The organism is Stenotrophomonas sp. 85239_Sma, from assembly GCF_056481725.1.
Window position 1 is genome coordinate 1,534,181 of sequence record NZ_CM151163.1, and the last position, 55,535, is coordinate 1,589,715.

Sequence of the window (55,535 nt, forward strand, 5' to 3'; positions counted from 1 at the left end):
GCAGGTGCAGGGCGCCGCCCTGCCGCTTACTCCAACCCCTGCAGCGGCACCTTCGCCAGGATCCGCGCCCACGGGAACAGCGGCCCCGGATCGCGCTTGCGTGCCACCCTCAGTGCCGCGTCGTCGCTGGCTGGCACCTGCTCCAGGTCCAGCTGGTCGTGCCCGGCAATCCGCCGCAGCGACGGGTAGCGCGCTACCAGCGCCAGCAACAGCTGCTCCAGCGCCTGCAGCTGTGCTTCGGTGTAGGGCTCGTCCATCGCCTGCTGGCGGCTGTCGAACCAGTGCGGGTAGCGCCCGGTGTTGACCAGCTCGATTCCCAGCGTATGTGCGTTCATGCCGCGCACGTGGTGGGCCACGCGTTCCGGTGCCACGTACTGCACTACGCTGCCATCGCGGTCGATGTAGAAGTGGCCGCTGTTGCCGGCACCGCTGTCGTACAGCACGCGCTCGCCGTAATCGCGGGCCATCGCCAGATCGGGCAGCTCGGTGCAGTGGATCACCACCATCTCCAGCGTGGCCGGGTCGCGCAGCGGCAGGCGGTCTTCGTAAGGCAGGGGCTGCAGCTGCAGGCCGGGCAGGAGCGGGTTGGGCATCCGGCGATGCTAGCATTGCGGCATGAACCTGCCTCCCTTTTCCTCGTTGGCCCGCTCGCACGGAGCACGTGCATGAGCCGCGGCCACTGCATCCTGTCGCATGGCTTCGAGAGCGGCCCGGAAGCGACCAAGGTCACCGCACTGGCGGATGTGGCGCAACGGCTGGGCTGGACCCACGAGCGCCCGGACTACACCGACCTGGACGCGATGAGCGAGGTCAGCCGCGTAGGCGACGTACCGACCCGCCTGCGCCGCCTGGTCGAGCGCACCGCCATCGCGGCACAGCAGGGCCCGGTGGTGCTGGCGGGCTCCAGCCTGGGCGCCTACATCTCGGCCATCGCCTCGCTGCAGGTGCCGGTGGCCGGCCTGTTCCTGATGGTGCCGCCGACCACCATGGGACCGATGCCGGCGCTGGATGCCGCCGCGGTGCCGACCACGGTGGTGCAGGCCTGGCATGACGACGTAGTGCCGGCCGCCGGGGTGATCGCCTGGGCGCAGGCGCGTTCGGCACAGCTGCTGCTGGTCGACGATGGCCACCGCCTGGAGCACCACGTGGAGGCCTCCGCGCAGGCCTTCGAGCGCCTGCTGCGCCAGCTGTGAAGCCCGGGCGCACGGCGCGCCCGCCCGCATTGACTACAATGGCAGCCCCGCCGCCCCCGGCGCGGGCCTGCCGGCCGTGACTACGGCCCTCCTTTCCGACTGGCCCGGCTCCTGTGCCGCGCCCGACCACCTGCGAACCGATCCCGTGAAATTCTTCGTCTCCTGCGCCAAGGGCCTGGAATACCTGCTTGCCGATGAACTGTCGGCCCTGGGCCTTGGCAAGGCCACTGCCACCATTGCCGGCGTCAACGCCGAGGGCGAACTGGAGCAGGCGCTGCGGATCGTGATGTGGTCGCGCCTGGCCAGCCGCGTGCTGTGGCCGATCGACGAGTTCGAATGCCCGGACGAGCAGGCCCTGTATGACGGCGTGCGTGCGCTGCCGTGGCACGAGCACATCAAGCCGGAGATGACCCTGGCGGTGGACGCGCACGTGTCCGGCGACAAGATCACCCACGCCCGCTTCGCCGCGCAGCGGATCAAGGACGCCATCGTCGACCGCATGCGCGACGAGGGCCTGGAGCGGCCATCGGTCAACACCGACCTGCCGGATGTGCGCGTCAACCTGTCGCTGCGCAAGGGTCGTGCCTCGCTGTCGATCGACCTCGGCGGCGGCCCGCTGCATCGCCGTGGCTGGCGCGGGGCCGCCCACGAGGCACCGCTGAAGGAAAACCTGGCCGCCGCGTTGCTGCTGCGCGCTCAGTGGCCGCGCCTGCACGCCGCCGGTGGTGGCCTGCTGGACCCGATGTGCGGCAGCGGCACGCTGCTGATCGAAGGCGCGCTGATGGCCGCCGACGTTGCTCCCGGCCTGATGCGCCATGGCAGCCTGCCGCCGAGCCGCTGGCTGGGCTTCGACAGGGCCGCCTGGAAGACCATCCAGAGCGAAGCGCGTGACCGTGAGGCCGCGGGCCTGGCCGCGCTGAAGCCGGTCATCCACGGCAGCGACATCGACCCGACCGCGATCCAGGCGGCGCGCGAGAACGCTGAGGTCGCGGGCGTCGCCCATGCGATCCGCTTCACCCGCGCCGATGTGGCCGATCTGGCCGCGCCGGAGCAGGGGATCGGTGCGGTGGTCTGCAACCCACCGTACGACGAGCGCCTGGCCGCCGACCCGGCGCTGTACCGTGCGCTGGGCAACGCCCTGCAGAAGGCCGTGCCGCAGTGGCGTGCCAGCCTGCTGTGCGGCAACGACGAGCTGGCCTTCGCCACCGGCCTGCGCGCGGGCAAGAAGTACCAGATGTTCAACGGCGCGCTGGAATGCGCGCTGATCGTCTGCGATCCGATCGCCGTGCCGGGGCGTGATCCGGCACAGCCGCGGGAGCTGAGCGAAGGCGCGCAGATGGTGGCCAACCGCCTGCGCAAGAACCTGAAGAAGTTCAAGAGCTGGCGTGCCCGCGAGGACATCACCTGCTTCCGCGCCTACGACGCCGATCTGCCGGAGTACGCGGCGGCCATCGATGTCTACGAGGAAGACGGTGGCAAGCGCCGTACCTTCCTGCACGTGCAGGAATACGCCGCACCGGCGGCGATTCCCGAGAACGACGTGCGCCGCCGCCGCAACGAGCTGCTGGCGGCAGCGCGCGAAGTGTTCGGCGTGCCGCCGGAGCAGGTCTCGATGAAGTCGCGCGAGCGCGGCAAGGGTGGCAGCAAGTACGGCCGCTTTGAACAGCGTGACGAATTCATCGTGGTGCGTGAGAACAACGCGCTGCTGCAGGTGAATCTGTTCGACTACCTGGACACCGGCCTGTTCCTCGACCACCGCCCGCTGCGCCGGATGATGGCCGAGCAGGTGCGTGGCAAGCGCTTCCTCAACCTGTTCTGCTATACCGGCGTGGCCAGCGTGCAGGCCGCGGTGGCCGGAGCCGCCAGCACCACCAGCGTCGACCTGTCGGCGACCTACCTGCAGTGGTGCTACGACAACCTGGCGCTGAACGGGCAGGGCGGAAGCCAGCACCTGCTGGTACAGGCCGATGCGATGGCGTGGCTGGAAGGCGACCGTGGCCAGTACGACGTGATCTTCTGTGACCCGCCGACCTTCTCCAACTCCGCACGCGCCGATGACTTCGACGTGCAGCGCGAGCAGCTGAAGCTGCTGCGTGCGGCGGTGGCGCGCCTGGCGCCGGGCGGCGTGCTGTACTTCTCCAACAACTTCCGCCGCTTCAAGCTGGAAGAAAACGCCATTGCCGAGTTCGCCCAGTGCCGCGAGATCACCGCGCGCACGATTGGTCCGGACTTCGAGCGCAATGCGCGCATCCACCGCGCGTGGGAACTGAAGCGGTTGGGTTGAGCCGATGCCCGGGGTCGGATCCCTTGCGCGAAGCGCAGGGGCTCTGACCCCATCCGGATCTACGTACCAGGGGGCAGAGCCCTTGCGCTGTGCGCAAGGGATCCGACCCCGATGGCTCTGCTACACCAACGCCGCCAGCAGCCCGGCCACGGGCAGCGCGATCGCCAGCGATGCGATCCACTTTGGCCGGTACGGGTACAACCCGAACGACAGCACCACGCCACCCAGCGTCATCGTGCCCAGCCACAGCACCGGGCCCATCGCCCAGCCGTGGTCGACCACGCATAGTGCGAACGCCACCGTCAGCAAGGCCCAGCCCAGTACCCGCCACTGCATGCGTCGTGCCGACGAGGCTGCAGCCTTGCCGTGCAGGTCGTGCTGGTGCTTTTCCATCGCCAGCGACAACGCGGTGAACGCAGAGAACGAAAGGGTCAATGCCAGCAGCATCATGCGCTGGCCTCCGCTTCGGCGGTTTCCGCAGCGTCCACCGCGGCCTTGGGTGCCGCCGCAGCGGCACGCTTCTTCTTTTCGGCCGCAGACAGCGGTGGCGTCCAGCGCTGCATGCGCCAGCCGCACAGCGCCAGCATCGCACCGAACGCGATCATCGACAGATCGACGCCGGCCAGCACCCAGTCGCCGTTGCGCAGGGTGACGCCAAGGTGGGCCTGCGTGGTCAGCGCATTGACCGCCGGCACCAGCGCGAACGCGGCCGCGCCCAGGTACAGCTGCCAGGCCCACATCATCCGCTTCGGCCAGATGAAGGCGGCCAGCAGCGCACCGCCCCAAGCGTAGAAGAACACGTTGGCTTCCGCACTCGAGCGCTCGGCAATGTCCAGCGGCAGCAGACGGTTGCCCCAGAAGTAGGCGGCAAAGGCAATCGGCAGGCCAGCCACGGTGCCGATGTTCAGCGCGTCGACCAGCCGCAGGCCGAAGCCGATGCGGCCGCTCTTGGCATGCTTGGGCCGTTCCTTCACTGCCCACAGCACCACGCCGCTGGCCACCATCAGGCAGCCGACCAGGCCGGACAGGAAGAACAGTGCGCGCAGGCCCCAGTCGGCGAAGCGCGCCAGGTGCAGGCCGTACAGCACGCCACGGGTGGCGGTGGCGCCGCCGGAAGGGGGCGTTTCCCCCAGCAACGTGCCGTTGACCATGTCATAGCGCAGCGCCGGGGTGTCGGTGGACAGGCGCTTGCCGTCGCGCTGGCGGATGTCGATCACCGCATTGGCCGCGCCCGGGTTGGACACGGTGAAGCCGGCCACTTCCACGCCGTGCCAGTGGGCGCGGGCGCTGTCCAGCAATTGCGCGATCGGCAGCGGCGCGGCGCGGCCTTCGGCCGGCGCGGTCACTTCCGGCATGCCGCCGAAGGCTTCGCCGAAGAACTTGTCCTCGTCCTGCGGATAGGCGACCTTCACGCCCCACGGCAGGTACATGATCATCAGGGTGACGATGCCGGTATAGGTGATCATCGCGTGGTAGGGCAGGGCCATCACCGCGCTGACGTTGTGGAAATCGAGCCAGGAACGCAGGCCCTTGTCCTTGCGGAAGGTGAAGAAGTCCTTGAAGATTTTCTTGTGGGTGATGACGCCGGTGATGATCGCCACCAGCATGAACATTGCGCAGAACCCCACCAGGTAGCGTGCCCACAGCACCGGGATGTAGTGCAGGTCGAAGTGCAGACGGTAGAAGAAATCACCGCCACGCGTTTCGCGTGCCTTCAGTGCCTGGCCGGTGTTGGGGTCCAGCGTGGCATCACCAAAACCACCGCGGCGGCCACGGCTGGGGTCGGCCAGCTCCGGTGGCAGCCGCCAGAACATCTGCATGGCCGGGTTGCGCGGCTGCGGCAGGGTGACGAACCAGTTCTCGGCCTGCGCGGCGTTGGCCTGCAGGTAGTCCACCGCGCGCTGCGCGGCGACATCGATGCTGACGTTGCTGGAGGGCAGCTCCGGGCGCATCCAGCGGCTGATTTCCTCGCGGTAGTAGCTGGCCGTGCCAGCCATGAAGATCAGCAGCAGCAGCCAGCCGACCAGCAGGCCGGTCCAGGTGTGCAGCCAGGCCATCGACTGGCGGAATCCGTTCTTCATGCCCAGGCCCCCAGCATGCGCGCGACGACTGCCATCAGCAGGGTGGGCGCGAGGATGCCGACCCACGCACGCAGCGCACTGCGGGTGGCGAACGCCCACAGCGGCGCGCAGGCGGCCACCAGGATCGCCAGCAGCATCCCGGTCAGCACGGTCTGCCCGCGCGCACCGGGCAGGGCCACTGCGCAGAACACGCTGGTTACCGAGGCCAGCGCGTAGCCGCCGAAGATCGCCGCCAGCGAGCGTGACAGCACGCTCCAGCGCGGGTTGGAGAAGAAGGTGCGGGGGCTGGCGGTTGCGGGCGAGCGGTCCACGGCATTCCTGCAGGTTTCAGTGAAAAGGAACCGGCGCACCGCAGCGCGCCGGGGTTGGCCCTCCGTGGCCGGGCGCCGGTCGCAGAACCGGTGCCATCCATCGAGGATCAGAGCTTCCAGCGCAGTGTCATCGTCACATTGCGCGGTTCGCCCCAGAACACGCCGTCATAGAAACCGACGCGGTTGTAATACTTCTTGTCCAGCAGGTTGTTCACGTTCACCTGCGCGGTGAAGTTCTCGTTGAAGCGATAGCCCGCCGACAGGTTGAGCAGGTAGATGTCGCCTTGTTCGATTGCCACCCGGTCGCGCTTGCCGCTGGTCAGGAAATCCGCACGCGGCTTGTTGCTCAGGCTCCAGATACCGCTCTGCCAGGTGGCGCCACCGCCCAGCCAGAAGCGGCCTTCAGCGCCGCCCGGTCGCCAGCTGGCGTTGAGGCGGAACAGATCGACCGGGATGACGGTGTTCTGGCGCACGCCCTGCGCATTGCGGCTGACGGTGTGGGTAAAGCCGGCCGCCAGGTTCCAGTTCTCGCCAAGGCTGCCTTGTGCTTCGATCTCCCAGCCCTTGACCTTGTTGCCCTTGCCGGTGGAGCGGTAGGCACTGGCCCCTCCCGGCAGCGAGTTTTCCGGCACCGAGTCATCGAGCTCGGCAACGTTGTCCTTCTGGCCCTTGAACACGGCCGCGGAAGCATTCAGCAGACCGTCGAAGAACTCGGCCTTGACGCCGGCTTCCCACATGTCACCGACCACCGGTTCAAGATAGTTGTTGTCCCGGTCACGGTAGTTCTGCGGCTGGAAGATGTCGGTGTAGCTGACGTAGCCGCTGAAGTAGCGGTTGAAGTCGTAGATGAAGCCGGCATACGGAGTGAGCGAGTCGTCCGGCTTGTAGCCGCCGCGCCGCGTATCGGTCAGGCGACCGGCGGCGTCATGGGTGTAGTTCCAGGTGCGCGTTTCCCAGCTGCCGTAGCGCGCGCCGAGCACCGCGGTCAACGGATCGGCCAGCTGCAGGCGCGTCGCCAGATAGGCCGCGCGCTGGCGCAATTCGTCTTCAGAAGCCAGATAGCCCAGGCGGGTGACCTGCAGCGGCGCGACGTCGCCGTTCCAGCGGTGCCAATCCGGTACACGGGTGTAGCTGTCCGGGTAGGCAGCGGTGTCGGTGGCAGGCACTTCACCCTTGCGCACCGATTGGCCGAAACCGAGCACCAGCTCGTGTTCCCGGCCGAACAGCCGGAACGGACCACCGACGTTGAAGTCGAACACCTGCATGTCGCCGTTCTCGCCGAAGCTGCCGACGAAGGCGCTGATGCCGCTGCCATCGGCATTCGGGTAGCCGGAGGCCCCGTACCACACCGCACCGTCGGTTTCGCGCTTGGAGCGGGTATAGGCGGCCTTCGCGGTCCAGCCGTTGCCCAGCTGCTGTTCAAGGCGTGCGAATGCGCTCTTTTCGATGATCGGCCAACTGCTCCAGCGTGCGGACAGGTTGGTCGAGCGCGGCAGGTTGGCGGGCTGGCCATCGGACCCCCAGTACGGCACCACGCCCCAGGTCACGCCCGTGGTGCGCGGCGACTGGTACTCGTAGCCGGCCTCGAGCAGGGTCGTGTCGGTAATGTCGGCCTGGACGATGCCGTAGAACACGTCCTTGTCCAGTTTGTAGACATCGCGGAACGAGTCGCTCTGCTGTTTGGCCGCCACCACGCGCGCGCGGATGCGGCCGTCGAGCGCAACCGGGCCACCGAGGTCGGCCTCCAGGCGCTGGTTGCCCCAACGCCCGAGGGTCAGGTTGGCGCTCATCTGGAAGCTGTCGGTAGGACGCTTGCGCACGAAGTTGATGGTGCCGGAGGGATCGCCGGCACCGGTGGTCAGGCCGGTTGCGCCGCGCACCACTTCGATGCGGTCGTAGATCACGCTGTCGGTGTTGGTCTTGATGTAGCCACCGAAGGTATTGAGCATCCCATCGACCTGGAAATTGGTGATGTTGTAGCCGCGCGAGACGTAGTTGATGCGCTCGCTGTCGGTGACCGATACCGCCACGCCGGTGACCTGGCCCATCACATCGGACAGCGAGAACAGGCCCATGTCGTCCAGGCGCTGGCGGGTGACCACGGTCATCGACTGCGGCGTCTGGCGCAGCGACAGGCCAAGCTTGGTGGCCGTGCTGGCACGCTTGACCGTATAGCTGTCGACGATATCGCCGTCAGCGGTGACCTGGACCGTATCCAGCGTGCGCGCGGAAGGATCGGCAGTGCCGTCGGCGTGGGCCAGCGGGGCGATCATCAGTGCGGTCACGGCCAGGGCCAGCAGAGTGGGACGAGGGAGGTTCAGCGGCGTTGCCATCGGTGCGATTCCATGCAGGACGAAACAGGCGATGGAATGCGCAGACGCAGCCGCCGCGTGCTTCGCGCACGCCGCCCCGCGAGTCCCATCGACGGTGCGCCGCCCGCTTGGTGCGGGCGACCCGGTAGTCGGGGGATGTACACGGGCGAAGGGGCGGGTGGGTGCGTGCTTCCGTGCCCCGCTTGGCTAAGCGTACAACCGATCAGCAAATGATAGGCATTCGCATTTCGTTAATCAAGCGTGACGGATTCTCCCCACGCAGGGCGTGCATCGACAGCCGGATGGGTTCCTAGAACCTGAACACCACCGTCGCCGCATGCAGCAACAGGCCGATCAGCCCGCCTACCAGTGTGCCGTTGAAGCGGATGAACTGCAGGTCGCGGCCCACGCTCAGTTCCAGCTGCTCGACCAGGTGCCGCTCGTCCCAGCTCTTCACGGTCTGCGCGATATGCGTGGTCACGCCCTCGCGCAGGCGGCCGGTCAGGCGCTGCGCACCCTCCAGCAGGTGCTGGTTGAGGGCCTCGCGCAGGGCCGGGTCGGCCTGCAGGCTGCTGCCCAGCGAGGCCAGGCTGCGCTGCAGGTGGCCGACCAGCGCCGAGTCCTCGCGCTGCAGGTCCGCGCGCAGGCCGGCGTGGATGCGCGCCCACAGCCCCTGCACGTACTCCTGCAGGGCCGGGTGGTCGATCATTTCCTGCTTGAGCTGTTCGATGCGCTCGGCCAGGGCCGGGTCCTCGCGCAGGCGCTGCACGTAGTTCTGCAGCCAGCTTTCGTAATCCTGGCGCAGCGGGTGCTGCGGCTCGGCCAATACCTGCTGCAGTTCTTCCAGCACTGCCCGCGCCAGGCGCTCGGCCAGGCTGTCGCCAATCTCGTCGATCGGCTTGACCCAGTTCACCGTGCTCGACAGCGTCGGCCATTCGCGCTGGATGTAGCGCACGATCAGCTGCGATGCGCGTTCCTTCACCTCTGGCTGCTCCAGCCAGCGCCCCAGGCGCTGCAGGCCCTCGTCCAGCACGCGCTGGTGGCGCCCGTCGGCGGTCAGCAGGGCCAGCAGCTCACCGGCGGTGGCGGCGGCATTCCACTGCCGCAACTGCTGCACCACGAAGGCATGCAGCTGCCGGCGCACCGCGGTTTCGTCGAAGAAGTCCAGTGCCTGCAGGGCCCAACCACGGGCCATGTCGGCCAGCATCCGCGAGCGCGCCGGGTCGGCCAGCCAACTGCCGAGACGGCTGGCCGGATCGAACACCTGCAGCTTGGCCAGCAGCACCTGCGGTTCCAGGAACTGGTCGCGCACGAACAGGGCGAGGCTGTCGCCGATGCGTTCCTTGCTGCGCGGGATGATCGCGGTGTGCGGAATCGGCAGGCCCATCGGCCGCCGGAACAGGGCAACGACGGCGAACCAGTCGGCCAGTGCGCCCACGGCTGCGGCCTCGCAGAACGCCGAGACCCAGGCCCAGATGCCGCGTTCGCCTTGCCAGTGGCTGACCGCGAAACCGGCCAGCATCAACAGCAGCAGGCCCAGCGCGAGGGCTTTCAGGCGCCGCAGCTGTGCGCGGCGCGGATCGTGGGCAGGCGTCATGCCTGAAGTCTACCTGCCAGCGGATGAGCAACGGGTAGTGCCAGCCGCTGGCCGGCATCGGCAACGCACCCGGAACGTTCATGGGGTTGCCGGCCAGCGGCCGGCACTACCCGCTGGTTCAGAGTGCTTCGAGCTGCTTGCGCAGCGCGGCCAGCTGCGCGCGCAGGGTGTCGTTCTCGCGGGTCAGCGCGACCACGCGGCGGCGCAGTGCCGGTGCATCCTCGCCCAGCTGCTCCAGCGCCGACAGAACCTCCGCGTCGCGGCTGGCGATCTGCTCCTCGTCCACTTCCTCGAAGTCCATCTCGGCCGGTTCAGGCTTTGGCGCGCGCGGCTTGCGCTTGGACTCGCGCACGCGCTTGGCGGCCTGCTTCAGCTCGTCCTTGCCACCGGCGGCGGCGGCACGCTGCTCGTCTTCCGGCAGGTCGGCCACGGCGGCGGCAGCGCTGATCGAGATCACGCCGGCCTTCACCGCTTCCACCACCTCGGCCGCGGCCTGGGCATGGATGCGTTCGATCATGCCGACCTGGCTGGTGCTCAGCTTGGCCTCGCGGGCCAGTTCGGCGCGGCTGATCTTCGGTGCCGGTTCCCACGGCGGGCTGTCCTCGCCGGCATCCTCGGCGACGTCGGCGGTGCCATCGCTCTCGCGCTGCAGCTGCGCCTGCTCGACCTGCTTGCGGGCGGCCAGGATGTCGCGCTTGCGCAGCGCCAGCACGCCGCGCTGGAAGTCGGACACGCTGCGCCGGCCCAGGTGCTGTTCGATCATCCACAGGTGCACGTCTTCCATGCTCTGGAAGCGGGTGTTCTGCACGGTGTTGAAGGGCAGGCCGTGCTTCTGGCAGATGCCGAAGCGGTTGTGGCCGTCGACCAGCACATCGCCCCACAGCACCAGTGCATCGCGGCAGCCTTCGGCCAGGATGCTGCGCTCCAGCGCGTCATGTTCGTCCGCGGTCAGCGGGTCGATGTAGGCCTTCAGTTCTTCTTTGACGACGATATCCATGGGCACGGCAGCGAGCAGGAGCGGAACCGCCGATTGTACCCGCTCGCTACCCCCGGCCAGGGCTCAGGCGGTGGCCCGGATCATCTCGCCCAGGGTGCCGGTGATCTGGTCGATCTGCGCCTTGTCCACGATCAGGGGCGGCGACAGCGCGATGATGTCGCCGGTACAGCGCACCAGCAGCCGGCCATCGTGGAAGCAGCGCCGGAACACCTCGTAGCCACGGCTGCCGGGGGCATCGCGGCGCGGCGCCAGTTCGACCGCGCCGACCAGCCCGAAGTTGCGGATGTCGATCACGTTGGGCAGGCCCTGCAGGGCATGCAGGCGTTCCTGCCAGTATTCGCCCAGTTCGATGGCACGCTCGAACAGGCGTTCCTCGGCATAGACCTCCAGCGTGGCCAGCGCTGCGGCGCACGCCAGCGGATGGCCCGAATAGGTATAGCCATGGAACAGCTCGATGGCCTGTGGCGGTGCCTGCATCAGGGTTGCATGCACGGCGTCGCTGGCCAGCACGCCGCCCAGCGGTACTGCACCGTTGCTGACCGCCTTGGCGAAGGTCAGCAGGTCCGGGGTGACCCCGAAGCGCTGCGCAGCGAACGGCATGCCGACCCGGCCGAAGCCGGTGATGACTTCGTCGAACACCAGCAGGATGCCGTGGTGATCGCACAGTTCGCGCAGGCGCTGCAGGTAGCCCGGCGCGGGCAGGATCACCCCGGCCGACCCGGCGATGGGTTCGACGAATACGGCGGCAATCGTCGAGGCATCATGCAGCGCGATCAGTCGTTCCAGGTCGTCGGCCAGCTCCGCGCCCTGGCGTGGCAGGCCCCTGCTGAACGCATTGCGCTGCAGGTCCAGGGTATGCCGCAGGTAGTCGACGCCGCCCAATTGCAGGCCGAACGCTTTGCGGTTGTTGGGCAGTCCGCCCAGCGCCATGCCGCCGAAACCGACCCCGTGGTAGGCCTTCTCGCGGCTGATGAAGCGGGTGCGCTGGCCCTCGCCACGCTGGCGGTGATAGGCCAGCGCGATCTTCATCGCGGTATCCACCGCCTCGGACCCGGAGCTGGTGAAGAACACATGGTTGAGCGGGGCAGGTGCCAGCGCGGCCAGCCGCTGCGCCAGCGCGAAGGCCGGCGGCGAGCCCATCTGGAAGGCTGGCGAGTAGTCGAGGGTGCGTGCCTGCTCGACGATGGCCTCGACGATGCGCGGTCGTGCGTGGCCAGCATTGCAGCACCACAGGCCGGCGGTGCCGTCGAGGATCTGGCGGCCGTCGACATCTTCGTAATGCATGCCTTCGGCGCGTACCAGCATGCGCGGGGCGGCCTTGTACTGGCGGTTGGCGGTGAACGGCATCCAGTACGCGTCCAGTGACTCAGGGCGCTGGGTGGCCAGGTCGTGCAGGTCGCTTTCGGGACGCTTCATGCCAGCTCCATCGGGTCCGATGCGACGAATGTAGCGCAGCCGCGTCACGGTGGAGTCGCGGCGGTCCCGGTATAACCAAGGCTCGTTGAATGTTGGAGCTTCCCATGGCCGATTTCCCCGACCGCAGCCACTGGCAGGCGTTGGCGCTTCAGCTGTCGATACCCGGCCAGGCCTTCATCGACGGCCGTTATGTCGATGCGGCCAGCGGTGCCCGTTTCGACTGCATCAGCCCGATCGACGGACGTGTGCTGGGGGCGGTTGCCGACTGCGACGCGCAGGACGTGGAACGTGCGGTACTGGCCGCGCGGCGCAGCTTCGAGGCGGGGCACTGGGCACAGGCCAGTCCGGCCCACCGCAAGCGCGTACTGCAGGCCCTGGCCGCACTGGTTGAAACGCACGCCGATGAACTGGCGCTGCTGGAAACCCTGGACATGGGCAAGCCCGTGCGTGACGCCCGCCGTATCGACCTGCCCGGCGTGGTGCGCTGCCTGACCTGGACTGCCGAGGCCGTGGACAAGCTGTATGGCGAGGTCGCGCCCACCGGTCCGCACGAACTGGGACTGATCACCCGCGAGGCGGCGGGCGTGGTGGCGGCCATCGTGCCGTGGAATTTCCCGTTGCTGATGGCCTGCTGGAAGATCGCGCCGGCGCTGGCGATGGGCAACTCGGTGGTGCTCAAGCCTTCGGAGCGGTCGCCGCTGAGTGCGCTGCGGCTGGCGGCGCTGGCCATCGAGGCTGGGCTGCCGGAGGGCGTGCTGAACGTGCTGCCCGGCCACGGTGCGCGCGTCGGTGAACCGCTGGCCCTGCACATGGACGTGGATGTGCTGGCGTTCACCGGTTCCACCGCCACCGGCGCAAAGCTGCTGGAGTATTCCGGCCGGTCCAACCTCAAGCGGGTCTGGCTGGAGTGTGGCGGCAAGAGCCCGCACGTGGTGTTCGCCGACGCTCCCGATCTGGACGCGACGGCCAAGGCCGTGGCACAGGGTATCTTCTTCAACCAGGGCGAGGTCTGTACCGCCGGTTCGCGGTTGCTGGTACAGCGCTCGATCCGCGAGGATTTCGTGCACCAGGTGGTTGCCTACGGCCAGCACATGCAGCCGCGCCACCCGCTGGACGCCGACGCACCGATGGGCGCGCTGGTGGATGCCGCGCATCTGCACAAGGTGATGGGGGATATCGCGCGTGCCGAAAGCGAGGGCGCCCGCTTGCTGCTGGGCGGTCATCGCGCCGAGGTCGAGGCAGGTGGTTGCTATGTGCAGCCCACCGTGTTCGACCAGGTGAGCCCGGACCAGGCACTGGCGCGCGAGGAAGTGTTCGGGCCGGTGCTGGCTGTGCTGGGCTTCGATGACGAAGCCGAAGCGGTGCGCCTGGCCAACGACAGCCGCTACGGCCTCGCCGCCGGGCTGTGGACCCGCGATCTGGGCCGTGCCCATCGCGTGGCGCGCCAGCTGCGTGCCGGCAGCGTCTGGGTGAATGGCTGGGATGGCGGCGACATGACCGCACCGTTTGGAGGCTACAAGCAGTCCGGCAACGGGCGGGACAAATCGCTGCATGCGTTCGACAAGTACAGCGAGATCAAGGCCACCTGGATCCAGCTGTAACGACGCGGCTGCTCGACGCTGCAGAAGAATGGCGCCTGCCATCCTGGTTGGCATCGGTGTCGGCTGAAACCATCGCCCCGTGCGGCCACCGGCCCGTGGCAGAATCGGGCGATCCGCCGTTACCCGTGTTGCCGATGTCGACGATCACCGCTGCCGCGCCGCCCGTGAATTCTCCCCGCCGTGTCCTGCTGGCCAGCCTGATCGGCACCACCATCGAGTTTTTCGATTTCTACATCTACGCCACGGCCGCAGTGCTGGTGTTCCCGCACCTGTTCTTCCCGGACAGCAGCGAACAGGCTGCCCTGCTGCAGTCACTGGCAACCTTCGCGGTGGCGTTCATCGCACGCCCGGTGGGCTCGGCGGTGTTCGGCCATTTCGGCGACCGAATCGGCCGCAAGGCTACCCTGGTCGCTGCGCTGCTGACCATGGGCCTGTCGACGGTGCTGATCGGCCTGCTGCCCACCCATGCGCAGATCGGGCTGTGGGCACCGGCGCTGCTGGCGCTGTGCCGTTTCGGCCAGGGCCTGGGGCTGGGCGGCGAGTGGGGTGGGGCGGTGCTGCTGGCCACCGAGAACGCACCACCGGGCAAGCGCGCCTGGTACGGCATGTTCCCGCAGCTGGGCGCACCGCTCGGCTTCCTGTTGTCGGCCGGCATCTTCCTGGTGCTCGGCCGCTGCCTGAGCCAGGCCGATTTCCTGCAGTGGGGCTGGCGCATTCCGTTCGTGGCCAGCGCGTTGCTGGTCGGCCTTGGCCTGTGGGTGCGCCTGAACATCCACGAGACACCGGATTTCAAGAAGGCGCTCGAACGCAAGGCGCCGGTACGGCTGCCGATGTGGACGGTACTGCGTGACCATCCGGTGCCGATGCTGCTGGGCACGCTGGGCGCGTTCGCCACCTTCGTGCTGTTCTACCTGATGACCGTATTCAGTCTCGGCCATGGCACGGCGGTGCTGGGCTACAGCCGTGAGCAGTTCCTGCTGATGCAGATGGCCGGCATGCTGTTCTTCGCGCTGGGCATCCCGTTGTCGGCGCGCTATGGCGACCGCTGGGGCACGCGCCGCACGATGATCGTGGCCAGCGTGCTGATCATCGGTTTCGGCGTGCTGTTCGCACCGCTGTTCCAGCCGCACAGCCCCGGGCTGGTCACGGCGTTCCTGTGCCTGGGCCTGTTCCTGATGGGGTTGACCTACGGCCCCTGCGGTACCTTCCTGGCCGAGATCTACCCGGTGGAAGTGCGCTACACCGGCGCCTCGCTGTCATTCAACCTGGCCGGCATTCTGGGTGCGGCACCGGCGCCGTACCTGGCCACCTGGCTGGCCGAACGCTTCGGCCTGGTCGCGGTCGGCTACTACCTGTGCCTGACTGCGGCAGCGACCCTGTGCGCGCTGGTGGCACTGCACCGGCGCGCGCTGCGGCTCAGCCAAAGAAGCGCTTGAGCGTGCGCCCCAGCCAACCGCCGCCCTGGTGTTCGCGGGCGAACTGGTTCAGGTGCGCCTTGACCTGTTCGGCGTAGGCCTGGTCATCGCCGCGGATGTGGTTGAACAGCCAGCGCGAGAGCATGGTGCGCAGTTCGTCGCTGATGTCTTCGCCGGCCTGGAAACGCATGCGGTATTCCGACACCCGCTTGATGAAGACCTCATGCACACGCTTGTGCGCGGCACAGAACGGGTAGCCCGCTTCCTCCATCAGCTCTTCCTCGAACGCGAAGTGCGACATGGTGTAGTCGACCACCTCGTCGATCACTTCGCCCACCGCCGCGCGCTGCAGGCTGGCCTGGGCCACGTGCAGGTGGTTGAGCATCTCGATGATGCGGCGGTGTTGTTGGTCGATCACATCGATGCCGATGTTCAGATCGTCCTGCCAGACCAGTAGTGCCATCCCCGGCTCCCCTTCATGCCTATGTCGGGGCCGACTGTAGGGCTGCCGTGCGGGAACGGCGTTGATCTGGATCAAAGCGGGCCGGTCAGGGCAGGGCAGGCTCGCGCGGGCGCAGCGGGCTGGCCACCGTGGTGCAGCTGACCCGGTTGCGGCCACCGGCCTTGGCCAGGTACAGCTGGCGGTCGGCTTCGGAGATCAGCCGGTGCAGTGCATCACGCTGCGGGCGCAGGCAGCACAGGCCGATGCTGACGGTCATGCGCAGGGTGGCGGCGCCGATGTCCACTTCCAGCGCAGCAATACGCTGGCGTAGTTCTTCGAAGTACTGCAGTGCCTCATCCTGTTCCATGTCCGGCACCAGAAGGCAGAACTCCTCGCCACCGAAGCGTGCGATCAGGTCCTGGCTACGGGCGTGCGCGGCCACCGCACCGGCCACCGCGCGCAGCGCGTCGTCGCCGGCCTCGTGGCCGTGGGTATCGTTGATGTGCTTGAAGTGGTCGATGTCGATCATCGCCACCGCCACGCACTGGCCGTGCAGCTGCAGCTGCGGCAGCTGGCGTTGGCTCTGTTCCAGGAAACAGCGACGGTTGGGCAGGCCGGTGAGGAAATCGCGGGTGGCCAGGTCCTGCAGGGTGCCGATCAGTTCCAGCTGGTCGACGTTCTGCGAGACGCGGCAGAAGAATTCCTCGCGCGAGAACGGCTTGCGCAGGAAATCGTTGGCGCCGTTCTTCAGGAAGCGCGGGATCAGCGAGGCGTCGGTGTTGCCGGAAATGCCGATCACCGCCACCTTGTCGCGCGAGCGCAGGGTGCGCAGGCGGCGGGTGAACTCCACGCCCTGCATGCCGGGCATCTCCTGGTCGACCACCGCCAGGCGGATCGCAGGATGCGCCTCGATCGCGGCCAGGCCCTCGTTGCCGTCAGCGGCCTCGTGCACCTCATGGCCATACATGCGCAGCAGGGCGGCGGCATAGCCGCGCGCGGACGGCGAATCGTCGACTACCAGCGCGGCAATGCGGCGGTTGCGTTCCAGCCGCTGCACCAGCCACACCAGGTAGTCGATGCTGCCCGGGGTATTCTTCAGCACGTAGTCGATGATCTGCTGCTGCAGCACGCGCTTGCGCAGGTCCTCGTCGTAGACGCTGCTGACCACCACTGTGGGCAGGCCGCGCTTGAGGAAGAACTCAACCACCGTATCGCGGTCGCCGTCGGCCAGCACCAACCCGGTCAGCACCAGGAACCAGCCGCCATCCTCGCTCAGCAGGCGATCGGCCTCGGCCAGGGTGGAGGCGATCACCACCGGCAGTTCCAGGCGCTGCTCGATGGCTTCACGCAGCATGCCGGTGAACGCACGGGAGTTTTCGACCAGCAGGATCCGCTGCGGCAGCGGATCGGCCAGGTCGCCATCGACGGCGGCCTGCGGCAGGACGGGCATGATGCGGTGGCTCACGGAGGAGGGCTCGGCACCGATAGCGGCGGTTTCGGACGCAACTTTAGCCGGGGCACTCGGTTGTGGACAGATCTGCCCTGCACGGTTCCGGAGGGGGCACCGGGCATCTTTGGGAGAACAGGGTGAGGATCGGAGGGATTCCCTTCATGGCGCTTGCAGTGTGGCGTGGTTATGCTGGGTCGCGCCACACCTGCTGGTGGCTTGGGCACGACTGCGTCGAACGAAGGAACCCTTCAAGCGAGGTCGAGAGCCATCCAGTCGTGGGGTGGCGAAACGGAATTGCCTGAAGTTGTCTTTCCAACCATCCATGGGGGTGAGCGTGAGATTTTCTGAATTGCGAGTATTGCTTCCTGCTGCTGTCCTGCTTTCCATGTCCGCTTTCAGCGCATCGGCGTGTTGCCCAAGTGGCGACAACGGAATCCCGATGGCTCAGAGCGGTTTGGGGCAGGCTCTGCCGGTAGCCACGAACCTGAGTTCGAATCCAAACTGGCTTGTGTACGGATTTGAACGTGATGGGATCAGTTACTACCAAGTGAACGATCTATCGGGACAGGTCGTACTGATCGTAGGAAATGTCGATGCCACGTTCTGGACGCTTCCAGCGGGCAATAGCGCTGCAAAGGTGTCTTTGCCTTCGCATCGACTGCGTCTGCCTGAAAAGGGTGTCCGACGCGTGGTGTTCCAGAGTGCTCAGTTCTCGTTGGTTGTCTATGGGGAAGGCGCGAGCGCTGTTTGGGTCGTCGAATCCGTGGATGCCGCAGGCTGAGGGCATTCTTCGCTGGTGCCACGACAGGGCACATCGACGAAGCAGGGGCCGGGGAGCCGGCTCCTGTCATCCATGATCTGATCGTTCCGGCTTGCATTCTGGTGGCTGGCGACAGTCAGGCTATGTCCACTCGGCTTGTCCACGCAGCTTGCATACTGCTTTGCGCGCTGCTGGTCGCTGTTTCCAGAAGCAGCACGCGTACGCGGTTCCCGTTGCAGTGCACTTTTCCGCCATAGGCTTGTGCACGAGAGCTCAGGCGTTCAATAGCCAACCTTGTGGTGTCGACGAGCAGTTCGCGATCACGGTCCAGCAGAGCGATTCTGAGCAGAATTCCTTGTTGCCCTTTCAGTCTCCCGCAACGAGCACGTATCTGGATCTGCCCTTGCTCCTGTTTGAGCAGTAATGAGACGGCCTCGGTGAGTGTGCGGTAGGCCGCCAATTGCAGGGCAATACTCAATCTGCAGGGATCCCCGGTCAGGAGGGGAGACGTGACCCTGTGAGTCTGATCCCAGCTTTCACGAATGCCGCTGACCTGCAAGGCCAGGTAGAGCCCAACGTGCTCGACTTCGGTCGGGTACACCATGCTGGTCAATTCGCGGAACTGGCGGGAATGCGCGGTGGACGTGAGAAGCAGATCCAGCGCCGGCGAGTGATGGCCGTGTGCCTTCAACAGATCGACTGTCTTGTTCAAGGAAACTTCGATGCCATCCGCAATTCTCCTGAGATCCAGGGCGCGCTCCCGCAGATCCATTTCGCTCGCCATGTGAGCGGACCTTGATAGTCGAGCAGCCTGGTGTCCGTCTGCGTCTCTACGCCCCCTCTGATGATAGTGACGGGTGATCCGCGAGCCGAGTGCCAGCAGCCCCGTTCCTGTAATGGCGATCAACTGCTGCGTTGTGAACGTTCGCTCATCGTATGAGCCAAGGAGGCCGGATGTAGGAGTGACCACCGCAATGAGGATGTTCAACAGGGGAACACCGATGGCCGCTCCCTGCCAGCCATGAATGCACGTCAACACGATCACGGGCAGTGCCATGGTCAACTGCAGACTTGTCTTGCTCGCATCCGATAGGCCAGGCGCCATTGCGGTAACTAGACCGAGCCCCAGCATCACTGCAAGAGCGGCGACTGTGGGAGGAGAGCGCCAGAGCCTCCATTCGTACATTGCATGGCGTCTGCTCCAGAGTACTGCGAGCGGTGCGACGGTCAGAATGGCGATGTAGTCACCGAGGACGAAGCGCACAGCCCTTGTCGCAACCGGCACACTTGAAGGGTTCTCTGAAAGCAGATGAGACAGCCCAAGCTTCAATGCAGTGGCAACTATGGCGGCTGAAACTGCGACTGAAAGCAGCCATCCATCTGCCTTTGCAGTCATGAATTTCCGATGCGCATACACAACCAGAGCTACGGCCGGCAGCAGGAACGCCGAACCCAGGATTACCCACGCAAGTCCATAGTCATCTATCAGCGGGTAGCGCAGTTGTGCGAAGAACGCGTATTCGCCAATAAGCAGGTAGGGCCAGAGGCGAGGTGGACACACAAGCAAAGCCGCTACACGAATGCCGGCAGGCAGGTAAAACTGGTCCAAAGAAACCCGCCAGGCGGCCCAACAGGTGATCGCGTACATCGCGGCAATCGCCAGCCCCAAGGGCCGTACGCGAAACGTCAGCTCAATTCCCCTTTTCCACCAATTCAACCCAAGCCTCCATTGCTCGTGACATGGCGGCGGCCCCATTGCTTGCTTGAACTCGCCATTGGGTGACAGTATCGATAGAAGCACGGGGGCGCAATCACACGGTGGTGCGCAGTCCTGGCGGGGGTAAGGGGGGCGCCGAACAAAGATCACTTTCGAGTAGTGATCGGCATCTCGTTTCCTTGGGGGAGTCAGGTCGCGGCCCGTGGGGCGCCTGGATCGATGGAGCGTGTACCTCCCCCCAAAGCCTCGTTGGCATTCGCCTGGCGGGAATCTCCCTGCGCGTCCGTCAACACGATCCTGAGCCTGTTGCCCGTCATGTCCAGGTGGCCACCTTGAACCAGGATTCGGCCTAGCAAATGCTCATTTGCTAGTTCCGTGGTCCGGGTTCCCAGTGATTCGTTTCTGCCCATCAGGGCGATGCAGATGAATACACCAGGCTTCTGGATGAAATTTCCGCATCGGATACTGACAGAAATCTGTCCGGATTCGCATTTCAGTAGAAGTGATACCGCATCAACCACGAGTCGATAGGCCGCAAGCTGCAGGCCGACCCCGAGCGCGCAGGGGTCACCCGTCAACCTCGGTTGGCCGATTCGATGCGTGGCAATCCACGCCTCGCGCACCCCACCTGCCTGCAGTGCAACGTACAAGCCCAGCCGTTCCAGGGCGGCCGGATAGATCATGCTGGCCTGGGCCCGGAACAGGCGTGAATGCACCTCCGAGGTATGCCGCAGGCTGTCGGCCACGGCGTGATGACCCTGCGCATGCAGCCAGTTCACCATTTCGTTCAGCGACAGGTCCATGCCATCGCCCAGCTGGCGCAGATGGGCCGCGCGCTCACGCAGGTCCATCTCGCTGGCCAGATGTGAATTCCGAGCAAGCTGCAGAGCCGCCCGGCCATCTTCCTCGCGCAACCGGTGCTGGTTCTGGAAGTGGGTGATGCGCGCGCCCAGCAACAGCAGGGCGATGCTGGCGATGGCCATGGCCTGCTGGGTAGCGAAGGTAGCCGGGTCGAATGCCGTCGGATGGTCGGCGGGGGTGCTCAGGCCAAGAATCATGTTAACGGCGGCGACACCAATGGCAGCACCACGCCATCCCAGCAGGCAGGTCAGGGCGATTGCGGGAATAGGCAGAATCAGCAACAACTGCAGCGAGCCAGGCGCCGTGATCGAGGCAGTTACCGGAGTCGCCTGCAGGCCAACGACCAGCATGGCTGCGAGTGCTCCTGCCACAGCAGCAACGGACCGGGGCGTCCATTGCTCCTCGGCGCGACGGATCCAGAGCAGTGCGAGTGGCGCCAGGATGAGGATGCCGGTGAAGTCACCCAGTGCATAACGCAGCACATTGGTGAGAAATGATGCGTTATGCAACGGTTCCCAGAGCAGGTAGGAAGCTCCCAGGTTGAGCAGGCTGATGACCAGTGCGGCGCATATCGCAATGGAGATCACGCCGACGATCGTTGTGCGTGCCAGCAGCTTTCGGTGCAGGCGCACGATCAGCATCACGGCAGGCATCAGGAACACCGAGGCCAGGATCACCCAGGTCAGGTTGTATTTGCTGATCAGGAGGATGCGCAGATGCGCGAAGTAGGCGTATTCACCAATCAGCAGGTAGGGCCACAGTCGAGGCGGGCACAACAGCAATGCGGCCACCCGTACGCCGGCAGGCAGGAAGAACTGGTCCAGTGACAGCTTGCGCGCACCCCAGCAGGCGAGGGCATAGAGCAGCGCCAGCGCCAGCCCTTCGGGGCTGACCCGTATCCTCACCAGCAGGCCGTCTTTCCACCACTGCATCCACGTGCTCCCCAGCTCCTGCGCCGATTATGTGGGCGGGAAGGGTCCCGCTACCACAACGCATCCCGCAGCTTGTACCACGACATCGCCGCCACCAGCAGCGGCATCCGCAGCAGCCGGCCGCCGGGGAAGGGCGCATGCCGCAGGCGCTGGAACACGTCCAGGCGCTCGCTCTGGCCGGCAATGGCGGCGGCGATCACCTCGCCGGCCAGCCCGGCGGCGGCCACCCCATGGCCGGAGAACCCCTGCGCGAAGTACAGATTGCCGTCCAGCCGACCCCAATGCGGCGCGCGGTTGCGGGTAATGTCCACATAACCACCCCAGACCTGGTCCAGTGCCACGTCGGCCAACTGTGGGAACACCTGGTGCATGCGCCGCTGCATCACCCCGCGCAGGCCGGGTGGGGGCAGCGCCGAGTAGCTGGCGCGGCCGCCGAACAGCAGGCGGTGGTCGTGGCTGAGGCGGAAGTAATCCAGTGCCCAGGCGGTGTCAGCCACGGCCATGTTGTTGCCGATCAGGGCGCGGGCACGCTCGGCGCCGAGCGGCTCGCTGGCGCCGATATAGGTGCCGACCGGCATGATCCGCCGTTCCAGCTCGGGCAGCAGGCCCTGCAGCCAAGCGTTGCCGGCCACGACCAGATGCGCAGCGCGCACACTGCCCTGGGCGGTATGCAGGGACGGCTGTGGTCCGCGCTGCACGCGGGTCACTGCGGAGTTCTCGTGGATCACCACGCCGGCCGCGCGCGCCGCATCGGCCAGGCCGCGTGCATACGCCAGCGGTTGCAGGTGCGCGCTGAGCGGATCGAACATCGCGGCGCGGTAGCGCGGGCTGTCCAGCTGCGCGCGCAGGGCATCACGGTCCCACCATTGCATCGGGTAGTCGTAGTGGCGCTGCAGGTGCTCGCAGTTGGCACGCAGGTCGCGCTCATGCCGTTCGCGGATGGCGACGCTGGCATGGCCCTCCACCCAGTGGCAGTCGATGCCATGGCGGTCGATGCGCGTACGCATGGCCTGCACCGCATCGCGCGACCAGTCGAACAGGTGGCGCGCGTCATCACGGCCGAGCTGGCGCTCCAGTTCGTCCACCTCGCAGCCATAGCCCACCAGCGCCTGGCCACCGTTGCGACCGGACGCGCCCCAACCGATCCGCTGTGCTTCCAACAGCACCACGCGCTGGCCACGGGCGGCCAGTTCCAGCGCGGCGGTCAGGCCGGTGTAGCCGGCGCCGAGCACCGCCACGTCGGCCTGCACATCACCCTGCAAATGGGGCAGCGCGGCCGGCTCGGGCAGGCTGGCGGCGTACCAGCTGGGCGGGAAGACGGCGCTCACTGCAGGCCTCGCGGGCGCGGTGCGGGCGGAAAGAGCGGGGGAGGACGATCAGCATTCACCCGCCTAGTTTCGCCGATGCGTGACGGCCATGGTGTGACGGCGACGACTTGCCGCGTTCGCCGGGCGACGGGTAACGTGTGGGCACGCCAAGGAGTTTTCCCATGCGCCCCCTGCCCTGGGTGGGCCTGCCCACCGACAGTACCGTGCTCGGCCATCACCGTTTCGCGATGGCCGGCGAGAAGTACGTTCGCGCGCTGGCCGAGGCGGCCGAGGTGACCCCGGTGGTGTTGCCCAGCCTGCAGCCACCGCTGCCGGCTGGCAACTGGCTGCAGGGACTGGATGGCCTGTTGTTGACCGGCGCGGTCAGCAATATCGAACCGCAGCACTACGAGGGTGGCCGCAGCTGGCCAGGCAATCCGCACGACCCCGCTCGGGATGCCAATGCCTTTGCGCTGCTGCGCGAGGCGCTGGCGCTGGACCTGCCGGTGCTGGCGATCTGCCGCGGCTTCCAGGAATTGAATGTGGCGCTCGGTGGCAGCCTGCATCCGCAGGTGCATGCGGTGCCCGGCCTGGCCGACCACCGCGAAGACCCGCAGGCGCCGGTGGACGTGCAGTATGGGCCGGCCCATGGTGTGACCCTGGCCGCAGATGGCTGGCTGGCGCAGTGGCACGGCAGTGGCCGCGCACAGGTCAATTCGGTGCACGGGCAGGGCATCGCCCGCCTCGCGCAGGGCCTGCATGCCGAGGCCCGGGCCGATGACGGGCTGGTCGAAGCGGCACGCAGCCTGCACCATCGTTTCGTGCTCGGCGTACAGTGGCACCCGGAGTGGCGTGTCATGCAGGCGCCGTTCTATCACGCTATTTTCCGTGCATTCGGCCAAGCTTGCCGGCAGCACCAACAGAACCGACTGGATTTCCGATGAGTTCCCGAACGCGCCCGCGCAAGACGGCCACGCCCCCCGCACCGCAGGAAAGCACGCTGCTGCGCTGGCTGAAGGAGCGGCGCATCACCGAGGTGGAATGCCTGGTGCCGGACATCACCGGCAACGCGCGCGGCAAGATCATTCCCGCCGACAAGTTCTCGCACGACTACGGTACGCGCCTGCCCGAAGGCATCTTCGCCACCACCGTCACCGGCGAGTTTCCCGACGACTACTACGAGCTGACCTCGCCGTCGGACTCGGACATGATGCTGCGCCCTGATCCGGACACGGTCCGGATGGTGCCGTGGGCGGCCGATGCCACCGCGCAGGTCATCCACGATTGCTACACCAAGAACGGCGAGCCGCACGAGCTGGCGCCGCGCAACGTGCTGCGTCGCGTGCTGGCAGCCTATGCCGAGCTGGGCCTGCGCCCGGTGGTGGCGCCGGAACTGGAGTTCTTCCTGGTGCAGAAGAACACCGACCCGGACTTCCCGCTGCTGCCGCCGGCTGGCCGTTCCGGGCGCCCGGAAACGGCGCGGCAGTCGTACTCGATCGATGCGGTCAACGAGTTCGACCCGATCCTCGACCTGATGTACGACTACGCTGATGCGATGAAGCTGGACGTGGACACGCTGATCCACGAATCCGGAGCGGCGCAGCTGGAAGTCAACTTCACCCATGCCGATGCGATGGACCTGGCCGACCAGGTGTTCCTGTTCAAGCGCACCATGCGCGAGGCAGCGATGCGCCACGGTGTCTATGCCACGTTCCTGGCCAAGCCGATGGAGAACGAACCGGGCAGTGCCATGCACATCCACCAGAGCCTGGTGCGGGTGAGCGATGGCAGCAACGTGTTCGCCGGCGAGACCGATGCCGAGGGCGAGTTCAGCCCGGTGTTCGGCCACTACCTGGGCGGCCTGCAGAAGTACGCGCCGCAGGCCATGGCGTTCTTCGCGCCGAACGTGAACTCCTACCGCAGGCTGGTGTTCGGCGAAGTCTCGCCGAGCAACGTCCATTGGGGTTTCGACAACCGCACCTGCGGCTTGCGCGTGCCGCTGGATACGCCGGAGAACATGCGCGTGGAGAGCCGTTTCGCCGGGTCCGATGCCAATCCCTACCTGGCAATGGCCGCGACCCTGGCCTGCGGCCTGCTCGGCATCCGCGAGCGGCTGGCACCGGATGCGCCGGTGACCGGCAGCGCCAAGGAACTGGGGTACAACCTGCCGCGCTCGCTGGGCGAGGCGCTGGACGGGCTGGAGCAGTGCAGCGAGCTGCAGGCGCTGCTGGGTGAGCGCTTCTGCCGGGCCTACATCTCGGTCAAGCGCAAGGAATACGAGACCTTTTTCCGCGTGATCAGCTCGTGGGAGCGCGAGTTCCTGCTGCTGAACGTCTGAGCATCCGGAATAGAAAAATCCGCCGCCGGGGGGTAGGCTGGCACCCGTCGCCGGCCCCGCCGGCCCCCCTTCCCGCATTCTGGAGCACCCGATGAAGCTGCGTATCCTCACGCTCGGCCTGGCCTCCGCCATGCTTGCCGCCTGTGGCGGTGGCAACGGCGGCGCGCAGGACAGCCAGGTCCTGAACGTCTACAACTACAGCGATTACATCGCCGAGGACACCATTCCGACCTTCGAGAAGGAGAGCGGGATCAAGGTGACCTACGATGTGTTCGACAGCGATGAGATGGTCGAGACCAAGCTGCTGGCCGGCAACAGCGGCTACGACGTGGTGGTGCCGACCCTGAACTTCTTCGGTCGCCAGATCCAGGCCGGCGTGTTCCTGCCGCTGGACAAGAGCAAGATCCCGAACCTGGCCAACCTCGATCCGGCGGTGATGAAGCGCATCGCCACCCAGGATCCGGGCAACCAGTACGGCGTGCCGTACATGATCGGCACCACCGGCATCGGCTACAACGTGGACATGCTGAAGCAGCGCTTCGGCGGCAGCGCCGACATCGCCAACAGCTGGGACCTGGTGTTCAAGCCGGAGAACATCAGCAAGATGAAGGACTGCGGCGTGACCATCCTGGACACGCCGGCGGACATGATCCCGATCGCGCTGCATTACCTGGGCCTGGACCCGCACAGCGGCGACCCGGCCGAGCTGCAGAAGGCCGCCGACCTGCTGAAGTCGATCCGCCCGTACGTGCAGAACTTCCACTCCTCCCAGTACGTGGGTTCGCTGGCCAACGGCGGTACCTGCCTGGTGGTCGGCTGGTCGGGTGACATCATCCAGGCCCGCGACCGCGCCGAGGAAGCCAGCAATGGCGTGCACGTGGCCTATTCGATCCCGAAGGAAGGTGCACCGCAGTGGTTCGACATGCTGGCGATCCCGAAGGACGCCAAGCACCCGGACGCGGCCTACGCCTTCATCAACTACCTGCTGCAACCGAAGGTCGCCGCGGCCAACACCAACTTCATCCACTACGCCAACCCGGTGCCGACCGCGACGCCGCTGGTGGACGAGGCGATCCGCACCGACCCGACGATCTACCCGCCGGCCGACGTGGCCGAGAAGATGTTCACCTATTCGATCAACACGCCGGAGACCGACAAGCTCTACACCCGGCTGTGGACCGAGGTGAAGACGGGCCGATAACCCGGTCGGGCGCCGCCGGGCCATGCCTGGCGGAACGCTTCACCCTTGGCCGGGAGCGGTACCGCCGCCCTGGCCAAGATGCCGCAGGATGGCCGGCAGCAGGTCGCGCGCATCGCGGCCGCCATTGCACAGGAACGACGAACTCATCCGCTGCAGGTTGTGCATGCCGATGAAGAACAGCCCTGGCTGTGGTGAAACACCGAACTCGCCGAGCGGATAGCCGTACGTATCCAGCACACCTTCCACGTCGAGCCAAGGCCATTCGGCGGCGAAGCCGGTCGCCAGCACCACCGAGCGGATGCCTTCCGCCTGCAGGTCCAGTTCACGTGGGGCGGCGTCCGGTTCCCAGTGTAGATAGACCTCTTCTGGAATGTAGCGGGCATCGTCCGTGCGCGGCTCGGGCCGCGTGGCGTAGTACGCACTGGCCAGCGAATCGAGGTAGTCGTACTCGGCCCGCGTGGCCTCGATTGCGGCCTGCAGCTGCGGGCGAACGTCGGCGAAGCGGGCGATGATCCCCTCAAGGCCCTGCAGCCGGCCCAACAGCGTGATGCCTTCCCGATGCATTGCCATCAGGCTGATCGAGCTGCCCCGCCCGTTGCGTCCCTTGCCGGAAATCAACGGAAATTCGGCGGTCCGCGCCTTGCGCAGCGCATCCGGCTCGCCGGCCAGTACGCCGGCCGTTTCGCCCACGTGCTGGTGGATGCGCCCGGCCATGTCCCACCACGTCATCGAGTCCTTGCCGCGCAGCCGGCGGGTATGCGAATGACGCTGGGCCAGAGACCAGTAAACCCTGCGCCCGCTGTCGCGCAGGTCCTGGGCGATCTGCGCACCGGACTGCCCACCGCCAATGACCAGCACGCCGCCATCGGGCAACTGATCGGCACTGCGGTAGTCCCCCGAGTGCAGCACCGCCAAGCCCGGCCCGGGCGCGAACGGGGCCCGTGGCATCCGGGCGCGGCGGTATTCACCGGTAGCGACCACCACCGCGCGGGCGTGGATCCGCCCCTGGCTGCTGTCGATCACATAGCCATCATGCTCACGCGTGACCCGCTGTACTTCACAACCTTCGCTGATCGGCAGCGAGCGCTCGTCGGCATACTCGCGCAACCGGCGGATCACCTCCGCGGCGCCCATGAAGCCTTCCGGGTCTGCGCCTGCGTAGGCGTGGCCGTGCAGGGCCATCGTTGCGTTGGCGGTGTTGGTCTGGAACGAGCGCCAACGCCGTTGCCAGCTGGCACCCACGCTTTCGGCCTCCAGCACGCGATGCTCGACGCCGGCCTCCTGCAGCAGCGCACTGAGGGACAACCCGGCCTGGCCGGCGCCGATGATGGCCAGCGGCAGCCTCGCAGGCAGGGAGCCCGGCGGGTGGGGCGGGAGAGGGCAGGGTCTGTGCGGGGAAATCACCAGGGCGGGTCCATGCAAGGCTTCGATCCGGGGCATTGCGCGGGGAATGCCCTGGGCCTTCAACAGATCCCGCTCTGAAAAACGTTGCATATCGGACCGTCGCCCGTGGTGTCTGCCGGGGCGGCTGCCTGGACAACCGGGGCAGCCCCGGCCTTTGAGCGGACAGGCCACGCTGGCGGGGGAAAACCGACACGCCTCGGGGTCCCCGGGCGGGCCTGCGGCCGCTTCCGCCCGCCGCCGTCATATCCCCTTCGGCCCCCGGCCGTTAGAATGGCCGCCGCTGTCCACCGCCCGCTCCCGGAGCCCCCATGCCCGTTGAAGCCCAGCCGGTAGCCGCCGTCGTCGACACGACCGGTGCGCCCGGCTATCTCTCCATTCGTGATTTGCGCAAGGAATTCGACGGTTTCGTCGCCGTCGACGACGTCAACCTGGACGTGCGCAAGGGCGAGATCTTTGCCCTGCTCGGTGGCTCCGGCAGTGGCAAATCGACCCTGCTGCGCTGCCTGGGCGGCTTCGAGACGCCCACCAAGGGCAGCATCACCCTTGATGGCCAGCGCCTGGACGCACTGCCGCCGTACCAGCGGCCGGTCAACATGATGTTCCAGTCCTATGCCCTGTTCCCGCACATGACGGTCGAGCAGAACATTGCCTTCGGCCTGAAGCAGGATGGCCTGGGCAAGGACGCGGTCAGCAAGCGCGTCGGCGAGATGCTGGACCTGGTGCAGATGGGGCACCTGGGCAAGCGCAAGCCGCACCAGCTGTCCGGCGGCCAGCAGCAGCGCGTGGCGCTGGCGCGGTCGCTGGCCAAGGGGCCGAAGCTGCTGCTGCTGGATGAGCCGATGGGCGCGCTGGACAAGAAGCTGCGCTCGCAGATGCAGCTGGAACTGGTCAGCATCATCGAATCCTCCGGCGTGACCTGCGTGATGGTCACCCACGACCAGGAAGAAGCGATGACCATGGCCACCCGCATCGCGGTGATGGATGCCGGCTGGATCCAGCAGGTGGGCAAGCCGGACGAGGTCTACGAGCAGCCGGCCAACCGCTTCGTCGCCGAGTTCATCGGTTCGGTCAACCTGTTCGACGGGGTGATCGACGAGGACCTGCCCGAGTACGTGACCGTGCGCTCACCGCTGTTCCCGGCACCGATCTACATCGCCCATGGCATCACCTGCTATGAAGGGCAGCCGGTCGCGTTCGCGCTGCGCCCGGAGAAGGTGATGATCGGCAAGGACGAACCGGAAGGGCACACCAACAAGGCGCAGGGCGTGATCGAGGACATCGCCTACTTCGGCAGCCATTCGGTCTACCACGTGCGCCTGCCCAGCGGCGCCAAGGTGCTGGCCAACTTCGCCAACTCGCAGCGCTGGGCCAGTGATGGCCTCACCTGGGGCGATGAAGTGTGGGTGCATTGGCGCGACAACGACGGCGTGGTGCTGACCTCATGAGCGTCGCCGGCCTGAAGCGCTGGCTGCCGGGGCTGCGTGCCACGGTGATCGGCATTCCGTACCTGTGGCTGCTGCTGTTCTTCGCAGTGCCGTTCCTGATCGTGCTGATGATCAGCTTCTCGCTCAGCCGGGTCGGCTCGCCGCCGTATACCTGGTTGCTGCAGTATGCCGACGGCGGCTTCTCGCTGAAGCTGAACCTGGAAAACTACCTGGCGCTGTTCCGCGATTCGATCTATGCGCAGGCTTTCCTGAGCTCGATCAAGATCGCAGCCATCTCCACGTTCCTCACCCTGCTGATCGGCTATCCGATGGCCTACGCCATCGCCCGCCTGTCGCCGGCCGCGCGCAACGTGGCGATGATGCTGGTGGTGCTGCCATCGTGGACCTCGTTCCTGATCCGCGTGTATGCGTGGAAGGCGATCCTGGACCGCAACGGCCTGCTCGACCAGTTCCTGCAGTTCACCGGCCTGCAGGCGCTGATGACGTCGATGGGGCTGCCGAAACTGCAGTTGATCGATACGCCGACCGCCGCCTACATCGGCATCGTCTACTGCTACCTGCCGTTCATGGTGCTGCCGCTGTACGCCAACCTGGTCAAGCACGACCACCGCCTTCTGGAAGCGGCCTACGACCTCGGTGCCAAGCCGTGGCAGGCGTTCCTGCGCATTACCCTGCCGTTGTCGAAGGCGGGCATCATCGCCGGCTGCATGCTGGTGATGATCCCGGCGGTGGGCGAATTCGTGATCCCGGAAATGCTGGGTGGCTCGGAGACACTGATGGTGGGCCGCCAGCTGTGGAACGAGTTCTTCAACAACCGCAACTGGCCGGGAGCTTCGGCGATGGCGGTGGCGATGATCCTGTTGCTGCTGGTGCCGATCCTGCTGTTCAACCGTTCCCAGCAGCGCCTGCTGGAAGGGAAGCAGGCATGAGCCCGCGTAGCGCAAAGGGCCTCGGGCTGGGCGTGCTGCTGCTCGGCTTCGCCTTCCTGTACCTGCCGATCCTGCTGCTGATGTTCTATTCGTTCAACAGCTCGCGGCTGGCGATGGTCTGGGCCGGGTTCTCCACCCGCGCCTACAGCGACCTGTTCGCCGACCGCGCGCTGATGGATGCAATGTGGACCAGCCTGGTGGTGGCGTTCTGGACCGCCTGTACCGCCACCGTGCTGGGCACGTTGGCGGCGATGGTGATGACCCGCTTCAAACGCTTCCGCGGCAAGCCGCTGTTCGGTGCGCTGGTCACCGCGCCGCTGGTGATGCCGGATGTGATCCTCGGTTTCTCACTGATGGCGCTGCTGGCCTCGATGGGGGCGATTCCCGGCTTCCCCGCGCGTGGCCTGGCCACCATCTGGATCGCGCACGTCACCTTCACCCTGTGCTTCGTCACCGTGGTGGTGTCTTCGCGCCTGCAGGAAATGGACCTGTCGCTGGAAGAAGCGGCGATGGACCTGGGTGCCAGCCGGCTGACCGTGTTCACCCGCATCACCTTGCCGATCATCGCGCCGGCGCTGGTGGCGGGCTGGTTGCTCGCCTTCACCCTGTCGCTGGATGACGTGGTGGTGGCCAGCTTCGTGGCCACGCCGGGCTCGACCACGCTGCCGATGAAGGTGTTCGCCTCGGTGCGCATGGGCATCAGCCCGAAGATCAACGCGCTGGCCACACTGCTGGTGTCGGCGGTGTCGATTGCCGCAGTGATCGGCTGGTACATCAACGCCCGCGCCGAGAAACGGCGCCAGCGTGACCTGCAGCTGGCACGGCAGGACAACGGCTGAGGCCGCGGTCTGTCGGCTGATCCGGCAACATCCGGCTCACGGGCAACGGCGCACAATGGGGGCCTTCCAGATGGAGATCCCCCATGACCGTCGAGATCATCGACCCGGCCACCGGCCAGGTGACCTACCGCCATGAACTGATGGGTGCAGCCGACATCGAGCAGCGCCTGCAGTCTGCTGCCGAGGCATTCCGTGGCTGGGCCGATCGCTCGCTGCAGGAACGCGGCGCGATCCTGCGCCAGGTTGCCGCGCAGCTGCGCGCGCGCCGTGACGATCTGCAGCAGGCGATGACCCACGAGATGGGCAAGCTCAAGGCCGAAGCGCTGGCCGAGGTCGACAAGTGCGCCGCGGCCTGCGAGTACTACGCCGATCACGCGGCCGACTACCTCAAGCCGCAGCTGATCGACACCGAGGCCCAACGCAGCTATGTGCGCTACGAGCCGATCGGCTGCGTGTTCGCGGTGATGCCGTGGAATTTTCCGATCTGGCAGGTATTCCGCTTCCTCGCGCCGGCGTTCATGGCCGGCAACGTGGCCCTGCTCAAGCACGCCAGCAACGTGCCGCAGTGTGCCGACCTGATCCTGGCGGTGTGCCGTGACGGCGGCCTGCCGGACGGCGTGTTCGACGTGCTGCATATCGACAACGACCAGGCCGCCGACGTGCTGCGCGACGCACGGGTGAAGGCGGTGACGCTGACCGGCAGCGAACGGGCAGGGCGATCGATCGCCTCCAATGCCGGCAGCCAGCTGAAGAAATCGGTGATGGAACTCGGTGGCAGCGATGCCTTCGTGGTGCTCGACGATGCCGACCTCGACAAGACCGTCGCGGCGGCCGTGAAGTCGCGCTTCGACAACAGCGGGCAGACCTGCATCGCAGCCAAGCGCTTCATCGTGGTCGATGCGGTGGCCGATGAGTTCACCCGGCGCTTTGTTGAAGCCGCAGGCGAGCGCCAGTACGGCGATCCCGGCGAACGCAGCACGACGCTGGCGCCAATGGCGCGCGCGGACCTGCGCGATGAACTGCACAAGCAGGTGCAGGCCAGCGTGGCCAAGGGCGCCCGCATTCTGGTCGGCGGCGAGCCCATTGCCGGCACGCATGCGGGCTACCCGGCCACCGTGCTCGACCAGGTCGGTCCGGGCATGCCGGCCTATGACGAGGAACTGTTCGGTCCCGTCGCTGCGGTGATCCGGGTCAAGGACGAGGCCGATGCGCTGCGCGTGGCCAATGACACCCGCTTCGGCCTGGGTGGCAGCGTGTGGACGCAGGATCCAGTACGTGGTGAGCGTTTCGCCCAGCGCATGGAGTGCGGCGCGGCATTCGTCAATGCCATCGTCAAGAGCGACGCGCGGTTGCCGTTCGGTGGCAGCAAGCAGTCTGGTTTCGGTCGGGAGCTGGCTGACCACGGCATCCACGAGTTCATGAACATCAAGACTGTCTACGTGGCTTGATTCCGAACGCGGGCCATGCGCCACGACCAATGGTCGTGGCCTGGCGGTCTGGTGGGTATCGACTCTTGGTCGATACTCCCTACAACCACTTCGCGCGCTTGAACAACCGGTACAGGCCCACGCAGACGCCGCCCACGCCGACAATCATCAGCGGGTACGACCACGGTTCGCTCAGCTCGGGCATGTGGCTGAAATTCATGCCGTACCAGCTGGTGATCAACGTCGGCGCTGCCAGCAGTGCGGCCCACGCGCCAAGTCGCTTGACCGTCTCGCCCTGCGCCAGGGTCACCAGCGACAGGTTCACGCTCAGCGCGGTGCCCAGCATCTCGCGCAGGGTGTCGATCACATCGCTGATGCGTACCGCATGGTCGTGCACGTCGCGCACGTAGAGCTTCACTTCATCGGGGATCAGCTCGCCCTGGTAGCGGCGCAGCTGCGCCAGCACATCCTGCAGCGGCGCCACCGCCATCCGCATCTTGTTCAGTTCGCGCTTGAGCTCGTACAGCCGCACCACCGTGCTGCGCTTGTAGTTGTCGGCAAAGATGTCCTTTTCCAGCAGATCAAGGGTGTCGCGGAAGCGGTGCACGATGGGCAGGTAGTTGTCGACCACGAAGTCGGTCACCGCATACAGGCAGTACGACGGGCCCATCTTCAGCAGCTGCGGCTCGCGCTCCACCCGTGCACGCACCGGGGCGTAGGACAGCGAGGCACCGTGGCGCACCGTCACCAGGAAGCGCGGGCCGAGGAAGGCGTGGGTTTCGCCATACTGGATGCGTTCGTCCACCATCTGCGCGGTGGTCACCACCACGAACAGCGAATTGCCGTAGGTCTCGACCTTGGGCCGCTGGTGCGCGTTGCGCGCGTCCTCGATGGCCAGGTCGTGCAGGCAGAATTCCTCCTGCAGTTTCAGCAGCACATCGTCGTTGGGATCGTACAGGCCCACCCAGACGAAGCCGTTGCCACTGGCAATGACATCGCTGATGGCATCCAGGCTGATGTCGTGGCGTTTGCCCTCGTCATCGTAATGGACGCAGTTGATGACGCAGGCAGGGTTGGCCGAAGCAGGGGCGGAAGCGGAGGCGGGCAATGACATGCCCGCCATCGTGCGTCAGTGCCGTGTTTCGGACAAGTGAGGACGGCGCCCCAGCACCCAGGCCAGCGCTGCGTGCACGGGCAGCAGCAGCACGATCCACTGCACGTTGTACTGCGCCTGCAGGCTCAGCCAGTGCAGCACCAGCGCCGCCACGGCCTGCACCGCCAGCAACCACAGCACGACCCTGAACATGCGGCCCGGCAGGCGCCGGCGCAGCAGCGCGATCGCGCCCGGCAGAAGGAGCAGGGCCAGCGGCGAAAGCAGCAGCAGGTTGCGGTTGGCCCACGCAGCGTAGTGGATGCTGAAGCCCCACAGGAACACCAGCACGCCACCGAACAGGGCGCACAGCAGCCAGAATGGCAGGGCCAGCCCGGCCAGCAGGCGCGGCCGGTTGCGCAGCGCCAGCACGCCGGCGGCGACCAGCAGGCCGCACAGCAGCCAGGGCCACCAGCGGCGTGCCGATTCCTTCGGCTCCGGGGCGATGCGGTGCGGCAGCAGTTCCTGTTCGGACTGCACCAGCGGCCGACCGTCGCTGTTGCGTGCCTGGCGCAGCGCGTCGGCCAGGCGCATCGGCACGAAGGCCTCCTGCCAGCGTGACAGCGGCTGGTCGGCGAACGGCCCCAGACCGACGTCGAAGCCCAGCCACATCCACGGTGCCGGCGAGGCCAGGCGCACCGATTCACTGCGGTAGGTATTACCGCGCGAGCGCCCCGACAGCTGCGACTGCAGTCCGCCACCCAGTGCCTTGTCCACGGTGTCGCGCACCATCGTGGCGCAGTTTGCAGTGTAGTAGTCGTAGTGGTAGCGCGCGTTTTCCGGCTTGGCCCGCTCCGCCAGGTCGGCGGCCAGTGCGCGCGCCTGGTCCGGGCGCAGGTCCAGCCACTGCACGCTGGCGCCGCGGCCGGTCTCGTCGTAGTACGACAGGTCCTGCTGCAGCGGCAGCGCCACCAGGTAATACATCATGTCGCCGCGTGCGAAGCGGCTGATGAAATCGTCCTCGGACGGATCGAAGTAGCCGAAATTGTACGAGGTCGCCTCGCCGCTGACCGGATCAAGGACCACGATGGCGTCATGGCCGAAGCGCTCGAAGAACACCGTGCCCGGCTGCATGGTCACCACGCCGATGCGCGGAGCAGGGGCCTCGGCGCTGGCAGCAGGCGCAGCTGCCACCGGCTGCGCGAATGCGGCCAGTGGCAGGGCCATGGCCAGCACGCACAGTGCCAGCCACACCGCCAGGATCAGGCCGCGGCGCTTCAAGTGTCGTCCTGCGCGTCCGGCGGCAGCACGGTCACGTGGAAGGCCTGCACCCGGCGCGCATCGGCGCGGGCCACGCGGAACATGAAGCGGTCCAGCGCCAGCTCGTCACCGACTTCCGGCAGGTGGCCCACGGCCTCGGTGACCAGGCCACCGATGGTGTCGTAGTCCTCGTCGGAGAAGGTGGCGCCGAAGCGTTCGTTGAAGTCGCCGATCGGGGTCAGCGCGTCGACCACGTACTGGCCGTCGGACTGGATGGCGATCTGCGCCGACGGATCCTCGGCCTCGTCATGCTCGTCGTCGATCTCGCCGACGATCTGTTCCAGCACGTCCTCGATGGTGACCAGGCCGGCGACACCGCCGTACTCGTCGACCACGATGGCCATGTGGTTGCGCGACAGGCGGAACTCCTTCAACAGCACGTTGAGCTTCTTCGCCTCCGGAATCAGCACCGCCGGGCGCAGCAGCTCACGCACGTTGGCCGGACCGTTGTCGGCGACCACGCCGCGCAGCAGGTCCTTGGCCAGCAGGATGCCAAGGATGTCGTCCTTGTTCTCGCCGTGCACCGGGAAGCGCGAATGGCCGGATTCGACCACCTGCTTCATCAGTTCCAGGAAGGGCGCTTCGACCGGCAGCGAGACCATCTGCGAGCGCGAGATCATCACGTCGCCCACGGTCAGCTCGGCCACCGAAATGGCGCCTTCCATCATCTTCAGGGTATCGGCGGCGATCAGGCCCTCTTCCTGCGCGGTGTGCAGGACAGCGACCAGCTCGTCGCGGGTGTGGGGTTCGCCGGAGAAAGCGGAGGTCAGGCGTTCAAGCCAGCCGCGCTTCTTTTCACTGTGCTCCGCAGGGGAGCTACTACTGTCGTCTTCTGACATCTCTGGAAAAAAGGCACCCGGCAGGCCGGGCGTTGGCCCCAGTCTAGCAGGATGTAGCGGCCTGTCAGCGACCGTCGCTGCCGGGTCCGGTGATCGGCGGCGGCGCCAGTTCAGGCCGGGCGGGCGCTTCTTCCTCGGGCAGGTCCAGGCTGTAGGTGCAGCCGGCCAGGGTCTTGCCGGGGTGGGAGGCCACGGTGGAGACGCTGAGGATGATCGACTCGATCTGGGCCTCGCCGCTCTTGGGGTCGGTCACGTCGCGGCTGACCAGCTCGCGGCCGGCCATGAACTTGCCATCCTGGTCGTAGCCGGTCTCCAGCCCCAGCCGCTTGGCCAGCGGGCGCGGGTCGGCCTGGTCGAGGATCGCCATGACGCTGGACCCGGCCACGGCGACCCGCTCGGTGCGGGCGCCGAACACGCTGATCGGCTGGGCCAGCCGGTACTCGCTCATGAACTGGTTGCCCTGCGGCAGGGGCTGCAGGCCCTGGGCGACGGCCTTCAATGGGTCGGCCAGCAGCGGCGCCAGTGCAGCGTGGTCGGCTACGCCCTGGCGGCATTCGATCAGCGCCGGCAGGTCAAGATTGGAGGCGAGGGCCGAAGGCACCGCAAAGGCACACAGCAGGGGCAGGCAGCAGCGCAGGGTCACGGGCAGGTTCCGCGGGCGGGGGCGGCCATCATAACGGCGATGGGCGCGGGGTCTCACTCTCGCGGCGGCGGCTACCGCGGGTCAGCAGGGCGCGTATCGCCATCACCGGCAGGGTGAGCACTACTGCCTTCATCGAGGCGTGGAGGACCGTGAGCAGCCCGCGGGCCACCAGCTGCAGCAGGCCCGGCTGTTCGAACCAAGGCATCAGCGCGGGCTCGGCGGCCTTTGCCAGCGGCAAGTAGGTCGCGCAGAGCACATACAACAGGCAAAGAGAAGCAGTTGACGCATGGAAGAATGGCAGCGTGTCCGCCGAGCGCCGAAGGCGCTGCTGGACCACCACGCGCCAGGCCACCGGCGCGGTGAGCGCGCCAGCCAGCATCAGCAGCAGCGCGCTCGTCACAAGGCCCGCCGTGGTGCTCATTCCGTGCCGCTGTTGCAGCAGGTGGGGCCCGATCACGGCGACCGCCAGGCTGGCAATGACGCACGCCGGAGACAGCAGTGCCAGCGTGCGCAGCAGCCAGTGCTGCCCGCTGGGGTCGCGTGCACTGACGCGGCGTACGGCGCGTGCGCCGAATATCAACAACAAAGCGAGCCCCGCACCGCCGATCAGCAACGTCCCCTGGCCATCCTTGAAGATCATCCCTGTTCTCCCGATATCGGTCGGAGCGAGCATAGCCCTTGGGTCGGCCTCAGCGCTCCCCGGCGTAGGGATCGGCGATGCCGAGCTCGGCCAGGATCTCGCGCTCCAGCTGTTCCATCGCGTCGGCTTCCTTGTCGTCCTCGTGATCCCAGCCGAGCAGGTGCAGCACGCCGTGCACGGTCAGGTGCGCGTAGTGGGCGTTGAGCGCCTTGCCCTGTTCGTCGGCCTCCCGCGCCACCACCGGTGCACAGATCACCAGGTCACCGAGCAGCGGGAACTTCACGCCCTTGGGCAGGCCTTCGGGCACTTCGGCCGGGAAGCTGAGCACGTTGGTGGCGTAGTCCTTGCCGCGGTAATGGCGGTTCAGCGACTGCCCTTCCTTGGCATCGACCACGCGGATGGCCAGGTCGGCTTCGCGGATGCGGCCTTTCAGTGCAGCGGCCACCCATTTGCGGAAACTCACCGCCGCCGGCAGGCCGGTGCGCGGCAGGGCATAACTGACGGCGACGTCCAGTCGCACGGGACCACGGGTCATGGAGTTGCTCCAGGTTGGATCTGATGCAGGTCGCGGCGATCGTAGGCGCTGACGATGCGCGCCACCAGCGGATGACGCACCACGTCGCGGGATTCGAAGAAGGTGAAGCTGACGCCCTCGACCTCGCGCAGCACGTCGATGGCATCGCGCAGGCCGGACTTCACGTGCTTGGGCAGGTCGGTCTGGGTCAGGTCACCGGTGACCACTGCGGTGGAGCCGTAGCCGAGGCGGGTCAGGAACATCTTCATCTGCTCGATGGTGGTGTTCTGTGCTTCGTCCAGGATCACGAAGGCATCGTTGAGCGTGCGGCCACGCATGTAGGCCAGCGGTGCGATCTCGATGACGTTCTTTTCCAGCAGCTTGACCACCTTCTCCACGCCCATCATCTCGTACAGGGCGTCGTACAGCGGTCGCAGGTAGGGATCGACCTTCTGGCTCAGGTCACCGGGCAGGAAGCCCAGCTTCTCGCCGGCTTCCACCGCCGGGCGCACCAGGATCAGGCGCTGCACCCGCGATTCGTTCAGGGCTTCGACCGCGCTGGCCACGGCCAGGAAGGTCTTGCCGGTACCGGCCGGGCCGATGCCGAAGTTGATGTCATGGGTGGCGATCTGGTGCAGGTAGCGGCCCTGGTTGGCACCGCGGCCGCGTACCGTGCCGCGCTTGACCTTGATCGCCACGTCCTGCGCTTCGTAGGAGCGCTCGGCGATCTGCTCGACATTGGCCTGCGCCAGGCGCAGGTGGATGGCGTGGTTGTCGAAGGTGGTCTCGCCGGCTTCGGCGTAGAGCGCCTCGACCAGCTTCTGCGCTTCCACGATGGCCTCGCTGGGGCCGCTGATGCGGAACACGAAGCCACGGTTGGCGATCTCCACGCCGAGCTTCAGCTCGATCTGGCGCAGGTGGCCATCGAAAGGGCCGCACAGGTTGGCCAGCCGCTCGTTGTCTTCCGGCGACAGGGTGAAGTCTCGGTGATCGATGCTTTTCATTGCTCGGGGTGGGGCGGAAGCCTTCCACCGCAGTGTATTCAGGGAGGACAAGGGTAGCGCGCGCACGGGGCGCACGGCCAGCAGGAGGTCGATGCGGGCTTTTCCACACCCGGTGTGGACGGGGGCTGCGGAAACCTGTGGATAGGCCTCTGCGATGCTTGTGCCACAAGCCTCATGAGAGGGTGGTGAAAAAACCGTCACGGCCGCAATGGGGGTGGCACCTGCAGGACGGACGCACCGGGGGAAGGGGCACTTCGCAGTGCTTCGTCGGAAGCTTCGCCGGGCACGTCGGTGTTCTTCGTGATGGCAGCGCAGGTTCCGCTGCCAGGCGTGCAACACGATCCTGCGTCGCCGGTTTTCCACACCGGTTGTGGAATGATGCCGAATCAACCTGTGGACAGGTGGCGTGGAGCCTTGCAGCCCAAGGCCCGCCAGGCCGTGGTGAATAAACCGCCAGGGCTGATCGGAATCATTGAGGGTGCACGCGGTGCATGGCACCGTGGCGCCGTCGCAGGAGGGGATGGCATGGGCATCAGCAACGGGATGCGTGGAATCGGACTGGCAGGCATCGGCCTGCTGGCGGGGTGTGAGCCGTCAACGCCGACTGCGCTGGGCACGCTGGAGTGGGACCGGATCACGGTGCCAGCACCAGCGGCCGAGGTGATCGCTGCGGTGGAGGTGCGCGAGGGCCAGCCGGTCAAGGCCGGCGCTGTATTGATGCAGCTCGACCCGGCGCGCGGCAACGCGCAGTTTGCTGCTGCGCAGGCCGACACGGTGCGTGCGCAGGCGCAACTGGAAGAACTGAAGATTGGCCCGCGCGAGGAACAGATTGCGCAGGCCCAGGCCCAGCTGGCCGCGCTTCGCGCCCAGGCCGTCGAAGCCAGCGCCTACTATCGCCGGGTGCAGCCGCTGGCACGCCAGCAGCTGGTGGCCGCCGCCGAACTGGACCGTGCACGGGCGGCTGCCGGCAATGCCGAGGCCAGCGTGCGTGCCGCCGAGCAGGCCTGGCTGGAACTGGTGCACGGCAGCCGCGCGCAGGACATCGCGCAGGGCCAGGCGGCCGCCGATGCCGCACGGGCGCAGCAGGTGGTGCAGGGGGTGAACCTGCAGAAGCTGCAGCTGCGTGCACCGCGCGATGGCGTGGTCGATGCCTTGCCGTACCGGCAGGGTGACCAGGCGCCGATCGGGGCGCCGCTGGCAGTGATGCTGGTTGGCGAGCGCCCCTATGCGCGCGTTTACCTGCCGCAGCCACTGCGCCTGCAGGTCAAGGTCGGGCAGGCTGCGCAGATACAGCTGGAAGGCGGCAGCACCGTGCTGAAGGGGCACGTGCGTTCGATCCGCAGCGAACCTTCATTCACGCCGTACTACGCACTGACCGGTGATGACGTCGAACGGCTGAGCTACCTGGCCGAGATCGAAGTGGACGCGGCCGCCGACATGCGGACGCTTCCGGCCGGGCTGCCGGTGCAGGTGCGCTTCTGAACACTGGCGCGGACATCGCGGTGCATGCGCAGGGCCTGACGCGCCGCTTCGGCGAACTGTTGGCCGTGGACAACGTCGACCTGACCGTGCCGCGCGGGCAGGTATACGGTTTTCTGGGCCCGAACGGGTCCGGCAAGTCGACCACCATCCGCATGCTGTGCGGCCTGCTGGAACCCAGCGCCGGGCAGATCGAGGTGCTGGGCCTGGCCGTGCCCGAGCAGGCAGAGGCATTGCGCCGACGCATCGGCTACATGACCCAGCGCTTCTCGTTGTATGAAGATCTGTCGGTGCGCGAGAACCTGGAGTTCCTCGCTGCCATCCAGGATCTGCCGCGCAACCAGGCCCGGCAACGGGTCGATGCGCTGCTGCAGCAGTACCGTCTGCAGGACCGGCAGCCGCAGCTGGCCGGTACGCTCAGCGGCGGGCAGAAGCAGCGCCTGGCCCTGGCCGGCGCCGTGGTGCATTCGCCCGAACTGCTGTTCCTGGATGAACCGACCAGCGCGGTCGATCCCGAATCGCGCCGCGATTTCTGGGAGGCCCTGTTCGAGCTGGCCGACGCCGGAACCACGGTGCTGGTGTCGACCCACTACATGGACGAGGCCGAGCGCTGCCACCGGCTGGCGATCCTGGATCGTGGCGCGCTGGTGGCCGATGGCACGCCGGCTGAACTGTGCGCACGATTGGAAGGGCGCACGCTGCAGGTCATCGCGTCGCAGCCGCGGCTGGCAAGCCGCGCGCTGGCCGAGCTGCCCGGGGTGCTGAGCGTGGCGCAGATCGGTACCCATCTGCGCGTGCTGTGCAATGAGGGGGCGGCGGATGTCGCAGTGCTGGGCCGTGCGCTGTCCAGCGCTGACCCGCAGGCCCGTATCGAGACAGTGGCACCGAACCTGGAAGACGTCTTCGTCGCTGCTACCCGCGGCCGGGAGCCGGCGGCATGAACCTGCGCCGGCTCTGGGCGATCATGCTCAAGGAGCTGCGGCAGCTGCGCCGCGACCGCATCACGCTGGCGATGATCGTCGGCATTCCGGTGATGCAGCTGCTGCTGTTCGGCTACGCGATCAATCTCAACCTGCGCCATCTCGACGCCGGTATCGCCGACCAGGCCAACAGTGCGGCGTCACGTGCGCTGGTGCAGGACATGGTGGCCACCGGCGTGATCACGCCGCGCAGCCAGGCCTACACGCCGGCCCAGCTGATGCAGGCGCTGCGCCGTGGCGAGATCAGTGTCGGCATCGTGGTGCCGGCCGACTTCGAGCGTCGCCGCTTCGACGGTCGCGAGGCGGTGCAGGTGCTGGTCGATGGCAGCGACACCGTGGTGCAGAGCGCGGCGATCCAGCTGGCGCAGGTGCCGCTGGATACGCGTCCGGCCAGCAACACGCGTCCGCTGCGCGAAGGCAGCATCGCCAGTGGTGCGGTCAGCGTGACCAGCTTCTACAACCCGCAACGGCGCTCGGCGGTGAACATCGTGCCGGGCCTGATCGGGGTGATCCTGACCATGACCCTGGTGATGTTCACCGCGGTAGCGGTGGTGCGCGAACGCGAGCGTGGCAACATGGAGCTGCTGATCGCCACGCCGGTCTCGCGCAGCGAACTGATGGTCGGCAAGGTGCTGCCCTATGCGGCCATCGGTCTGCTGCAGACCACGCTGGTACTGGTGCTGGGCACCTGGCTGTTCCAGGTGCCGATCCGTGGCAGCCTGCTCGATATCTACCTGGCCGCGGTACTGCTGGTGCTGGCCAACCTGGCGCTGGGCCTGCTGATCTCCACCCGCGCGCGCTCGCAGTTCCAGGCCATGCAGATGACGCTGTTCCTGTTCCTGCCGTCGATCCTGCTGTCGGGTTTCATGTTCCCGTTCGCCGGCATGCCGAGGCCGGTGCAGTGGCTGGCCGAGGTGCTGCCGCTGACCCACTTCCTGCGCCTGGTGCGCGGCATCATGCTGCGCGGCGCCTCGCTGTGGGAGCTGTGGCCGGATGCGCTGGCGCTGCTGGCCTTCATCGTGGTGATGATGACCCTGGCCATCCTGCGTTTCCGCAAACGCCTGGATTAGAGAATGCCGACCAACGGTCGGCATCCACCCCGGTAGGTGCCGACCGTTGGTCGGCACATCTCTCTCCCCTGGTGGGTGCCGGCCGCTGGCCGGCACACCTTATTCCGCCACCACGCGCGCGCGCAGCGAATTGGTCAGCGCTTCGGTGATCACCACATCCACGAACTGGCCGATCAACCGCGCCGGCGCCGGGAAGTTCACCGAACGCATGTTCTCGGTCTTGCCGGTCAGCTCGTTCGGGTTCTTGCGCGAAGGGCCTTCCACCAGCACGGTCTGCACGGTGCCGACCATCTTCTCGGAGATGCTGGCGGCGTGCGCATTGATGCGCTCCTGCAGGCGCGACAGTCGCGCGTGCTTCTCGGCGTCGCTGATCGTGTCTTCCAGGTCCGCGGCCGGCGTACCCGGGCGACGCGAATAGATGAAGGAGAAGCTGTGGTCGAAGCCGATGTCTTCGATCAGCTTCATGGTCTTCTCGAAATCGGCATCGGTCTCGCCGGGGAAGCCGACGATGAAGTCCGAGCTGATCGAGATGTCCGGGCGCACCGCGCGCAGCTTGCGGATCTTCGACTTGAATTCCAGCGCGGTGTAGCCGCGCTTCATCGCCGACAGCACGCGGTCACTGCCGGCCTGTACCGGCAGGTGCAGGAAATTGGCCAGCTGCGGCACGTCGCGGAACGCGTCGATCAGCGAATCGCTGAACTCCAGCGGGTGCGAAGTGGTGAAGCGGATGCGGCCGACGCCATCGATCTCGGCGATGGTGCGGATCAGCAGGCCGAGGTCGGCAAACTCGCCGTCGCCATACGGGCCGCGATACGCGTTGACGTTCTGGCCGAGCAGGTTGATCTCGCGCACGCCCTGCGCGGCCAGCTGCGCTACTTCCACCACCACGTCCTCGAACGGGCGGCTGACTTCGGTACCGCGGGTGTAGGGCACCACGCAGAACGAGCAGTATTTGGAACAGCCTTCCATGATCGACACGAAGGCCGATGCACCTTCGGCACGCGGCTCGGGCAGGCGGTCGAACTTCTCGATCTCGGGGAAGCTGATGTCCACCTGCGGCCGCTTCTGCTCGCGACGTGCACGGATCAGCTCCGGCAGGCGATGCAGGGTCTGCGGGCCGAACACCAGGTCGACGAACGGCGCGCGCTTGATGATCGCTTCGCCTTCCTGCGAGGCGACGCAGCCGCCCACGCCGATGATGACCTCGCGGCCCTTGTTCTTCAGGCCCTTCCACACGCCCAACTGGCTGAACACCTTCTCCTGCGCCTTCTCGCGGATGGAGCAGGTGTTGACCAGGATGACGTCGGCGTCGTCCGGGCTGTCGGTCAGTTCCAGGCCATCGCTGGCGGCAAGCACGTCGGCCATCTTGGCCGAGTCGTACTCGTTCATCTGGCAACCGTGGGTCTTGATGTACAGCTTGCCTTTCACCTGGTCGGGCTTGCGCGGACCAGCGGGCAGGGCAACGAGCGGGGTACCGCCCGGCGTGGCGGGCGGAAAGACGTCTGGCGTCCCGGTCATGGCGCTTAATCCATTCGGGTGGCGGGAAAGCGGGCAATTCTACCCGCATCCCGCGCCAGCCGCCCGGTAGCGCCGGGCCATGCTCGGCGGAACGCCAACGGGGCCGGGCGGTGCGCTCGCGGGGCATGGCCCCGCGCTACCGATATCCCGCGCCACCCGCCGCCATTACGCCGCCGCCAGCTCCGCATCGATCTGCCGCGACCGGTCGAAGGCGGTCATCGCGCTCATCCGGGCGATGTAGTCGGCCGTTGCCGGCGCCGGCTGCACCAGGCCAAAGGCGGTGGTCCAGGCCAGCGCATTGCCCCAGAGAACGTCTGCGGCGCTCATCGTCTCGCCGAGCAGGTAGGGGCCCTGCGCCAGCTGGGCCTCGACCACCTGCAGCACGGTCTCCGCATCGTTGTAAGGCGACATCAGGCGCGGCGGTGGCTCGCGGTGCATCGCCTTGTCGATCATCGCCGGCTCGAAACAGGCACCGTAGAAGGCCATCCAGCGCAGGTAGGGGCCGCGCAGGGCGTCGCCGATCGGCGGCGCCAGCCCGGCTTCCGGGTACAGGTCGGCCAGGTACAGGTAGATCGCCACCTGCTCGGTCACCAGCGCGCCGTTGTGGACGATGGCCGGCACCTTGCCCATCGGGTTGATGGCCAGGTAGGCCGGGGCCAGGTTGGCGCCGGCCTTCAGGTCCAACACCTGCATGCGGTAGTCCGCACCCAGCGCCTCAAGCAGGGCCACCGCGCCGCTCGAGCGCGAACGGGCGGCGTGGTACAGGGTGATCTGGCGTGAGGTCATGGCATTGCTCCTTGCGGTGGGTGGTGAACTGGAGGCCATCCTGAGGCAGTATTGCGGACGACTTCTGTCCTCGATCCTTCATGCGCCATACCGCCCATCGACTGCTGCGCCTGATTGCCCTGCTGCAGGCCCGTCGCCAGTGGTCCGGGGCCGAGCTCGCCGAGCGCATGGGCGTGGACCGGCGCAGCATCCGCCGCGACATCGAGCGCCTGCGCGAGCTGGGCTATCCGGTGCAGGCCTCGTCCGGGGTAGGGGGCGGTTACCAGCTGGGGGCAGGGGCGCCGGTCCTGCCGATGCTGCTGGACGAGGAGGAGGCAACCACCCTGGCCATCGCCCTGCGCGCGGCCTCGGCGACCGTCGCCGGCATCGACGACACCGCGCGCGGCCTGTTGTCCAAGCTCGACCCGCTGGTGCCCAGCCGTCGCCGCCAGCAGGCCGGCGAGGTGCACGCAGCGACGGCCACTTTGTCCGACCTTCCGTCCACCGACGCACGCCTGCTCGGACGGCTGGCCCAGCACTGCCGGCAGGCGTCACGGCTGGCCTTCGAATACCGCAGTGCGCAGGACGCGGTGACCCAGCGCGAGGTCGAGGCGCAGCACCTGGTCAATTACGGGCGGCGCTGGTACCTGCTGGCCTGGGACCTGGGCCGGCAGGACTGGCGTACCCTGCGCGTGGACCGGATGGGCGCGGTGCGCGAATGCGCCGAGCCGGGCATGCACCGCCGTACGCCCGCACCACCGGACGTGATGGTGCGGCAGGCGGTCAGCCAGGCCCCGTTCGCGCTGCAGGCCATCGTCCGCCTGGCCGGCAGCCACGCCGAGCTGGAAGGCCGCATCCCGCCCTGGTGCGGTGTACTCGAGGCCGACGGGCCCGCCCATTGCCTGCTGCGCATGGGCGCCGAGAGCCGCGGCATGATGCTGGCGCAGATCCTCAGCCTGGACCGGGTGCCGGTGGCGTTGTGGACCACGCCGCCGGGCCTGCGCGATGAACTGGCACAGCGCCTGGCCGGATTGGGACAGCTGCTGGCTGTGCCGCCGGTCACAGGCTGAGCCGCGTCGCTTGGCAAGCCCCGGCGAAGCTGGGACACTCGCCGGCATGAAGGGGATACTGGGGACAACGGCGATCATCATCGCTGCGCTGACCGCTGCGCCGGCCAGCGCGGGCACCCTGTTCAAGTGCCAGGGCGCCGACGGTGTCACCAGCTACGTCAGCAAGCGCGTGGCCGGGGCCCGCTGCAGCGCCATCAGCTACAGCCGCGACCTCCGCCCGGCACCGCGCCCGGTGGTGGCCGCGCCGAAGCCGGCGCCGACCACCGTGGCCAGCATCGAGCGCAACCCGGTGGCGGTGGCAGCCAGCGCTGCGGCACCGGCGGTTGCGCCAGCCGCCGTACCCGCGACCCCGGTCGCCTCGCGCAGCGGGCGCATGGTCAGCGGCCAGGTCTATTCCTTCATGAAGGATGGCGTGCGCCACTACACCAGTGCGCGGCCGACCCAGGTGGCCAACCTCGGCCCGGTGCGCACCATCCGCTACAGTTTCATGGAGCGCTGCTACGCCTGCGGCGTCAACCCGCGCGTGGACTTCGGTTCGGTGCGCTTGAACACCACCGCGTTCCAGACCGAGATCACCTCGGCCGCGCGCGAGTTCGGCGTCGACGAAGCCGTGGTGCGCGCCATCATCCACGCCGAGTCGGCCTACAACCCGACCGCGCTCAGCCGCGCTGGCGCGCAGGGCCTGATGCAGCTGATGCCGCCGACCGCGGCCCGTTTCGGGGTCAGTGACTCCTACGATGCCGGGCAGAACATCCGCGGTGGCGTGCAGTATCTTGCGTGGTTGCTGAAGCGCTTCAACGGCGACCTGACCCTGGCTGCCGCCGGCTACAACGCCGGCGAAGGCGCGGTCGACCGCCACGGTGGCGTGCCACCCTACAGCGAGACGCAGTACTACGTGCGCCGGGTCGGGCAGCTGGCCGAGCGTTACCGCACCGCCCTGAGTCACCAGTAGGTGCCGACCGTTGGCCGGCACTCCTTGAACAGGTAGGCGCCGACTGTCAGGCGGCACGCATCTGAAAGAGTTGTTGCAATGCGTTGTGTGGCGCGCGACGGTTCCGCTACACTCGCCCATGATTCAATGCGGCTCTGGCCCCCACCGGATCCGCTGGCAGCCTTAAAGCTACCTAATCAATATCGGAGTGCCGGATGGCCAACGATGGGGTACACGATCCAGTCAACACCGGACGTCGGCGTTTTCTTTCTGCCACCACAGCCGTGGTGGGCGCCGTCGGCGTCGGATTCACCGCAGTTCCTTTCATCAAATCCTGGAACCCCAGTGCCCGCGCCAAGCTTGCCGGCGCACCGGTGGTGGCCGACATCAGCGCGCTGCAGGAAGGCCAACGCCTGATCGTGGAATGGCGTGGCCAGCCGATCTGGATCGTCAAGCGGTCCAAGGCGATCCTCGATGCGCTGCACGGGCTGGATGGCCGCCTCAAGGACCCCGAGTCCGGCGAGAAGGACCAGCAGCCGGACTACGTGCTGAAGCAGAACCCCGAGCTGCGCTCGATCAAGCCGGACATCTCCGTGCTGGTCGGCCTGTGCACGCACCTGGGCTGCTCACCGGAAATGGTCGCCGAGATCCGGCCCGAACCCTATGACCCGCAGTGGAAGGGCGGCTACTTCTGCCCCTGCCACAAGTCGCGCTTCGACATGTCCGGCCGCGTCTTCAAGGACGTGCCGGCGCCGATCAACCTGAAGGTGCCCGCGCACCACTACCAGGACGACAACACCATCATCATCGGTGTCGATCCGCAGGGGGCTGCCTGATGTCCAATATCCTCAGCCGTACCGCCAGCGGCGTGGCCGACTGGGTCAATGCCCGCGCGCCGGGCCTGATGCCGGTCTACCGCAAGCACGTCACCGAGTACTACGCGCCGAAGAACTTCAACATCTGGTACTACTTCGGTTCGCTGGCGCTGCTGGTGCTGGTCAACCAGATCGTCACCGGCATCTTCCTGACGATGCACTACAAGACCAGCGCCGCCGAGGCGTTCGGCTCCATCGAATACATCATGCGCGATGTGGAGTGGGGCTGGCTGATCCGCTACATGCACTCCACCGGTGCCTCGCTGTTCTTCATCGTGGTCTACCTGCACATGTTCCGCGGCCTGCTGTATGGCAGCTACCAGAAACCGCGCGAGCTGGTGTGGATCCTGGGCATGCTGATCTACCTGGTGCTGATGGCCGAAGCCTTCATGGGCTACGTGCTGCCCTGGGGCCAGATGTCGTTCTGGGGCGCCAAGGTGATCATCTCGCTGTTCGGCGCGATACCGGTGATCGGCAACGGCCTGACCGAATGGATCATGGGTGACTACCTGCCCAGTGACGCCACGCTCAACCGCTTCTTCGCGCTGCACGTCATCGCCCTGCCGCTGGTACTGCTGCTGCTGGTGGTGCTGCACCTGGGCGCGCTGCACGAAGTGGGGTCGAACAACCCGGACGGCGTGGAGATCAAGAAGGGGCCGAAGGGCAACCGCTGGTCGCCGAACGCCCCGGCCGACGGCATTCCATTCCACCCGTACTACACGCTCAAGGATGGCGTCGGCGCTGGATTCCTGCTGATCATCGCCGCCTTCATCATCTTCTTCGCGCCCGGTTTCGGCGGCCTGTTCCTGGAGCACGACAATTTCACCGAGGCTAATCGCCTGGTGACGCCGGAGCACATCAAGCCGGTCTGGTACTACACCCCGTACTACGCGATGTTGCGCGTGGTGCCGAACAAGCTGGGCGGCGTGCTGGTGATGTTCTCGGCCATCGCGATCCTGTTCCTGGTGCCGTGGCTGGACAAGGCCCGGGTGAAGTCGGTGCGCTATCGCGGCTGGATCTCGAAGGTGATGCTGGGCGTGCTGGCGGTGTGCTTCGTGTGGCTGGGCGTGATTGGGTCCGGCCCGGGCACCGACGTGCACGAAACCTACATCGGGCGGGTGCTGACCTTCCTGTACTTCGCGTTCTTCATCACCATGCCGCTATGGACAAGGTTGGACAAGGCCAAGCCGGTACCGGAGAGGGTGACCACGCATGACTGAGCGCTGGATGGTCCGGCTGGCCCTGGCGGCCACCCTGATGCTGGGCAGTTTCCTGGCCTCCGCCGCCGAGGGCGGCACCAAGCTGCTGCAGGCCGGCAACGATCTCGGTGACCGCGCCTCGCTGCAACGCGGCGCGCAGCTTTACATGAACTACTGCTCCAGCTGCCATGCGCTGAAATACCTGCGCTATTCGCGGATGGCGCAGGACCTGGGCCTGACCGAAGAAGAGGTGATGAACAACCTCAACTTCACCGGCTCGGCGATCGGCGATCCGATCCCGGTGGCGATGCCCAAGGAGAACGCCGAGAAGTGGTTCGGCAAGATGCCGCCGGACCTCAGCCTGATCGCGCGGGTTCGAGGCAGCGACTGGGTCTACACCTATCTCAAGTCGTTCTACCTGGACAGCAGCCGGCCGCTGGGCTGGAACAATGCATTGTTTGCCAATGCCTCCATGCCCAACCCGTTGTGGGAGATGCAGGGGCTGCAGCATGCCGTGCATGGCAAGCCCGAGGCCCCCGGCATGGACCCGCCGGTGACCGGCCTGCGCATCGAAACGCCCGGTTCGGTGGATGCCGGCCAGTACGACCAGGCCGTGCGGGACATCACCAACTTCCTCGAATACGCCGGTGAACCGGCCGCGCTCAAGCGCCAGCAGCTGGGCGTGTGGGTGATCCTGTTCCTGGCGCTGCTGACCTTCCTGCTGTACCTGTTGAAGAAGGAATACTGGAAGGACGTCCACTGATTCTGCCGCCGGCCATTGCACGGGCCTATTGGCTTTTGTGATGGTCGGTTGCACACTCGGGGAGGAGTCGACCGCTGGCACGGTGCCGGCGGCGCCGATGCGGCAGGCGGTCTCCTGTCGTGGGAGAGCCTTTGATGGCGGCGAGCGTACGCATGCGCAATACACTGACGCTGTTTTCCTCGAACGACGACGTACTGTGCCACCGTGTACGGTTGGTGCTGGCGGCCAAGGGGGTCACCTTCGACTTCGTTCCGGTCGATCCGCAGAACCCGCCTGAAGACCTGATCGATCTCAATCCATACCACTCGGTACCGACCCTGGTCGAGCGCGAGCTGGTGCTGTACGCCGCATCGGTGGTCAGCGAGTACCTGGATGAGCGCTATCCGCATCCGCCGCTGATGCCGGTCGATCCGCTCTCGCGTGCACGCATCCGCCTGGCGATGCTGCGCATCGAGCACGACTGGGTGCCGCAGGTACAGGCCATCCAGCTGGGCAACAAGACCCAGGCCGAGGCCGGCCGCAAGCGCCTGAAGGAACTGCTGACCGCCTCGCTGCCGCTGTTCAAGGCCAGCAAGTTCTTCCTCAACCCGGAAATGAGCCTGGCCGACTGCGCGATGGCGCCGATCATCTGGCGCCTGCAATCGCTGGACGTGCCGCTTCCGAAGGACGGCAAGGCGATCGAGGACTATGGCAACCGCATCTTCCGCCACCCGGGTTTCGTCCGCAGCCTGACCGACCAGGAAAAGAAGCTGCGCGATCTCCCGGTCTGACCTGGCCCTGCGCAACCCGTCTGCACACCGACCGGCGTGCAGGCGATCCGCCCCGGCGGGGCGCCGGGCGCGTACACTTCACGCATGACCGAAGACTTCTTCCACATGACCAGCCACCGCCCGTACCTGCTGCGGGCGCTGGTGGAATGGATCAATGACAACCAGCTGACCCCGCACATCCTGGTCGACGCCGGCGTCCCCGGCGTGCAGGTCCCGCCTTCGGCGGTCAAGGATGGCCGGGTCGTGCTCAACATCGCCGAACGTGCCGTCGTGCGGCTGATGATCGACAACGAAATGGTGAGCTTCTCGGCCCGCTTCTCCGGCACCAGCTACCCGGTGCAGGTGCCGATCAGCGCCGTGCTGGCTGTCTATGCCCGCGAGACCGGGCAGGGCATGGCGCTGCCGGATGACATTCCGGGCAATGAGACCGCACCGACCAGCGAGGAACTGCTGCACGAGGAAGGCACGCCGCCGGACGATACGCCGCCGGCCAGCCCGCCGCCGAAGGGCCGCCCGAACCTGCGCGTGGTCAAGTAACCGTTCCGACGCCGCCCCGATGGGCGGCGTTTTTCCTTGCAGGATTTACCGGTGGGTGCCGACCGTTGGTCGGCACACCTCCAGCCCCTACACATCCTCGGCATCCTCCACATCCGGCCGGATCTGGCTGATCCGCGCGGCACCGGGGCCGGTGAACGAGATCAGCTGGTCGCCACGCAGCACCATGCGGCCCACGTGGCGATCGATGCCATCGTAGGAATACTCGAACTTGAAGGTGCGCTCGAAACCGAGCCGTCCATCCTCGCCACGCGACAGTCGCAGGCCGGTGGCGTGCACCGCCTGGTCCAGCCACTGCACATCGGCGGCGCGGCAGGCATTGCGGCCCAGCTCGACCGCGCGCTCGGCGGCCGAGCGTGCGGCATTCCAGAAGAAGTAGATGATTCCGCCGGCAATCAGCAACAGCAGCAGGGTGGGCATGGCTTCAGCCGTCAGAGGTCGATCCGGCAAAGATGGCGGCGAACGCGCGCTGGATCAAGCGCTGCATTCACCGCCGCGGCGGCGGTAGGCCAGGCGCCGGCTGCGCGGGCGCGATGGCCGGTTGCGGCGCAGGAGCGGTCTGCATCGGCGTGGCAGTGGGCGAAGGCATCACCAATGGTGCGGCCGCAGTCAGCTGCAGCAGCGCCGCCCAGTCCTGGCGGTTGAAGCTGCATTCGTCCTCGCGGCCCGGCGTGCAGCTGGGGTCGATGCCGGTGCTGTTGCGTTCGCGCGCCGGCGGCAGCTTGATCAATCCGGTGCGCTCCAGCGGCAGCAGCCGCATCGCCACGGTGTTCATCACGTTGCCACCGACCAGGTACAGGGTCTGGTCGCCGCCAAGATTGGCGGCCACCACCACTTCGCAATGCGATTTCCAGTGGCCCACCGAGCCATTGCCCAGTGCCTGCACCAGCCCGCTGTAGCTGAGCGTGCTGCTGCGGTCGCGCAGGAAGCACAGCAGATCGCCGGGTGCGGGTTTGGCCGTGGCCGGGTCGACCAGGCGGTAGGGCACGCCCGAGGGCCCGCCCTGGTACGCAGCGCGGATATAGTCAATGTGGCGTGGCGAGGTATTGAAGCCGGGCACGCCGGCCCGCACCATCACCCAGGAAATGAACGCCGCCGACCATGGGTTGTCGACCAGGAAGGCGCGGCAATCGCTGTCGGTGTAACGCGTGCCCAGTGGTGCCAGGCAGCTGCTGGCACCCGCGATGCTGCCCATTGCGTTGAGCGTGCCGCTGTCGCGCCAATAGCCGGCAACGCGCTGCCAGGCGATCAGGCCGTTGTCGGCCAGGTGTTCGTTCTCGGCCTCGGTGACGCTGAGGCTCGCCGCGCGGCCATCACGATCGATGAAAGGCCGGAACCAGAGCCGGTGTTCGTTGCAGGCGGTATTGCGGATGGCCACCGCCAACGGGCTCAGGCCGAAGCGGGGCGGCACATCGCAGGCTTCGGCAGCCGCTGCGGACAAGGGGGCTGCCGCGAGCAGCAGGCAGGCAGGCAAGAGCATCCGGCGCATGCACGGTTCCTGTGGGGGATGCCCGCAGCGTCGCAGAGGACGGCGTGGCCGAGCCGTGAAGGCCTCCGAACCGGTAGCGCCGGGCCATGCCCGGCGAGCGAAGCGGTAGCCCGGCTCATCGCGCGCGCAACGCGCGGGTTGCACCTTGGGAGGGCTCCGGAAAGCAGCCAAGCATGGGCTCGGCTCCACAAGGTCTTGCAGGCTTCAGCCCGGCGGCGGGCCGAGCTTCAGCGACAGATCGATGGCCTGCACGTGCTTGGTCAGGCCGCCGATGGAGATGCAGTCCACGCCATCCTCGGCGATCGAGCGCAGGCCGCCCAGGCCGACGCTGCCAGACACTTCCAGCGGAATGCGGCCGGCGGTGATGCGTACCGCCTCGCGGCGCAGGTCGGGGCTGAAGTCGTCCAGCAGGATGCGCTCGCAACCGGCTTCGAGGGCCTGGCGCAGTTGTGTCAGGTCCTCCACTTCCACCACCAGCGGCAGCGCGGGCCACTGCCGGCGTGCGCCTGCCACGGCGGCAGCCAGCGAGCCGGCGGCGCGGATGTGGTTTTCCTTCAGCATCACCGTGTCGTACAGGCCGAAGCGATGGTTGTCGCCGCCGCCGCAGCGCACGGCGTACTTCTGCGCCAGGCGCAGGCCGGGCAGGGTCTTGCGGGTGTCGAGGATGCGCGTGCCGGTACCGGCCACGGCGGCCACATAGCGGGAAGTGGTGGTGGCGGTGCCGGACAGCGTCTGCAGGAAATTGAGCGAGGTGCGCTCGGCGCTGACCAGGCTGCGACTGCGTCCGTGCAGCAGGGCCAGCACGGTGCCTGCGGTGACCGCGTCGCCTTCGGAAACACGCCATTCGATGCGCACGTCCGGGTCGAGCGCGCGGTGGGTGGCATCGAACCAGGGGCGACCGGCGATCACCCCGTCCTGCTTGCACAGCAGGTAGGCGCTGTCGGCCTGGTCGGGCAGCAGGGCGGCGGTAACGTCACCGCTGCCCAGGTCCTCGGCCAGTGCACGCGCGACATCGGCGGCGACAACGGCCGCATCCGGCGTCGGCAGCGTGCTCATGCGGCCGGGAAGTCGGTGATCTGGGCGGTCGGGATGGCTTCCTCGGCCAGCAGCACCGGGATGCCGTCGTCAACGCGGAACACCTGCTTGCGGTCGCGGGTAACCAGCGCTTCGCGCAGCGGCTGCGCCAGCGGGTTGCCATCGGCCTTGTTCACTGCGCCGGCGGAAATGGCCTTGTTGAGGGCTTCCAGGCCCTTGCCATCCAGCAGGGACAGGGGCTGGCGGGTGTCCGGCGACACCAGCAGGTCGAGCAGCTTGCGATCCATGGTTCTTCGTCTTGCGTGGAAGATGGCTAGAATACGTCTTTAAGGCAGGTGACGGCCAATGACCCCCAACCCGATCGCGCCGCTTGTCGGCATCGTCATGGGTTCCCGTTCCGACTGGGAAACCATGCAGCACGCCGCCCAGAAGCTTGAAGCCCTGGGTGTTCCGTTCGAAGTGAAGGTGGTGTCCGCGCATCGGACGCCGGATGTGTTGTTCAGTTACGCCGAGCAGGCGGGCCCGCGTGGTCTGCGCGCCATCATCGCCGGTGCCGGCGGGGCCGCGCACCTGCCGGGCATGATCGCCGCCAAGACCGCCGTGCCGGTGCTGGGCGTGCCGGTGCAGTCCAAGGCCCTCAACGGCATGGATTCGCTGCTGTCGATCGTGCAGATGCCGGCCGGCATCCCGGTCGCCACCTTCGCCATCGGCAATGCCGGCGCCTCCAATGCGGCGCTGTTCGCCGCCGCGATGCTGGGCAGCGACCAGCCGGCGATCGGCCAGGCGCTCGACGCGTTCCGCGCACGCCAGACCGAAGACGTGATGGCCCACGACGATCCGCGCCAATGAGCCTGACCGTCGGCATCCTGGGCGGCGGCCAGCTCGCCCGCATGATGGTCCTGGCCGGTGCGCCGCTGGGGCTGCGTTTCGAGCTGTACGACCCGGCCGCCGATGCCTGCAGCGGCCCGCTGGCACCGCTCACCGTCGGCGCCTTCGATGACCGCCAGGCGCTGGCGGACTTCGCCGCCAAGGTCGATGTGGTCACCTTCGATTTCGAGAACGTGCCTGCAGACAGTGCACAGTTCCTGGCCGACCGCGTGCCGGTCTATCCGCCGCCGGCCGCACTGGCCGTGGCCCAGGACCGGTTGAGCGAGAAGACCCTGTTCCAGAAGCTGGGCATCCCGCTGCCGGCCTTCGCCGACATCCGCAGCCGTGACGAGCTGGCGGCGAAGGCTGCCGAGTTCGGCCTGCCCTGCATCCTCAAGACCCGCCGCCTGGGCTATGACGGCAAGGGCCAGTTCCGCCTGCGCAGCGAAGCCGACATCGACGCCGCGTGGGATGCGCTGGGCACGCAGGTCGAGCGCACCGGCCTGATCCTGGAAGGCTTCGTGGCCTTCCAGCGCGAGGTCAGCGTGGTTGCCGTGCGCGGCCGCGATGGCAGCTTCGAGGCCTGGCCGGTCACCGGCAACTGGCACGTCGACGGCGTGCTGTCGGCCAGCGTGGCACCGGCCGTGCTGGCCGACGCCGAACAGCAGGCCGCGATCGGCTATGCCCGTCGTGTCGCCGAGCACCTGCAGTACGTCGGCGTGTTCGCGCTGGAACTGTTCTGCCGCGATGGCGAACTGCTGGCCAACGAGATGGCGCCGCGCGTGCACAACTCCGGCCACTGGACCATCGAAGGCAGCGAGACCTCGCAGTTCGAGAACCATCTGCGTGCCGGGCTGGGCCTGCCCCTGGGCAGCACCCGCATGCTCGGCCACGCCTGCATGCTGAACTGGCTGGGCAAGATGCCCGACCCGTTGCCGGTGCTTGCCCAGGCCAGTGGCCACTGGCATGACTACGGCAAGGAGCCGCGCGAAGGCCGCAAGGTCGGCCATGCCACATTGCGCGATGACGATGCCGCTGCCCTGGCCGACGCGCTGGACCAGGTGGGTCTGGAGCTGGACCGCCAGGCCCAGGTGGCGCCGGCGGTACACGCGCTGCGCAGCCGCTGAGCCGGGCGTGCCGGCCAATGGCCGGCACAACCCCGTGTGCCTGCAACGGTGTGGCGCGCCGGTGCAGGCATCGGCGCAGCATTCCCGGTGGTAGCGTGGAGCTCCTTTCACAGGAGTCACCCTCATGCTCGACTGGAATACCTACCGCAAGGAGCTGAAGGGCCGCATCGGCGAGATCGGCAAGCTCTCGCCGGATACGGTCAAGGGTTATGCCACGCTGGCCAATGCGGGCGCGCAGACCAACCATCTTGATGCCAAGACCCGCGAGCTGATCGCGCTGGCAGTGGCAGTGACCACCCGCTGCGACGGCTGCATCACCGTGCATGTGGACGCGGCGCTGAAACATGGTGCCAGCCGCGAGGAAATCGCCGAAGCATTGGGCGTGGCGGTGTCGCTCAACGCCGGCGCGGCGCTGGTGTACTCGGCGCGGGTGATGGACGCCGTGGCTGCACACGAGAACGCGTGATGCCACCGTGCCGCCGGGCATGGCCCGGCGTTACCGCGAGGGTGGGGTAGCGACGGGCCATGCCCGGCGGATGTCCTCAGCGCAGCTGGCTCTCGGCGAATTCCCAGTTCACCATCTGCCAGAACGCGTCCAGGTAACGCGCGCGGTCATTCTGGTAGTCGGTGTAGTAAGCGTGCTCCCAGACGTCGCAGCAAAGCAGTGGCGTGCTTTCACCGGTCAGTGGCGTGCCGGCGTTGCGGGTGGCCTGGATGCCCAGCTGGCCACCCG

General features: G+C 67.1%; 53 protein-coding genes (1 of these 53 cut by a window edge). 25 read left to right on the plus strand and 28 right to left on the minus strand.

Going from position 1 to position 55,535, the window contains the following annotated elements:
* Positions 1–26: 26 nt before the first annotated feature.
* Complete coding sequence (locus tag ACYKG1_RS07185; protein ID WP_262227135.1) at positions 27–593, minus strand: N-acetylmuramoyl-L-alanine amidase; 567 nt, start codon at positions 591–593, stop codon at positions 27–29.
* Between the two features lie 72 nt (positions 594–665).
* Here ACYKG1_RS07185 and ACYKG1_RS07190 point away from each other — a divergent pair, with 72 nt between their 5' ends.
* Both ACYKG1_RS07190 and rlmKL read left to right on the plus strand, forming a co-directional pair.
* Positions 666–1,193 carry an alpha/beta hydrolase gene (locus ACYKG1_RS07190; RefSeq protein ID WP_049399884.1) on the plus strand — a complete coding sequence of 176 codons (528 nt, stop codon included), beginning with the start codon at positions 666–668 and terminating at the stop codon, positions 1,191–1,193.
* 145 nt (positions 1,194–1,338) lie between these two features.
* Entirely contained in the window at positions 1,339–3,477 is a 2,139-nt protein-coding gene (gene rlmKL / locus ACYKG1_RS07195) for a bifunctional 23S rRNA (guanine(2069)-N(7))-methyltransferase RlmK/23S rRNA (guanine(2445)-N(2))-methyltransferase RlmL (RefSeq protein ID WP_262084480.1), read from the plus strand.
* A gap of 120 nt (positions 3,478–3,597) precedes the next feature.
* Here the strand turns inward: rlmKL and ACYKG1_RS07200 are convergent, their stop codons facing one another.
* From ACYKG1_RS07200 to aptA, 7 genes are all read right to left on the minus strand, one after another.
* Complete coding sequence (locus tag ACYKG1_RS07200; protein WP_100471800.1) at positions 3,598–3,927, minus strand: DUF3325 domain-containing protein; 330 nt, start codon at positions 3,925–3,927, stop codon at positions 3,598–3,600.
* Complete coding sequence (locus tag ACYKG1_RS07205) at positions 3,924–5,558, minus strand: PepSY-associated TM helix domain-containing protein (protein ID WP_478472241.1); 1,635 nt, start codon at positions 5,556–5,558, stop codon at positions 3,924–3,926. Before ACYKG1_RS07205 ends, ACYKG1_RS07200 begins: the two co-directional genes overlap by 4 nt.
* Positions 5,555–5,869 (minus strand): DUF3649 domain-containing protein, encoded by a 315-nt coding sequence (locus ACYKG1_RS07210; RefSeq protein WP_262084478.1) that lies wholly within the window; start codon positions 5,867–5,869, stop codon positions 5,555–5,557. Before ACYKG1_RS07210 ends, ACYKG1_RS07205 begins: the two co-directional genes overlap by 4 nt.
* A gap of 107 nt (positions 5,870–5,976) precedes the next feature.
* Positions 5,977–8,202 (minus strand): TonB-dependent siderophore receptor, encoded by a 2,226-nt coding sequence (locus ACYKG1_RS07215; protein ID WP_262084477.1) that lies wholly within the window; start codon positions 8,200–8,202, stop codon positions 5,977–5,979.
* Between the two features lie 289 nt (positions 8,203–8,491).
* Positions 8,492–9,778 carry a DUF445 domain-containing protein gene (locus tag ACYKG1_RS07220; RefSeq protein ID WP_100471804.1) on the minus strand — a complete coding sequence of 429 codons (1,287 nt, stop codon included), beginning with the start codon at positions 9,776–9,778 and terminating at the stop codon, positions 8,492–8,494.
* A 118-nt stretch (positions 9,779–9,896) separates the two neighbouring features.
* Positions 9,897–10,775, minus strand: coding sequence for a ParB N-terminal domain-containing protein (locus ACYKG1_RS07225; protein WP_262227129.1), 879 nt, complete (start codon positions 10,773–10,775; stop codon positions 9,897–9,899).
* A gap of 63 nt (positions 10,776–10,838) precedes the next feature.
* Positions 10,839–12,191 carry an omega-aminotransferase AptA gene (gene aptA, locus ACYKG1_RS07230; RefSeq protein WP_478472242.1) on the minus strand — a complete coding sequence of 451 codons (1,353 nt, stop codon included), beginning with the start codon at positions 12,189–12,191 and terminating at the stop codon, positions 10,839–10,841.
* Positions 12,192–12,295: 104 nt separating this feature from the next.
* Here aptA and ACYKG1_RS07235 point away from each other — a divergent pair, with 104 nt between their 5' ends.
* Positions 12,296–13,792 (plus strand): aldehyde dehydrogenase, encoded by a 1,497-nt coding sequence (locus ACYKG1_RS07235; RefSeq protein ID WP_478472243.1) that lies wholly within the window; start codon positions 12,296–12,298, stop codon positions 13,790–13,792.
* A 134-nt stretch (positions 13,793–13,926) separates the two neighbouring features.
* On the plus strand, positions 13,927–15,228 hold the full coding sequence (locus ACYKG1_RS07240) for an MFS transporter (RefSeq protein ID WP_100471808.1): 1,302 nt from the start codon (positions 13,927–13,929) through the stop codon (positions 15,226–15,228).
* On the opposite strand, the gene ACYKG1_RS07245 is transcribed toward ACYKG1_RS07240, so the two are convergent.
* Positions 15,209–15,670 carry a bacteriohemerythrin gene (locus tag ACYKG1_RS07245; RefSeq protein WP_100471809.1) on the minus strand — a complete coding sequence of 154 codons (462 nt, stop codon included), beginning with the start codon at positions 15,668–15,670 and terminating at the stop codon, positions 15,209–15,211. The genes ACYKG1_RS07240 and ACYKG1_RS07245 overlap by 20 nt on opposite strands.
* Positions 15,671–15,755: 85 nt before the next feature.
* The gene (locus ACYKG1_RS07250; protein WP_478472718.1) at positions 15,756–17,099 is read right to left on the minus strand and encodes a diguanylate cyclase; all 1,344 of its coding nucleotides are present in this window, start codon (positions 17,097–17,099) and stop codon (positions 15,756–15,758) included.
* A 334-nt stretch (positions 17,100–17,433) separates the two neighbouring features.
* On the opposite strand from ACYKG1_RS07250, the gene ACYKG1_RS07255 reads away from it, so the two are divergent.
* Positions 17,434–17,880, plus strand: coding sequence for a hypothetical protein (locus ACYKG1_RS07255; protein ID WP_478472246.1), 447 nt, complete (start codon positions 17,434–17,436; stop codon positions 17,878–17,880).
* A 115-nt stretch (positions 17,881–17,995) separates the two neighbouring features.
* On the opposite strand, the gene ACYKG1_RS07260 is transcribed toward ACYKG1_RS07255, so the two are convergent.
* The 3 genes from ACYKG1_RS07260 to ACYKG1_RS07270 all read right to left on the minus strand — a co-directional run bounded on the left by ACYKG1_RS07260 (position 17,996) and on the right by ACYKG1_RS07270 (position 22,697).
* On the minus strand, positions 17,996–19,576 hold the full coding sequence (locus ACYKG1_RS07260; protein WP_478472247.1) for an MASE1 domain-containing protein: 1,581 nt from the start codon (positions 19,574–19,576) through the stop codon (positions 17,996–17,998).
* 188 nt (positions 19,577–19,764) lie between these two features.
* Positions 19,765–21,369 (minus strand): MASE1 domain-containing protein, encoded by a 1,605-nt coding sequence (locus ACYKG1_RS07265; protein ID WP_478472248.1) that lies wholly within the window; start codon positions 21,367–21,369, stop codon positions 19,765–19,767.
* A 50-nt stretch (positions 21,370–21,419) separates the two neighbouring features.
* On the minus strand, positions 21,420–22,697 hold the full coding sequence (locus tag ACYKG1_RS07270) for an NAD(P)/FAD-dependent oxidoreductase (RefSeq protein WP_478472250.1): 1,278 nt from the start codon (positions 22,695–22,697) through the stop codon (positions 21,420–21,422).
* A gap of 161 nt (positions 22,698–22,858) precedes the next feature.
* Between ACYKG1_RS07270 and ACYKG1_RS07275 the strand changes: the two genes are divergently transcribed.
* The 3 genes from ACYKG1_RS07275 to ACYKG1_RS07285 all read left to right on the plus strand — a co-directional run bounded on the left by ACYKG1_RS07275 (position 22,859) and on the right by ACYKG1_RS07285 (position 26,215).
* Positions 22,859–23,620, plus strand: coding sequence for a gamma-glutamyl-gamma-aminobutyrate hydrolase family protein (locus ACYKG1_RS07275; RefSeq protein WP_478472252.1), 762 nt, complete (start codon positions 22,859–22,861; stop codon positions 23,618–23,620).
* Entirely contained in the window at positions 23,617–25,014 is a 1,398-nt protein-coding gene (locus tag ACYKG1_RS07280) for a glutamine synthetase family protein (protein ID WP_014036577.1), read from the plus strand. The genes ACYKG1_RS07275 and ACYKG1_RS07280 overlap by 4 nt, the downstream gene beginning before the upstream one ends.
* Positions 25,015–25,105: 91 nt before the next feature.
* Positions 25,106–26,215, plus strand: coding sequence for a polyamine ABC transporter substrate-binding protein (locus ACYKG1_RS07285; RefSeq protein ID WP_262227124.1), 1,110 nt, complete (start codon positions 25,106–25,108; stop codon positions 26,213–26,215).
* Between the two features lie 39 nt (positions 26,216–26,254).
* Here ACYKG1_RS07285 and ACYKG1_RS07290 read toward each other — a convergent pair whose 3' ends face one another.
* Positions 26,255–27,655, minus strand: a complete 1,401-nt coding sequence (locus tag ACYKG1_RS07290) for a flavin-containing monooxygenase (protein WP_478472254.1) — start codon at positions 27,653–27,655, stop codon at positions 26,255–26,257.
* 272 nt (positions 27,656–27,927) lie between these two features.
* On the opposite strand from ACYKG1_RS07290, the gene ACYKG1_RS07295 reads away from it, so the two are divergent.
* From ACYKG1_RS07295 to ACYKG1_RS07310, 4 genes are all read left to right on the plus strand, one after another.
* Positions 27,928–29,064, plus strand: a complete 1,137-nt coding sequence (locus ACYKG1_RS07295; RefSeq protein ID WP_100471816.1) for an ABC transporter ATP-binding protein — start codon at positions 27,928–27,930, stop codon at positions 29,062–29,064.
* Positions 29,061–29,993, plus strand: a complete 933-nt coding sequence (locus ACYKG1_RS07300) for an ABC transporter permease subunit (protein WP_100471817.1) — start codon at positions 29,061–29,063, stop codon at positions 29,991–29,993. Before ACYKG1_RS07295 ends, ACYKG1_RS07300 begins: the two co-directional genes overlap by 4 nt.
* A complete protein-coding gene (locus ACYKG1_RS07305; protein ID WP_100471818.1) occupies positions 29,990–30,832 on the plus strand; it encodes an ABC transporter permease subunit in 843 nt (280 codons plus the stop codon). Before ACYKG1_RS07300 ends, ACYKG1_RS07305 begins: the two co-directional genes overlap by 4 nt.
* Positions 30,833–30,915: 83 nt before the next feature.
* A complete protein-coding gene (locus tag ACYKG1_RS07310; protein ID WP_478472255.1) occupies positions 30,916–32,280 on the plus strand; it encodes an NAD-dependent succinate-semialdehyde dehydrogenase in 1,365 nt (454 codons plus the stop codon).
* Positions 32,281–32,359: 79 nt separating this feature from the next.
* On the opposite strand, the gene ACYKG1_RS07315 is transcribed toward ACYKG1_RS07310, so the two are convergent.
* From ACYKG1_RS07315 to ACYKG1_RS07345, 7 genes are all read right to left on the minus strand, one after another.
* Positions 32,360–33,382 carry a magnesium and cobalt transport protein CorA gene (locus ACYKG1_RS07315; RefSeq protein WP_087922051.1) on the minus strand — a complete coding sequence of 341 codons (1,023 nt, stop codon included), beginning with the start codon at positions 33,380–33,382 and terminating at the stop codon, positions 32,360–32,362.
* 6 nt (positions 33,383–33,388) lie between these two features.
* Entirely contained in the window at positions 33,389–34,630 is a 1,242-nt protein-coding gene (locus ACYKG1_RS07320; RefSeq protein ID WP_478472256.1) for a lipoprotein N-acyltransferase Lnb domain-containing protein, read from the minus strand.
* The gene (locus ACYKG1_RS07325; protein ID WP_100471821.1) at positions 34,627–35,508 is read right to left on the minus strand and encodes an HlyC/CorC family transporter; all 882 of its coding nucleotides are present in this window, start codon (positions 35,506–35,508) and stop codon (positions 34,627–34,629) included. Before ACYKG1_RS07325 ends, ACYKG1_RS07320 begins: the two co-directional genes overlap by 4 nt.
* Positions 35,509–35,572: 64 nt before the next feature.
* The gene (locus tag ACYKG1_RS07330; RefSeq protein ID WP_478472257.1) at positions 35,573–36,151 is read right to left on the minus strand and encodes a hypothetical protein; all 579 of its coding nucleotides are present in this window, start codon (positions 36,149–36,151) and stop codon (positions 35,573–35,575) included.
* Positions 36,152–36,179: 28 nt separating this feature from the next.
* Positions 36,180–36,791: a hypothetical protein gene (locus ACYKG1_RS07335; protein ID WP_478472258.1), complete on the minus strand. Its 612-nt coding sequence runs from the start codon at positions 36,789–36,791 to the stop codon at positions 36,180–36,182.
* A 49-nt stretch (positions 36,792–36,840) separates the two neighbouring features.
* Complete coding sequence (gene ybeY / locus ACYKG1_RS07340; protein WP_014036587.1) at positions 36,841–37,326, minus strand: rRNA maturation RNase YbeY; 486 nt, start codon at positions 37,324–37,326, stop codon at positions 36,841–36,843.
* Positions 37,323–38,309, minus strand: a complete 987-nt coding sequence (locus ACYKG1_RS07345; protein ID WP_100471824.1) for a PhoH family protein — start codon at positions 38,307–38,309, stop codon at positions 37,323–37,325. The genes ybeY and ACYKG1_RS07345 overlap by 4 nt, the downstream gene beginning before the upstream one ends.
* A gap of 525 nt (positions 38,310–38,834) precedes the next feature.
* Here ACYKG1_RS07345 and ACYKG1_RS07350 point away from each other — a divergent pair.
* From ACYKG1_RS07350 to ACYKG1_RS07360, 3 genes are read left to right on the plus strand one after another with little or no spacing between them, the layout of a single operon-like run.
* Positions 38,835–39,791, plus strand: coding sequence for an HlyD family secretion protein (locus ACYKG1_RS07350; protein WP_478472260.1), 957 nt, complete (start codon positions 38,835–38,837; stop codon positions 39,789–39,791).
* Positions 39,792–39,811: 20 nt separating this feature from the next.
* The gene (locus ACYKG1_RS07355) at positions 39,812–40,729 is read left to right on the plus strand and encodes an ABC transporter ATP-binding protein (RefSeq protein WP_478472261.1); all 918 of its coding nucleotides are present in this window, start codon (positions 39,812–39,814) and stop codon (positions 40,727–40,729) included.
* Positions 40,726–41,838 carry an ABC transporter permease gene (locus ACYKG1_RS07360; RefSeq protein WP_478472262.1) on the plus strand — a complete coding sequence of 371 codons (1,113 nt, stop codon included), beginning with the start codon at positions 40,726–40,728 and terminating at the stop codon, positions 41,836–41,838. Before ACYKG1_RS07355 ends, ACYKG1_RS07360 begins: the two co-directional genes overlap by 4 nt.
* 99 nt (positions 41,839–41,937) lie before the next feature.
* Here ACYKG1_RS07360 and miaB read toward each other — a convergent pair whose 3' ends face one another.
* Both miaB and ACYKG1_RS07370 read right to left on the minus strand, forming a co-directional pair.
* Positions 41,938–43,356, minus strand: a complete 1,419-nt coding sequence (gene miaB, locus ACYKG1_RS07365; RefSeq protein WP_049435924.1) for a tRNA (N6-isopentenyl adenosine(37)-C2)-methylthiotransferase MiaB — start codon at positions 43,354–43,356, stop codon at positions 41,938–41,940.
* 165 nt (positions 43,357–43,521) lie between these two features.
* A complete protein-coding gene (locus ACYKG1_RS07370; RefSeq protein ID WP_049414878.1) occupies positions 43,522–44,142 on the minus strand; it encodes a glutathione S-transferase family protein in 621 nt (206 codons plus the stop codon).
* 80 nt (positions 44,143–44,222) lie between these two features.
* Here ACYKG1_RS07370 and ACYKG1_RS07375 point away from each other — a divergent pair, with 80 nt between their 5' ends.
* From ACYKG1_RS07375 to ACYKG1_RS07405, 7 genes are all read left to right on the plus strand, one after another.
* The gene (locus tag ACYKG1_RS07375) at positions 44,223–45,191 is read left to right on the plus strand and encodes a helix-turn-helix transcriptional regulator (protein ID WP_100471828.1); all 969 of its coding nucleotides are present in this window, start codon (positions 44,223–44,225) and stop codon (positions 45,189–45,191) included.
* A 46-nt stretch (positions 45,192–45,237) separates the two neighbouring features.
* The gene (locus tag ACYKG1_RS07380) at positions 45,238–46,143 is read left to right on the plus strand and encodes a lytic transglycosylase domain-containing protein (RefSeq protein ID WP_478472263.1); all 906 of its coding nucleotides are present in this window, start codon (positions 45,238–45,240) and stop codon (positions 46,141–46,143) included.
* Between the two features lie 194 nt (positions 46,144–46,337).
* A complete protein-coding gene (gene petA / locus ACYKG1_RS07385; RefSeq protein WP_004151998.1) occupies positions 46,338–46,958 on the plus strand; it encodes a ubiquinol-cytochrome c reductase iron-sulfur subunit in 621 nt (206 codons plus the stop codon).
* Positions 46,958–48,217, plus strand: a complete 1,260-nt coding sequence (locus ACYKG1_RS07390; protein ID WP_262227113.1) for a cytochrome b — start codon at positions 46,958–46,960, stop codon at positions 48,215–48,217. Before petA ends, ACYKG1_RS07390 begins: the two co-directional genes overlap by 1 nt.
* Positions 48,210–48,959, plus strand: a complete 750-nt coding sequence (locus ACYKG1_RS07395; RefSeq protein ID WP_100471831.1) for a cytochrome c1 — start codon at positions 48,210–48,212, stop codon at positions 48,957–48,959. The genes ACYKG1_RS07390 and ACYKG1_RS07395 overlap by 8 nt, the downstream gene beginning before the upstream one ends.
* A gap of 134 nt (positions 48,960–49,093) precedes the next feature.
* Positions 49,094–49,729: a glutathione S-transferase N-terminal domain-containing protein gene (locus tag ACYKG1_RS07400; RefSeq protein ID WP_005408842.1), complete on the plus strand. Its 636-nt coding sequence runs from the start codon at positions 49,094–49,096 to the stop codon at positions 49,727–49,729.
* 84 nt (positions 49,730–49,813) lie between these two features.
* Entirely contained in the window at positions 49,814–50,266 is a 453-nt protein-coding gene (locus ACYKG1_RS07405) for a ClpXP protease specificity-enhancing factor (protein ID WP_100471832.1), read from the plus strand.
* 87 nt (positions 50,267–50,353) lie between these two features.
* On the opposite strand, the gene ACYKG1_RS07410 is transcribed toward ACYKG1_RS07405, so the two are convergent.
* From ACYKG1_RS07410 to ACYKG1_RS07425, 4 genes are all read right to left on the minus strand, one after another.
* Positions 50,354–50,704: a DUF3301 domain-containing protein gene (locus tag ACYKG1_RS07410; protein WP_005415950.1), complete on the minus strand. Its 351-nt coding sequence runs from the start codon at positions 50,702–50,704 to the stop codon at positions 50,354–50,356.
* Between the two features lie 67 nt (positions 50,705–50,771).
* On the minus strand, positions 50,772–51,773 hold the full coding sequence (locus ACYKG1_RS07415) for a DUF2272 domain-containing protein (RefSeq protein ID WP_262084460.1): 1,002 nt from the start codon (positions 51,771–51,773) through the stop codon (positions 50,772–50,774).
* Between the two features lie 204 nt (positions 51,774–51,977).
* Positions 51,978–52,829, minus strand: coding sequence for a carboxylating nicotinate-nucleotide diphosphorylase (nadC, locus tag ACYKG1_RS07420; protein ID WP_478472265.1), 852 nt, complete (start codon positions 52,827–52,829; stop codon positions 51,978–51,980).
* Positions 52,826–53,095, minus strand: a complete 270-nt coding sequence (locus ACYKG1_RS07425; protein WP_049432560.1) for a Trm112 family protein — start codon at positions 53,093–53,095, stop codon at positions 52,826–52,828. Before ACYKG1_RS07425 ends, nadC begins: the two co-directional genes overlap by 4 nt.
* A gap of 58 nt (positions 53,096–53,153) precedes the next feature.
* Here ACYKG1_RS07425 and purE point away from each other — a divergent pair, with 58 nt between their 5' ends.
* From purE to ACYKG1_RS07440, 3 genes are all read left to right on the plus strand, one after another.
* Complete coding sequence (gene purE / locus ACYKG1_RS07430; protein WP_100471835.1) at positions 53,154–53,657, plus strand: 5-(carboxyamino)imidazole ribonucleotide mutase; 504 nt, start codon at positions 53,154–53,156, stop codon at positions 53,655–53,657.
* Positions 53,654–54,802: a 5-(carboxyamino)imidazole ribonucleotide synthase gene (locus ACYKG1_RS07435; protein WP_478472267.1), complete on the plus strand. Its 1,149-nt coding sequence runs from the start codon at positions 53,654–53,656 to the stop codon at positions 54,800–54,802. Before purE ends, ACYKG1_RS07435 begins: the two co-directional genes overlap by 4 nt.
* A gap of 124 nt (positions 54,803–54,926) precedes the next feature.
* Positions 54,927–55,268: a carboxymuconolactone decarboxylase family protein gene (locus tag ACYKG1_RS07440; protein WP_100471837.1), complete on the plus strand. Its 342-nt coding sequence runs from the start codon at positions 54,927–54,929 to the stop codon at positions 55,266–55,268.
* A 76-nt stretch (positions 55,269–55,344) separates the two neighbouring features.
* Here ACYKG1_RS07440 and ACYKG1_RS07445 read toward each other — a convergent pair whose 3' ends face one another.
* Positions 55,345–55,535 carry the 3' portion of a superoxide dismutase gene (locus tag ACYKG1_RS07445; protein ID WP_478472269.1) on the minus strand. 388 nt of this gene lie beyond the right edge of the window, so the window shows 191 of its 579 coding nt (coding positions 389–579); the start codon falls outside the window, past its right edge — the gene reads right to left on this strand; it ends in the stop codon at positions 55,345–55,347.

Excerpts from the sequence above, each read along its gene's own strand:
- aptA (WP_478472242.1), bottom strand. The coding sequence starts at position 12,191 with ATGAAGCGTCCCGAAAGCGACCTGCACGACCTGGCCACCCAGCGCCCT.
- ACYKG1_RS07350 (WP_478472260.1), top strand. The coding sequence starts at position 38,835 with ATGGGCATCAGCAACGGGATGCGTGGAATCGGACTGGCAGGCATCGGC.
- nadC (WP_478472265.1), bottom strand. The coding sequence starts at position 52,829 with ATGAGCACGCTGCCGACGCCGGATGCGGCCGTTGTCGCCGCCGATGTC.
- ACYKG1_RS07240 (WP_100471808.1), top strand. The coding sequence starts at position 13,927 with ATGTCGACGATCACCGCTGCCGCGCCGCCCGTGAATTCTCCCCGCCGT.
- ACYKG1_RS07280 (WP_014036577.1), top strand. The coding sequence starts at position 23,617 with ATGAGTTCCCGAACGCGCCCGCGCAAGACGGCCACGCCCCCCGCACCG.
- ACYKG1_RS07250 (WP_478472718.1), bottom strand. The coding sequence starts at position 17,099 with ATGCCCGTCCTGCCGCAGGCCGCCGTCGATGGCGACCTGGCCGATCCG.
- ACYKG1_RS07375 (WP_100471828.1), top strand. The coding sequence starts at position 44,223 with ATGCGCCATACCGCCCATCGACTGCTGCGCCTGATTGCCCTGCTGCAG.
- ACYKG1_RS07335 (WP_478472258.1), bottom strand. The coding sequence starts at position 36,791 with ATGATCTTCAAGGATGGCCAGGGGACGTTGCTGATCGGCGGTGCGGGG.
- ACYKG1_RS07285 (WP_262227124.1), top strand. The coding sequence starts at position 25,106 with ATGAAGCTGCGTATCCTCACGCTCGGCCTGGCCTCCGCCATGCTTGCC.
- ACYKG1_RS07425 (WP_049432560.1), bottom strand. The coding sequence starts at position 53,095 with ATGGATCGCAAGCTGCTCGACCTGCTGGTGTCGCCGGACACCCGCCAG.
- ACYKG1_RS07370 (WP_049414878.1), bottom strand. The coding sequence starts at position 44,142 with ATGACCTCACGCCAGATCACCCTGTACCACGCCGCCCGTTCGCGCTCG.
- ACYKG1_RS07215 (WP_262084477.1), bottom strand. The coding sequence starts at position 8,202 with ATGGCAACGCCGCTGAACCTCCCTCGTCCCACTCTGCTGGCCCTGGCC.
- ACYKG1_RS07205 (WP_478472241.1), bottom strand. The coding sequence starts at position 5,558 with ATGAAGAACGGATTCCGCCAGTCGATGGCCTGGCTGCACACCTGGACC.
- ACYKG1_RS07220 (WP_100471804.1), bottom strand. The coding sequence starts at position 9,778 with ATGACGCCTGCCCACGATCCGCGCCGCGCACAGCTGCGGCGCCTGAAA.
- ACYKG1_RS07410 (WP_005415950.1), bottom strand. The coding sequence starts at position 50,704 with ATGCCCACCCTGCTGCTGTTGCTGATTGCCGGCGGAATCATCTACTTC.
- ACYKG1_RS07295 (WP_100471816.1), top strand. The coding sequence starts at position 27,928 with ATGCCCGTTGAAGCCCAGCCGGTAGCCGCCGTCGTCGACACGACCGGT.
- ACYKG1_RS07400 (WP_005408842.1), top strand. The coding sequence starts at position 49,094 with ATGGCGGCGAGCGTACGCATGCGCAATACACTGACGCTGTTTTCCTCG.
- ACYKG1_RS07235 (WP_478472243.1), top strand. The coding sequence starts at position 12,296 with ATGGCCGATTTCCCCGACCGCAGCCACTGGCAGGCGTTGGCGCTTCAG.
- ACYKG1_RS07440 (WP_100471837.1), top strand. The coding sequence starts at position 54,927 with ATGCTCGACTGGAATACCTACCGCAAGGAGCTGAAGGGCCGCATCGGC.
- ACYKG1_RS07290 (WP_478472254.1), bottom strand. The coding sequence starts at position 27,655 with ATGCCCCGGATCGAAGCCTTGCATGGACCCGCCCTGGTGATTTCCCCG.
- ACYKG1_RS07305 (WP_100471818.1), top strand. The coding sequence starts at position 29,990 with ATGAGCCCGCGTAGCGCAAAGGGCCTCGGGCTGGGCGTGCTGCTGCTC.
- ACYKG1_RS07300 (WP_100471817.1), top strand. The coding sequence starts at position 29,061 with ATGAGCGTCGCCGGCCTGAAGCGCTGGCTGCCGGGGCTGCGTGCCACG.
- ACYKG1_RS07395 (WP_100471831.1), top strand. The coding sequence starts at position 48,210 with ATGACTGAGCGCTGGATGGTCCGGCTGGCCCTGGCGGCCACCCTGATG.
- purE (WP_100471835.1), top strand. The coding sequence starts at position 53,154 with ATGACCCCCAACCCGATCGCGCCGCTTGTCGGCATCGTCATGGGTTCC.
- ACYKG1_RS07225 (WP_262227129.1), bottom strand. The coding sequence starts at position 10,775 with ATGGATATCGTCGTCAAAGAAGAACTGAAGGCCTACATCGACCCGCTG.
- petA (WP_004151998.1), top strand. The coding sequence starts at position 46,338 with ATGGCCAACGATGGGGTACACGATCCAGTCAACACCGGACGTCGGCGT.
- ACYKG1_RS07325 (WP_100471821.1), bottom strand. The coding sequence starts at position 35,508 with ATGTCAGAAGACGACAGTAGTAGCTCCCCTGCGGAGCACAGTGAAAAG.
- ACYKG1_RS07190 (WP_049399884.1), top strand. The coding sequence starts at position 666 with ATGAGCCGCGGCCACTGCATCCTGTCGCATGGCTTCGAGAGCGGCCCG.
- ACYKG1_RS07275 (WP_478472252.1), top strand. The coding sequence starts at position 22,859 with ATGCGCCCCCTGCCCTGGGTGGGCCTGCCCACCGACAGTACCGTGCTC.
- miaB (WP_049435924.1), bottom strand. The coding sequence starts at position 43,356 with ATGACCGGGACGCCAGACGTCTTTCCGCCCGCCACGCCGGGCGGTACC.
- ACYKG1_RS07185 (WP_262227135.1), bottom strand. The coding sequence starts at position 593 with ATGCCCAACCCGCTCCTGCCCGGCCTGCAGCTGCAGCCCCTGCCTTAC.
- ACYKG1_RS07360 (WP_478472262.1), top strand. The coding sequence starts at position 40,726 with ATGAACCTGCGCCGGCTCTGGGCGATCATGCTCAAGGAGCTGCGGCAG.
- ACYKG1_RS07315 (WP_087922051.1), bottom strand. The coding sequence starts at position 33,382 with ATGGCGGGCATGTCATTGCCCGCCTCCGCTTCCGCCCCTGCTTCGGCC.
- ACYKG1_RS07345 (WP_100471824.1), bottom strand. The coding sequence starts at position 38,309 with ATGAAAAGCATCGATCACCGAGACTTCACCCTGTCGCCGGAAGACAAC.
- ybeY (WP_014036587.1), bottom strand. The coding sequence starts at position 37,326 with ATGACCCGTGGTCCCGTGCGACTGGACGTCGCCGTCAGTTATGCCCTG.
- ACYKG1_RS07245 (WP_100471809.1), bottom strand. The coding sequence starts at position 15,670 with ATGGCACTACTGGTCTGGCAGGACGATCTGAACATCGGCATCGATGTG.
- ACYKG1_RS07310 (WP_478472255.1), top strand. The coding sequence starts at position 30,916 with ATGACCGTCGAGATCATCGACCCGGCCACCGGCCAGGTGACCTACCGC.
- ACYKG1_RS07435 (WP_478472267.1), top strand. The coding sequence starts at position 53,654 with ATGAGCCTGACCGTCGGCATCCTGGGCGGCGGCCAGCTCGCCCGCATG.
- ACYKG1_RS07405 (WP_100471832.1), top strand. The coding sequence starts at position 49,814 with ATGACCGAAGACTTCTTCCACATGACCAGCCACCGCCCGTACCTGCTG.
- ACYKG1_RS07380 (WP_478472263.1), top strand. The coding sequence starts at position 45,238 with ATGAAGGGGATACTGGGGACAACGGCGATCATCATCGCTGCGCTGACC.
- ACYKG1_RS07200 (WP_100471800.1), bottom strand. The coding sequence starts at position 3,927 with ATGATGCTGCTGGCATTGACCCTTTCGTTCTCTGCGTTCACCGCGTTG.
- ACYKG1_RS07415 (WP_262084460.1), bottom strand. The coding sequence starts at position 51,773 with ATGCGCCGGATGCTCTTGCCTGCCTGCCTGCTGCTCGCGGCAGCCCCC.
- ACYKG1_RS07265 (WP_478472248.1), bottom strand. The coding sequence starts at position 21,369 with ATGCAGTGGTGGAAAGACGGCCTGCTGGTGAGGATACGGGTCAGCCCC.
- ACYKG1_RS07390 (WP_262227113.1), top strand. The coding sequence starts at position 46,958 with ATGTCCAATATCCTCAGCCGTACCGCCAGCGGCGTGGCCGACTGGGTC.